We start from the raw sequence: 57671 nt of genomic DNA, 5'->3' as shown, positions 1-57671 counted from the left end.
CGTCTGGTCCGAGGTGGAGCTGGAGGCGGTGCCGGTGCCCCACACGTCGTCCGAGTCGGTGAACAGGGTGCCCTGGGTGGAGCTGGTCTTGTGAGCCTTGTTGTACGTCTTGTGGCCGCCGCGGGTGGTGTCGTACAGCTGGTACGTCGACCCCGACAGGTAGGTGTTGAGGCTGACCGTGCCCGAGTAGAGCGTCTTGCCGGTGCCGGTCTCCACGCCCTGGTACTCGTAGAGCTTCTTGCCGGTGGCCGCGTCGGTGATGACGTGCAGCTGGTTCGGGGTGCCGTCGTCCTGGAGGCCGCCGACGACCGTCTCGTAGGCGAGGACCGGGGTGCCGTTGCCCGCCCAGATGACCTTGCGCGGGGCCTGGTCGGCGGCGGTCTTCTGCGAACCGGCGGCCTTGGCGGCGGTCAGCGCCTGCTTCTCCGCCTTGGCGGTGGCGATCTGCGGCTTGAGCGAGGCCACCTTGATCGTCGCCCTGGTGGCTCTGGTGACGCCCTCCGTCCTGCCGGCCTTGGAGGTGTGGACGATCAGGTCGCCGCCGAGCACGGGCAGGCCCGCGTAGGTGCGCTCGTAGCGGGTGTGCAGGGTGCCGTCGGCGTCCTTCACGACGTCCTTGACGACCAGCTTCTCCCTGGCGCCGAGGCCTATGTGCCGGGCCGTCTGCGCGGCGCCGGCCTGCGCCTGCTGGATCAGGGAGGTGCGGGCGGCGTCGGACAGCGCGGTGGGGGCGGCGGCGAGGGCGGCCCTGCCGGTGGAGTCGGCCGTGGGCTGCGCCGAGGCACTGGTGGTCAGACCGGTGCTGAGGAGGAGGGCTCCGGCGGCGACAGCGGTGGCGACGGCCAGAGTGGTGCGCTTGTGACGCGCGTAGCGGGGAGTCACACAAGCTCCTTATGTGGGGGATGCCGGTCGGCGTGGGGATGCCGGACCGGATCGGATGTCAGGTTGCTGTGCTCGTGCGGCGGGTGCAGGAAGAGTGACATCGAGGGCGCGTACATGTCAGGAGGGCAAAGTGATGTTGGCCGAAAATCGACTGTCCGGTTAATGTTTCGAAAATGTGAACGGGCGCCGCCCCGGGGTTCTGGACCACCGGGACGGCGCCCTGCCTTCGGTCCCGAGGGGCCTACGGGAAGGTCACCTTCCAGCCGTCGATGTAGCCGGTGTCGTACGTCGCCACGTCCTGGACGCGCAACTTCCAGGTGCCGTTGGCCGTTTCGGAGGAGGCGTTGACGGTGTAGGTCGCGTGCACGTCGTCCGCCGAGTCCGAGCCGCTGGAGTTCTTCAGGCGGTAGGCGGTACCCGACGGGCCGATCAGGTCGATCACCAGGTCACCGCGCCACGTGTGCACGATGTCGACCGAAACCTGAAGGTTCGACGGGGCGTTGCCGGTCCGCCCGGAGACGGTGACGGACGAGGTCACCGCGGGGCCGTTGTCCGGGATCGAGACGTTGGCGGTGTTCTCGAACGAGGTGCCGCCACCGCCGCCACCGCCGGAGCGCGAACCGACCGCGATGGCCGCCCAGGCGTCCTGCACCGCCTTGTACTCGGTGCTGGAGGTGCCGTACAGCTCGCCCGCGGCCGCCAGCGTGCCGGTGCGGGCGCTCGCGTAGTCGGTGGTGGAGGTGAACTTCGTGGTCAGCGCCCGGTACCAGATCTGCAGCGCCTTGTCCCGGCCGATGCCGGTGACCGGAAGCCCGTCCGCGGTGGGCGAGTTGTAGCTGACGCCGTTGATGACCTTGGCGCCGCTGCCCTCGCTCAGCAGGTAGAAGAAGTGGTTCGCCGGGCCGGAGGAGTAGTGCACGTCCAGGTTGCCCAGGCCGGAGTACCAGCTGTCCTTGGACGAGCCGTCCTTGCTGGGCTTGTCCATGTAGCGCAGCGGGGTGCCGTCGCCGTTGATGTCGATCTTCTCGCCGATGAGGTAGTCGCCGACGTCGGTGGAGTTGTTGGCGTAGAACTCCACGCCTGTGCCCATGATGTCGGAGGTGGCCTCGTTCAGGCCGCCGGACTCGTCGCTGTACTCCAGGCCCGCGGTGTTGGAGGTGACGCCGTGGCTCATCTCGTGGCCGGCCACGTCCAGCGAGGTCAGCGGGTCGGCGTTGCCCGAGCCGTCGCCGTAGGTCATGCAGAAGCAGCCGTCGTCCCAGAACGCGTTCACGTACGAGTTGCCGTAGTGGACGCGCGAGTAGGCCGCCTGGCCGTCGTTGCGGATGCCGCTGCGGCCGAAGGTGTTCTTGTAGAAGTCCCACGTGGCCGCGGCCCCGTAGTGCGCGTCGGCGCCCGCGGTGGCGGCGTTCGACGTGGTGCCGTTGCCCCAGGTGTCGCTGGACTGCGAGAACAGCGTGCCGGTCCCGGAGGTGCCGTGGTTGAGGTTGTACGTCTTGTGGCCGCCGCGCGCGCCGTCGTTCAGCGTGTACGTCGAACCCGACTGGGTCGTCGTCAGTGAGACCTGGCCGCTGTACTGGGTGTTGCCGACACCGGTCTCGATGCCCTGGTGGCGGAACAGCTCCTTGCCGGTGTTCGCGTCGGTGATGACGTGCAGCTGGTTCGGGGTGCCGTCGTCCTGGAAGCCGCCGACGACCGTCTCGTAGGCCAGTACCGGCTTGCCGCTCGCCGCCCAGATCACCTTGCGGGAGGACTGGTCGATGGTGGCCTTGGTGCTGCCCAGCGCCTTGGCGCGCTGCACGGCCTGCTTCTGCGCGGTCGCCTTCGACACGGCGGCGGTCAGGCTGCTGACCTTCACGGTCGCGTTCGTGGCCTTGAGCACCCGCTCGGTCTTCCCCGAACCGGCGGTGTCGACGATCAGGTCGCCGCCGAGCACGGGCAGGCCGGCGTAGGTGCGCTCGTAGCGGGTGTGCAGGGTGCCGTCGGCGTCCTTCACGACGTCCTTGACGACCAGCTTCTCCTGGCTGCCCAGGCCGATGTCCTTCGCCGTGCGCGCCTTGGCGCCGTCGGCGTCGCGGATCAGCTCGGCGCGCTGCGAGGGCGTGAGCTTCACGGCGGCATGGGCCGGGTTGGCCTTCCCGGTCGGTGCCTGGGTGGGGGCGGCGCTGGCGGTGCCCGTCTGCACCGCCGCGGCGATCAGCGCGGCGACCCCGGCGAGGGCGACGCCCGCGGTCCGGCGGGGGGTGATGTGGGAGGTGCGTCTGCGAGAGCTGCTGCTACTCAACACTGACTCCTTCTGCGTGGCCGCGGATCGCACGGCCAGGGGGAGATCCGGACGGGGGGTGAGCCGCCCGGGCAGAACAGGTCGTAACGCGGAACCAGGTGCGGAAGTACCGGCCGGCGCACTGCCGTTGAACTGTGGGGGTGCTGTGGGGTGGCTGTGGCACGACCGAGGGGAAGAGTGACAGGAGATCGCGACGTCTGTCAGGAGCGCGTCAGAAACTTGGCCGGAATTCGTTCGTTGTCCGGATGTTCATGTTCGGTATACGAACCAGTCGCAGGTTTGCGGTCGGGATGGAATAGAGAGAGGTGAAACTTACCGGCTGGTCAGTCTGGGCTGGGACTTGGATGGGGCAGGCGAGATGCGGCCCCGCTGCCGCTCGGCCGGCAGGCCACGACGGTGTACTCGCGTGCGCTGATAGGCGCTGGGGCGGAGCCGGTCGGCCCGTTGCATGGCTTCGACGGCTCCGGCCTTGTCACCCGGTTTCGTAACGGACCTGGATGACGTGGTAGTTGAGCGAAGAGGGGTCGTACGCGCCGAACGCCTTTCCGCGTGACTCCGCACGATCCATGGCCGTCTCAGCCTCCCGGACGTAGCGCAGCCCGCCCGAACGGTCGCCCGTCTGAGCGGTGGCGTGCGCCTGCTGGCCGACGAGGAAGGCCCGCATCCGGGGCCCGGCTTTCGGGGAAGCCACGGCGGCGGCGTCGGCCAGTTCCATGGCCTTCGCTCCGTGACGGAGGTCGACCGCCTGGACGCTCATGCCCCGCAGGGTGGTGCAGCACGTCAGGTGGTCCCCGGCCGCGCAGCCGAACCGCCCACGCCGGAACCCGTGCCGTGGCTCGGCGACAAGGCAGTCCGAGCGCTCGCCGAAGTCAACGAGCACCTGGCCCCCATCCCGGTACCGCCCGTACCGACCCGCCCGACGGCACGGGGACAGGGCTCACCGGCCCAACCGCGTGCACAGTGCTTGCGTTCAATGCCCCACACGACGCTCTCCTCTTGAACCACGGGCGTCCCGTGGGAGTTCGAGGGCTCCGCCCGTGACATCTGCCGTCATCGCGGCAGTGAGCAAGGCAAGGGCGCCGGCCCGGGCAGCACGGCGCACAGTGGTCCTGTTCGATTCGTGTTCCCCTCGCAGAGCCCGGCCGCCCGCCCAGCGACGCTGGTCAGGCGTCGACGGAACCGGCCGATCGGCTCCAACCTTATGGGATCGGCTTTTCGTTCGTCCACGGAGATTCGACCGGGTGTGCGGGCTCCGCCCCGTCCCCGTCCCCGTGCCACGTGTGCCAGAGCCCCGCGTACGCCCCCTCCGCCGCGACCAGTTCCTCGTGGGTGCCGAGTTCGGTCAGCCGGCCGTTCTCCATGACGGCCACGCGGTCGGCGTCGTGGGCGGTGTGGAGGCGGTGGGCGATGGCGATGACCGTGCGGTTCCGGAGTACGGCGGCCAGGGCGTGTTCGGTGTGGCGGGCGGTGGTGGGGTCGAGGAGGGCGGTGGCCTCGTCGAGGATCAGGGTGTGGGGGTCGGCCAGGACCACGCGGGCGAGGGCGAGTTGCTGGGCCTGGGGGCCGTCCGCGGGGTGGCCGCCCGTGCCGAGCGCGGTGTCCAGGCCGCGCGGGAGGTCTCGTACCCAGGTGTCCGCGCCGACCGCTGCCAGGGCCCGCCACAACTCCTCGTCGCCCGCAGCCGGTTCGGCGATCCGCAGGTTGTCGCGGACCGTGCCCAGGAAGACGTGGTGCTCCTGGGTCACCAGGACGACCTGGCGGCGCAGCCGTTCCGGTTCCAGGTCGGCGACCGGTACCCCGCCCACCGTGACCGTCCCCGAAGTCGGTGCGTCGATCCCGGCCAGCAGTCTGCTCAGCGTGGTCTTTCCCGCGCCGGACGGGCCGACCACGGCCAGCCGTTCGCCGGGCCGCACCGTCAGGTCGACCCCGCGCAGCACGTCGCCGCCGCGCTCGTAGGAGTAGCGGACACCGGTGACGTCCATGCGGTCGTCCGCCGGAGCGACAGCGGCCGTCGGGGCGGACTGCGGGGCCCGTGCCAGGCCCTCCACCCGGGCGAACGAGGCACCGCTGCTCTGCAACTGCTCGACGCGCATCAGGATCTGGTCCAGCGGCTCGGTGAACTGCCGCAGATACAGCGCGGCGGCCACCACCGCTCCCAGGCTCACCGTGCCCCGTGCGTGCAGCGTGCCGCCGGCCAGCAGCACCCCGGCCACCGGAAGGACGTACGACACCTCGACCACCGGGAAAAACACGCTGCGCAGGAACAACGTGTACAGCCGGGCGCGCCGGGACGTCTCCAGCGCGTCCCGGCTCGCCGCGATCCGCCGCTCGGCCAGCCCGAAGGCCTCGACCGTACGGGCCCCGGCGGCGGTCGCCGCGACGATCTCGGCGACCTCGGAGGTGGCCGCGCCCTCGGCGAGGTAACCGTCCCGGGCCCGGCGCAGATACCAGCGCAGGGCCAGCCAGATCGGCGTCAGCGTCAGTACCCCGATGGCACCGAGCAGCGGGTCGATCACGAACACCGCGAACAGCACGAACAGCGCCTGCACCCCGCACACGAGCAACTCGGGTCCCACGTCCCGCAACGTGGTGCCGACGGCAGCCACGTCCGCGGTGCCGCGCGTTGTCAGGTCACCGGTCCCGGCCTGCTCCACGACCGACGCGGGCAGCGCCAGCGCCCGGCCCACGAACTCCTCGCGCACCCGCGCCAGCGTGCGTTCGCCGAAGCGGTGTCCCACATACCGGGCCCAGCGGGCCAGCAGCAACTGCACCAGCGAACAGAGCAGGATGGCGAGCGCCATCCGGTCCACGGCGCCCACCCCGCCGCCGGACCGGACGTGGTCGACGATCCTTCCGAGCAGCCACGGTCCGGCGAGTCCGGCGACGGAGGCCAGCGAGTTGAGCGCCAGGACGGCCGAGAAAGCCCGTCCGTCGGCCCGGATCAGGCGTACCGCGGCCCGCCGCACGTCCGTGGGCACGGCCACGGGCAGCCGCCCGGTCCCTTCCGCCTTCATCGCCCTGTCCCCTCCGCCGTCATTGCACGGCCTCCTCTGCGGTGAGAGTGCCGGTGTCGTCGGTGTCGTCGGTGTCCTCGGCGTCCCGGGCCACCAGCGCCCGGTATCCCGGTTCCCGCGCGAGGAGTTCGCGGTGGCTACCGGTGGCCGCGACCGTGCCGGCGACCAGGTAGTGCACGGTGTCGGCGTGGTCCAGGACCAGCGGGGAGGTGCTCGTGACGACCGTCGTACGGCCGGCCCGCGCCCCGCGCAGCCGGTCCGCCACCACCGCCTCGGTGTGCGCGTCCAGCGCCGAGGTGGGCTCGACGGCCAGCAGTACCTCCGGGTCGGCCAGCAGTGCCCGCACCAGCCGTACCCGCTGCCGTTGGCCGCCCGAGAGGCTCCGGCCCTGTGCGGCCACCGCCGAGTCGAGGCCGTCCGCCAGTCCCCGCACGATGTCCTCGGCGGAGGCCGTGTGCAGCGCCCGTGTCACGGCCGTCCGCTCGTGCTCCCGCCGGCCGGAAACCAGTTCCCGCAGGGGGCCGGCGAACAGGTCGGCCTCGTTGTCGGCGACCAGGATCCGCTCCCGTACGTCGGACAGCCGGATCTCGTCCAGCCGTACCCCGCCCCAGGTGGCCGCCGACGGCTCGTACCGGCCCAGGCGGTCGACCACCGTCGCCGCGTCGGTCGGGCAGGCGCACACCAGCGCCGTCAGCCGTCCCGGCGGCACCCGGACCCCCGACTCCGGGTCGTGCAGCACGGAGGGTTCGCAGGGCGCGTCCCGGGTGCCGGCGTCCGGCTCCGGCTCCACCCGGAGCAGCCGTACGACCCGGCGGGCCGCCACCACCGCGCGGCTGAGCTCGTAGCCCATCTCCACCAGGAAGGCCACCGGGCCGACCAGGACCGCGACATACCCGTACACTGCGACCAGCTCGCCCACAGTCAGCTCACCACGCGCGGCCGACCGGGCCGCCAGCCACGTCACCATCGCCAGGAAGAGCGTCGGCAGTCCCACCCCCAGCGCCTGCATCCAGCTGGTCACCGAGCCGACCCGGTACCCCTGCGCCCGCAGCCGCTGCGAGTCGTCACGGAAGGCGTCCGCGAACAGGCCCTTGCCGCCGAGGCCGTTGAGGACGCGCAGCCCGCCCGCGAGGTCCCCGATCCGCGCGGTCAGCACGCCCTGCAGCTCCCGGTACTCGCCCTCCACGCCCTGCAGTCGCCGCATCAGCGGCCCGACGAGCACGGCGATCAGCGGCATCCCGAGCAGTACCACCACGGCCAGCGCAGGCGAGATCGACAGCAGCAGCCCGGCCACCACCAGGTACACCACGACCGAGCCGACGCCGGGCCCGATGACCGTCAGCGACTGGCTGATGGTCTCCACGTCGCTCACGCCGATCGTGACCACCTCCCCGGTCCCCACCCGGCGCGGCAGTGCGGCGCCCAGCCGCACCACGTGGTCGACGACGACCTTGACAGTGCGAAAGTGGGCGTCCATCCGCACCCGCGTCATCGTGCGGTGCCGCATGATGCTCAGCCAGGCGTTGAACGCCCCGACCGCGAACAGCGCCCCCGTCCAGCCCGCCAGCGAGGCCGTGTCGCCCGGTTGGAGCCCGTCGTCGACCGCCCGGGACATCAGATACGGCGCCGCCGCCAGCAGCACCATCCACACGCTGGCCAGCACCGCCCCGGCCAGTGACCGCCCGGGCTGACGCATCACCAGCCACCACAGGTAACGCCACCCGCCCCGGCAGTCGGGCGTCCCCGGGTCCTCGTACGCGTCGATCATCGCTCCCCCGTTACTGTAGGTTCCCTTTGATCGTTAGCATTGGGCCCTGCGGAAAGGCCGGAATCCGGGTGTCGCGAGCACTGGCCGCGTCGGTGCATGGTGAGCAATCCGGTCCCTGGTGGTCGGCGAGGCGGTTACTTTCCGTTGTGCCATGTGGTTTCGTCTGGGGGACTTTCACGGCTGGGATTATGACGACGGGGCGGTGGTGTGTCCCAGGAAATCTGGGGTGGTTACCACGAACCGGTCGGCGTCCTCGAGCCACGGATACTGTCCGGCGCCGGGCTGGACGGCGAGTTCAGCGTTCGGGAAGAAGTCCGCGAACTCGGCCATGGTGTGGGGAGGGGCTCCCAGGTCGGCTTCCCCGGCCAGGAGCCCCCGCGCTCGTGGATCCCAAGAGCCCAGGTCACAGGACCGGGTTAGCGCACCCCGATGCGCGCCCTTTGCGCTCCAGTTCCTCGAGGCTACCCCGCAATCTGACCAACCATCAGTAGTTCAACACAAAAGACCAGGTCAGCGGGCATCTGACCTGGTCCTGAGTGGAGCCGCCTTCGGGATTCGAACCCGAGACCTGCACATTACGAGGGCTACCGCGATCGGGGTGGGTGGTGCCGACTGTGCCGCGCGGTGCTGTTTCCGCAGATCAGCGCCGCGCGGCACGTTGCCGCGTCCCGCCTGGGATGCCTTGTGCCGCGCCATCCGCTCACGCAGACTGCCCCGCGCACCGCAGCCGTTCGATTGAAGCATTGTGGAAACCGCTGCTTCATCCGCTTTCCTTGGCCGATGCGCGAAGTTCGTCGATTCCCGCTGCATCCGTGTCCTTGATGGATCCGGAGAGGCGATGAACGACCACCCAGCGGCCGTCGGGCAACGCTCCAGCGAAGACCCTCGATTTTCGGGTGGCACCGTTGTGGTAGGTCAGCGGCAGATCTCCGACCCGGCGCCAGGTGAGCGCCGGCTCACCGAGGGTCTTTTCGACGAGCAGTCCGGTGAGCAGGCCAGCGGTTGTACGCGTGCTGGCCCACATGCCACCCGCGGGCAGGACGGCTCCGGTCAAGTCCCATGGCTTCACGGGGCGGCCGAACCAGCTCGACGCCAGCAGACGCTGGTCCGCGGGTGGTCTGGCGGTCACCGCCCCTGAGGGCAAGCCGAGAGGCGCGAGCACGTGATCGCCGACCAGTTCCTCGTAGTCCTGGCCAGCAGCCGACATGAGTGCAGCGCCAAGCACGGCGTACCCGAAGTTGGAATACTCCTCGCGCTCACCCGGGCTTGCGGTGACCAAACTGTCGAGACGACCCACGAACTGTTCGAGCTGAGTCTGCGTGAAGTCCCTGTACGGGTTGAACAGGCCCGTGTCAGGAGGCAGCCGCGGAAGGCCGGAGGTGTGGTCGGCGAGGTGTCGAAGGGTGACGCCGGTACCTGCCGGCGCGCTCAGCCACCGTTCGACCGGGTCGTCGAGGGAAACAACGCGCTTCTCGGCAAGCACGGCAAGCACGGTTCCGGTCAGGACCTTGGTGAACGAGCCCAGCTCCACGTACGCGTCGGGATCATGCCCGCCGGTCACACGAGGAGCATCGAGGTGACTGCCGATGACGCAGGTGGGAGGGCGTCGCACGGGGAGCCTTTCAGTCGGCGGAAGCGGCCGCTACCGGTTCGCGGTTATGTGCCGCACTGCTTCCAGTCCCGTCCGCCGCTGCTTTCTCCTTGCGACGTGCGCTCAGCCTTCGCGCTGCCTGCAGTGCGCGGGACAGTTCCGGCGACAGGAAGACGAGGTCACACGCGATCATCGTCAATGCGAATCCGGTGAGCCCCATGAACAAGCCGATGGAGACGTGGAAACCGATGGATGCGGCAGCCGCCCATGGGCGCAGGGGCCGTACCAGAACACCCATGGGGAAATAGACGAGAAAGATGACAGTTGCATAGGTGCCGAGGTACACCAACAGGTCGTTGTTGTACGCGAACTGTGAAATTCCGGGGAGTTCGAATTCTGGTACCCGCATGATGTAGAAGAGCGCGGTTCCGTCCTGCCACGCCTGCCCCTGCACCTTGTAAAGCCCGCTGACCATGTAGACCAGGCACATCTGCACCGCGATCGCGGTGACACCCAGGTTGTGCAGTGGGGCACCGGCAGCTCGAAGGGCCTTGGGTATGCGCTGTATCACCCGGTGCCCCAAAGGAGAGCGCAAGGAGAAATGATCATAGCAGCGTGTGAGAAGCAGCATCGGGACGACGAGCTGCATGAGGTTGTCGCCGCCGTCCATCAGCGCCGACTGCCGCTGGTAGAGCGACCACAGAAATATGGCGTGCACCGCCAGGACGGGACGGCCCCCGATACCCAGCGTGACAGCCAAAGCAGCGATCAGTCCGAGGTGGAACAGCACTTCGAATACGACCGGCGAGTTGCTCCACGCGTAGACACTAAAACTCCCCGAGTCCTTCAACTCGTCAAGGAAGAGGTGGTAGGGCAGCAGTGTGTCGTTTCCGGGGCCGAAGAGGTAGCGCCGGTCCCCGTACTGGCTGACATAGAACATGAGGCCGACGAACCCCAGTAACGCACGGGTTCCCGACACACCCAGGACCGCGACAGGACGGCTGGCCCAGGTGTCGATTTTGTCTAATAGTTTCACTGCAGATCAGCAGCTTTCTTCCATGGAAAGTCGTAGGCGTCGACCTTGTCGTGTGCGTGGGGGTTGTCCCTCTGTGACCAAGGCGGGAGAGACCGGACGTACATCCGGACCTGCACTGCTTGGAGGCTACGACCGTCCGTGCACGCCTGAGTCATCTGGGTCAGTGCATACCTTGAGAGGTAGTTCACCGCTTGATTGCGCGTACGCTTCTCGTATGGCAGCAGCGGAATGGGATTCTTTCCCGGCTTCTTCGCCTTCCCCTTTTCTTTCTGCTCGCGGAGGCGCCTCAGGAGGTCATCGGTCGAGTTGTACTGTTGGATGCCGTTGCTGACCACCCGGGACATTCGCGAGGGAAAGAATCTGTCGTTCTGGACCCTCCGGATAGTCGGGCCTGTCACGTCGTAGTACTTCGTGACCTCACCGTCGCTGCAGCGGCCCCGCGCGATGATCCCCTGGTCGACCATCACCGGATCCGGGGCGAAGAGCATCCAGTTCTGCGAGAAGTACGGTTGGAGATAGGCGTTCAGGAGTGGCGCCAATTGCACCTTGGCAGGACTCAGCGGCGTCTGGGAGAAGGCCGCAATGGAGAAGTGGGCGCCCAGGAGGGCGGCACCGGCAAGCAGTACCGCCCTCTGGACGCGACGAGTCGCCGTCACCTATCGAACGCGGTCGCGCTGGAGACGCTGCCGGAGATCTTGGCCGGCGCGCGGAACACCCCGCCGAGACTCAGGTTGTCCGTCAGCGCTCCTACGGCGTGGCCCACGGAAGGGCAGGCGGCCCTGGCGTGCACGGCTGCCCGGGCGGCCGCCCGGCCGACCGCGCTTGCGACAGCCTTGGGCGCAGCGGCCTCACCCTTGCTGACGGCCACCTTCTCGTTCACCGGCGCCACAGGCGTGGCCTGGGCCGAGCCCTGCATGGTCAGTGCAAGGCATGTACCCGCGACAGCGGCACCGATGACGGCACCGACAGTTCGCTTCTGCATCGTTCCCCATTTCGTCTTGTCGGTCATTGCCCACAGCCCCCACGGTTCCCGGATCCCGTCGGCGCCTCCGGATGAGAGCGCCACTGATCACCGGGGATGTCCCCCGCGTTCAGGGCTGGAGTCAGCTGCATAGCAACCATTCGGAGTAAGCAAATCCCAACATCTAGAAAGTCAGGACCTTTGGTCGCGTTCGCTCCTGACAGTTAACTTAGCGTGCCCATGGTGACGGGACAAGTGATTTTTATGAGACCCCTGTGACTGAAAAGTGACACACGAAACGGTCGTTTCCGGGATGACTGAGGTGAAACGAACGAACACGTCCGACATCGCACCTTGCTGAGCGGTGGCGTTTCGTGTTTGCTTTGTTTCGTATTGGGTGAGCCGTCTGGTAGGCCTGCGTCGGTCGACCCTGGAGGCGGCGCTTGCCAACGAAAGGGAAACAGCCGGTAATGAAGGCGGACGTCGCGATCGTGGGGACGGGTCCGAACGGGCTGGCGGCTGCAGTCGTCATGGCGCGCGCTGGATTGCATGTGCAACTTTTCGAAGGTCACCGCGAGATCGGTGGCGGCCTGCGGACTACGTCACTGTTCGACGCTGACATCACGCACGACGTATGCGCGGCCGTTCACCCCATGGCAGCTGCGTCGCGGTTCTTCCGAGAGTTCGATCTGGCCTCGCGTGGGGTGCGATTACGTCTACCTAAGATCAGCTACGCCCACCCACTGCCCGACGGCACAGCTGCCCTGGCTCACCACGACCTGGAGGCAACCTGTGCTCGGCTGGGGACGGACGGCGAACCCTGGCGACGCATGATGACTCCACTGCTGGAGCGCAGCTCCGACGTAATCGATCTCGTCCTTTCCCACCAGCGCGCCATTCCGCAGGACCTGCTCGTCGCAGTCAGGTTCGCTGCGCGGACTCTCACGCTCGGCACCCGGCTGGGAAGGCGCACTCTGACAACCGAAGCCGGCAAGGCCCTGCTGACGGGTGTCGCGGCACACGCTGTGGGACGACTTCCAAGTCTTGCGTCCGGCGCGATCGCACTGCTGCTGGGGCACCTTGCCCACGGTAGCGGCTGGCCCCTTCCAGAAGGCGGCAGCAGCCGCATCGCCGAGGCCCTGGCCGCGGATATCACCGCGCACGGTGGCACATTCCACACCGGATGCAAGATCGATGATCTGAGGCAACTACAGGGATCGAAGGTGGTGTTGTTCGACACCTCCCCGAAAGGTCTTCTCCAGGCCGCCGGCGACTTGCTCCCCGCCCGTTACGCCCGCCACCTCTCCCGCTTCCGCCACGGCCCCGGGGCCGCCAAGGTGGACTTCCTCGTCAACGCTCCCATCCCTTGGAAGGATCCTGACGTAGGCTTGGCGGGCACCGTACACCTCGGTGGGACGCAGGCGCAGATACGTCACCAAGAAGGCCTCGCCGCCGCAGGTGCCGCCGCACCAGAGCCGTTCGTCCTGGTCGTCGACCCTGCCGTGACGGACCCCACTCGGGCCCGGGACGGAAAGCGGCCTGTGTGGGCCTACGCCCACGTACCGAACGGAAGCTCCCAGGACCCCGTGCCCATGGTGCAGGCACGTATTGAACAGTACGCGCCCGGCTTCACAGAAACCGTCGTCGCCAGCCGCGGTATCAGCGCCCGCGACTACGAGGCCTACAACCCCAACTACGTCGGCGGTGACATCAACGGCGGTGCTGTGACCCTGAAGCAGAGCGTGCTCCGCCCAGCCCCCCGGGTGAATCCCTACCGCACGCCGCTCCGCGGCGTGTACCTGTGCTCCGCATCCACACCGCCAGGACCTGGCGTACACGGGATGTCCGGTTACCTGGCCGCCCGTTCCGCACTGAAGTACGAATTCGGCATTCACGCAACACCAATCCTTGCCCCCTGACCAGATCGCCCGCACCAGTCCATGAGGTGGCGGGCACGACGGGCCGCCGAGGTCCCTCGTGCACAGGCTGCGCGGCCTGGGTGCGTCGCTTACTTGGCCTGGCCCGGAGCCACACGACCGCGGACCGGACTTACGTTAATGTGCGAGCCATGACAGCTGATGAACGTGAAAAACCTGGCACGGAGCACGAGTTAGCGGCGTCTCCCTGGAGCTGGGGGGGCCTGGGCCCGATCGGCGGCTTCCTCTTGATGCTCTCTGGACTGGGTCTGCTCCTGTGGGCGTTCCTGGGCCGGGCAAGTTCCAGCCCTTCACTGATCTACCAGGCTGCGAAGGTCGTGGCGATCGGCCTGGTGGTCACGGGTACCACTCTGGTGGCGCGCCGACGCGACTCGTCACGACGCCCCGACGCAGAGACAGAGCCTCCTCCACGATCGTGAGAAGTTGTTGTCTTTTCCGATCTTGAGTCGCCGAGGAGGGAGAGGAGACGAGTGGCTTCGTCAAGGAAGCGATGTCCGTCTTCCGTGATGGTGAGGGGCCGGGACCGTCCGGTGCCGATGATGGTGAAGCCCACGGTCTCCTCGATCCTCTTCAGTTGGTAATTGAGAGTGCCCCAGGTCACTCCGAGTTCGGCAGCGGCGTCCTGAAGAGTGCGGTGTCTGGCGATCACCGTGAGGTGCTGTAGGCGCTGGAGGGAGTTCTTCGTACGGCTGACGGCGTGCATCGCGGGGCACAGATCGGTATCGAGTGACGCAAACGGGTTGGTGAACTGACTCGTGGGGTGTCGAGGGATGCCCCACTTGCTCACGAGTCGCATCACGTCGTCTTTGCGAACGCCCAGTTCGCGGGCGATGTCGGGTGAAGAGCGCCCCTTGTCGTGGTACTCCCTCTGCAGCCAGGCGCGAGAGACGATCTTCTCAAGATGGCCGGCTGGGCGGCGTTGGCGGAGCGGGATGCCTGCTTCGTCGAGTGCGTGCCGGACGGTGCTGATGCTGCAACCTGCCAGCTCGGCGATTTGATGTTGCCGTAACTGCTGTTCCTGGTAGAGCTGTTGAAGGCTCAGTGGGGCCAGGACTCCCTGTCGTGGGGTGCGTCGGCCTGGGGCGGGTGGCTGCTGCTGGACGGGGTGCGGTGCGGTGGTGCCGAAGGTCTCGACCGAGAGGAGGAGACGGGCGTCGTCCAGGCCGAGCAGGCGGGCGAGCTCGGCGGGCTCTGGTCCGTTCGCCGCATGCTGTGCGAGCTGGCCGCGGTTGATCGTCTCGGGGCCCGGCGGAAGGCTGGGATCCGTGATCCAAGTTAGTGGGGGTTCCCAAGTGACGGGCTCGTCGATGCCGTGGGCTTCTAGATTCGTGGCCGCCTGCGCATGCAGGAGTTCGTGCAGATCGGGATGGAGCCGGTAGTGGAAGGACAAACGCCCAGCGGTGCGATTGTCCGGGTCGATGACCACGGTGACACCGTCGAACCGGTCGAGTGTCATCGCGGCCAATGCTTCGGGCGGGAGCCCGGTGCGTCGGGCGAGGGCGTCGCGTTCGGCGTGTGTCAGCCTGCGGATCATGAACCTCGGGTCCGTTCCGGACAGCCCGAGGAACCGGGTGAACTCTCCACCGCTGACGGCCAGTCGGCGGGCGTATGCCTCGATCCAGCTGTCGAGGGCTTCGCCCTCGACGGGCGGAACCCAGAGCGGGATCCGCTCGTCGGTCCACCGTGTCATGCCGACTTCCGGCGGCGATCAGCCGGGCACGTCGGGCGGGTGGTGAGCAGGCCGGCCTCGATCGCGGCTTCGAGTTCCTTGCGGGCTGCCTCCGCGGCGGCGTCGTTCTTCACCTGGTTCATCAGCTCCTCATCAAGGCGCTCGCGGCCGGAGCGGATCGCGCGCAGGCAGCCGCGGTTGACCAGCGCCATGAGGGAGGCGAAGTGTCCGGTGGAGCGTGCGTAGAGGTAGTCCGACAGGTCCCGGGCGAGCATCCCGGGGTACTTCTCGGCCAGGACGAGTTTCTGCTCGATCGTCTTGAGCAGGGTGTGACCGAGTTGGAGTTCGCCCCGGCGAGGAAGTGGATGTCGTCGATGATGATCGCGGCTGTCTTCATGGACAACACGGCGTCCACGGCCCGCTCGGCCAGGGTGTCGGCGTTTCCCGGACGTCGGCAGACCGTAGAAGCGGCAGATCGCCGCGTTCAGACCGCGGATCTGCGTGTTCCCGCTCAGCGCAATGTGGATGACCGGGACCCGGCGGTCTCCGCTCGGTGTCGTCTCTCCGCGCAGGGCGACCTGCTTGCGGAACAGCTTGCGGCCGTAGTCCCGCACCGCCGTGCTCTTGCCGAGCCCCGGATAGGCGTCCACCAGGGCCGCAGGTTTGGTCTTGTCCCCGTCCTGCCGGTTCGACTCGACGATCTCCTCCAGGGCGTCGTGCAGCGCGAGAAGTTGCGGTGTGTCGATCGGGCCGATGTTGGCGTGCCAGACCTCCCGGTTGTCGTTGTGCACAAGCAGATCCCGCGGCGAGAGTTCTGCGAGCTGGGACCGGGTGAACTGCGGGGGCTGGATTCGGTCCGGGCCGTTGACCTCCCGCAGCCAGCCCGGCAGCCGGGTGGGGGTGTACTGGCGGTCATCGCCCTCGAACGGTTCGGTGCCGTCCGCCGTACTCAACGGCTGCCCCAGACGTCGGCGTAGTAGTCGTCTTCGTCGACCGGGGCGGCGCTGTCCTCGCCGGGGAAGGCGGCGTCGCACTCCTCGTCCTCGTCGTCGTCCCCGCCCAGGTCATCGTCCTGGATCCCGACGACACGCAGACCAGGCCCGCCGGACTCTTCTGCCGGGCCGGACCCCGTTGAGCTGAGGTCGGCGATGCGACGGACCGACGGCAGGGCGGCGACCTCTGCTTTCGCGTCCTGCGGTTCGTCGTCCTCGCCCACCAGCCGCAGCCGTTCCTGGGACAGCCGCACCGCCATCCGCCGCTCGGTGCGGTCCGCGGCAAGTCCGGCACCCCACCGCTCCAGGAGCTCGATCAGCGCCCGCTTGGTGTCGGGGAACCGGTGGGCCTTCTTGGCGAGCCGGCGGGCGTAAATCAGCGCTTCCCTGCTGAAGGGACCGTTCAGCAGGGCCGCATGCTCCCAGTCGAGCGGGTGCCACCTCCGCGTCCCGGGGTCCTGGAAGTACACCTTCCGCATATCGCCGCGGTCCACCGCGATCGGCCACTTGCCCGCATCCACCCCGCGATAAGGACTGGGCTGGTTGCGGTAGTCGTTCAGCGCGTCCCCGTTGTAGCGCAGTCCCTCGATCTCGACCCCGTAGTGGTGGATCGGGACACGTTCTTCCTGCAGGAACTCCAGGGCCAGATTCGGGCGGGCCGGGATCCGTAGCGGTCCGGCGCGGGTGACGCCGTGCTCGAACATGTCCAGCGGGCTCAGTTTCAGCCCCGGCACCTCCGGCACGGACAGACCACGGTGGCGGCGCCGGTGATAGATCCGGGTAATCCACTCGCGGATGATCGCTTCGAGTTCGTCCTCGTACCGGATAGAGGCCGTTGGAACCTTGCGCGTACGACGACCGCAGCCCTTAGTCCGTTCCGCCATGACAAGGACGGTACGAAGCAAGGGCAGCCAGCACCCAGTGAAGATCGAAAAAGGCCCGACGGAGATCGCTACTGACCGTAGCCATTGTCAACCGGATCGCGGATTTGCTAATCCACTGCTAACGAACCACTTTCATTGCTAACGAAGTCGCGGATCCTAGAGTTACCCGGTTCAGACCAGGCTGTCGCGCCAGGCCCGGTGCAGGTCCGCGAACCGGCCGGTGCCGGCGATCAGTTCCGCCGGGCCGCCGTCCTCCACGATGCGGCCGTGTTCCATGACGAGGACCCGGTCGGCGATCTCCACGGTCGACAGCCGGTGCGCGATCACGACCGCCGTACGGCCGCGCAGCACCGTCGCCATCGCCCGCTGCACCGCCCGCTCGCCCGGGATGTCGAGCGAGCTGGTCGCCTCGTCCAGGATCAGCACCGCCGGGTCGGCCAGCAACGCGCGTGCGAAGGCCACGAGTTGACGCTGACCCGCCGAAATGCGGCCGCCCCGCTTGCGTACGTCCGTGTCGTAGCCGTCGGGCAGGGCGCGGATGAAGTCGTGTGCGCCGATCGCCTTCGCCGCCCGCTCGATCTCCTCGCGGGTCGCGTCCGGGCGGCCGATGGCGATGTTCTCGGCGACCGTGCCGGAGAACAGGAACGCCTCCTGGGTCACCATGACCACCCCGCGCCGCAGTTCGGGCACGGAGAGATCGCGCAGGTCCACCCCGTCGAGCAGCACCCGCCCGCCGGAGGGGTCGTAGAAGCGGGCCAGCAGCTTGGCCAGGGTCGACTTGCCCGCGCCGGTGGAGCCGACCACCGCGACCGTCTGCCCGGCCGGGATGGTCAGCCCGAAGCGGGGCAGCACTTCGCCGCCGGTGCGGTAGCCGAAGCGGACCCCGTCGAAGACCACCTCGCGGCCGGGGAGTTCGGAGGCGGGCGGCGGGAGCCGCCGGGGTGCCGCCGGCTCCGGGACGGAGGGCGTCTGGGCGAGCAGGCCCGCGATCTTCTCCAGCGAGGCCGCCGCCGACTGGTAGGAGTTGAGGAACATGCCGAGCCGGTCGATGGGGTCGTAGAGGCGGCGCAGGTACAGCACCGCCGCGGCCAGCACGCCCAGCGCCAGCGAGCCGTCCGCCACCCGGTAGGCGCCCCACAGCACGATCACCGCGACCGCCGTGTTGGCCACGAGCCGGGAGCCGACCACGTAGCGGGCCATCTCCAGGAGCGCGTCACCGTTCGTGCGCTCGTGGCGCCGGTTGAGGACCCGGAAGCCGGCGTCGTTGGCGGCCTCGCGGCGGAAGGCGCGCACCGGGCGGATGCCGTTCATCGTCTCCACGAACTTCACGATCACCGCCGCGATCGCCGTGGACCGCTCCTGGAACACCCGCCCCGCGCGCCGCCGGTACATCCGCACCAGCAGGTACAGCGGCCAGAAGGACGCCACCGCGACCGCGCCCAGCCCCGGGTCCAGCCACAGCAGCGTCGCCGAGATGCAGGCGAAGGACAGGACGACCGTGACGAGTTCCTGCAGGCCCTCGCTGAGCAGCTCGCGCAGCGACTCCACGTCCGTGGTGGAGCGGGAGATGAGCCGGCCCGAGGTGTAGCGCTCGTGGAAGTCGACGCTGAGCGCCTGGGCGTGGCGGAAGATCCGGCCGCGCAGATCCAGCAGCACCTCCTGGTTGACCCGGGCCGAGGCGACGATGAACGCCCACTGCAGGGCGCCGGAGGCGAGCGCGCACAGCAGATAGCCGACGGCCACCGCGATCAGCGGGCCCCGGTCGTGGTCGCGGAACGCCGGTACGGCGGTGTCGATCGCGTACGCCACCAGCAGCGGGCCCGCCTGCACGGCCGCCTGCTGGAGCAGCAGCAGGAGCGTGGTGCCGGCGACGCGGGCCCTCAGGGGCGCGAGCAGGGAGCGCAGCAGGGCGCCGGTGGCGCCGGGGGGAGTGGGCAGGACGTCCCGGTCGAAGGGGTCGACGGTGTCCTGGGGGCGTGGCAGGTCCTCCTCTTCCCCGGCGGTGGCGACGGACGTCGTGGGGGCCGTCATCGGTCGTCCTCCTCCTCTTCCGGCGCGCGTCCACCGGACATCAGATGGGCGTACTCGGCATTGGTGCGCAGCAGTTCGTGATGGGTTCCCACGGCGCTGATCCGGCCGCCGGAGAGCAGGGCGACGCGGTCGGCGAGCAGCACCGTGGAGGGCCGGTGGGCCACGATCAGGGCGGTGGTGTCGGCGAGGACCCGGCGCAGCGCCGCCTCCACGGCGGCCTCGGTGTGCACGTCCAGCGCGGACAGCGGATCGTCCAGGACCAGGAAACGCGGCCGGCCGACGACCGCCCGGGCCAGCGCGAGCCGCTGCCGCTGCCCGCCGGAGAGGCTGAGACCCTGCTCGCCGACCCGGGTACGGGTGCCGTGCGGGAGGGCGTGCGCGAAGCCGGCCTGCGCCACGGACAGCGCGCGGTCCAGTTCGGCCGGGCCCGCACCGTCGCCGGCGCCCATCAGGACGTTGTCGCCGACGCTCGCCGAGAAGAGGGTGGGTTCCTCGAAGGCGACGGCGACCAGCGAGCGCAGTTCCTCGCGGGTCATGGCGGTGATGTCCCGCCCGTCCAGGGTGATGCGGCCCGAGGTGAGCTCGTGCAGGCGGGGGATGAGCGCGGTCAGGGTCGTCTTCCCGCTTCCGGTCGCGCCGACCAGGGCCATGGACTCGCCGGGGCGGATGTGCAGGTCGACGTGGTCCAGCAGGGGCGGGGAGTCCGGCGGGGCGTCGGGGTAGCGGAAGCGGACGTTCTCGAAGCGGAGTCCGTGCCCGTTCCCGTTCCCGCCTCCGTTCCCGTTCCCGCCCCCGTTCCCGGCGGAGGCGGCGGCCCGGGCGTCCGTGGCCGGGCCGGTCTCCGGCTCGGCGTCCATGACCTCGAAGTACCGCTCGGTCGCCGTCGCCGCCTCCTGACTCAGTGCCAGCAGGAAGCCGATCGACTCCACCGGCCACCGCAGGGCGAGTGCCGTGGACAGGAAGGCGACCAGCGTCCCCGCCGACAGCGACCCGTCCGCGACCTGCACCGCGCCCACCACCAGCGCCGCCCCGATGGCCGTCTCCGGCAGGGTCATGATGACCGCCCAGATGGTGGCCAGGAGCCGCGCCTTGTGCAGCTCCGTCCCGCGCAGGGTCCGGGAGAGCTCGCGGAACGCGTGCGCCTGGCTGCGGTGCCGGCCGAACCCCTTGATGATGCGGATGCCGAGCACGCTCTCCTCGACCACCGTCGTCAGGTCCCCGACCTGGTCCTGCGCCAGCCGCGCCACCTTGGCGTACCGCTTCTCGAAGAGCGCGCACATGACGACCACCGGCACGGCGGGCCCCAGGATCACCAGCCCCAGCGTCCAGTCCTGGAGCAGCATGATGACCACGCCCACGAGGATTGTGACCCCGTTGACCAGCAGGAACGTCAGCGGGAAGGCGAGGAACTGACGCAGCAGCATCAGATCCGTGGTGCCCCGGGACAGCAACTGGCCCGAGGCCCACCGGTCGTGGAAGGCGACCGGCAGCCGCTGCAGATGCCGGTAGAGGCCCGCCCGCATCTCCGCCTCGACATGCGACAGCGGACGCGCCACCAGCCACCGCCGCAGCCCGAACAGCACCGCCTCGGCCACCCCGAGCAGCAGCAGGTACACCGCGCCCAGCCACACACCCCGCGGATCGCGGTCGGCGACGGGGCCGTCCACCAGCCACTTCAGGACGAGCGGGATCACCAGCCCCGTGCAGGAGGCGGCGATCGCGACGAACGCGGCGGTGAACAGCCGTGCGCGCACCGGCCGTACGAACGGCCACAGGCGCAGCAGCGTACGGACGGCCGAACGGCCGGTCGGGCCGGTGTGGTGGGCAGGGTCATCGGTGGTGTCAGGTGTCGTGGGCATCACCAGCGAGACTACGGACCGGTACTGACATCGCCCACCGAGTTTTGGCCGGACCGGGTTCCGCCGCTGGTCCTACGACCTGGGTGTTCGGCCCTGCCGACTCCCGGACGCCCGGCGGGGTCGTACCGCCGCATCATCCGATCGGCCGATGTCCCTTCCAGCGGGTCCCGGCGAGGCGGCGGGCGGTGCCGAGGCGGTCGAGAGGGCCGCCGTGCTCGACCCGGACGTGATCCTGATGGACCTGCGGATGCCCGGTGGTTCATCAGAGAGGCCACCGTGAAGACCCACCTCACCCATCTGTACGCCAAGCTCGGCGTCAACGACCGCGCGGCGGCGGTGGCGGTGGCCTTCGACCGGGGGATCCTCGGCTGAAGCCGGGTCACCGGTCAGTCGGCGACCTTCAGCAGCAGCACCGACCGGGCCGGCACCGTGATGGGCGCCCCCGCCCGGTGCACCACGCCCGGCGCGGTGGCCTGTTCCTCCCGTGAGGTGTCGACGACCACCTCGTAGTGCTCCGCCCACGGCGGCCCGGGCAGGGCGAAGCTCACCGGCCGGTCGCCGGCGTGCAGCACGGCCAGGAAGCTGTCGTCGATGATCGGGGCGCCGCGCTCGTCGCGGCCGGGGATGTCCCGGCCGGAGAGGTACATCCCGAGGGTGGCCGCGGGAGCGTACCAGTCCCCTTCCGTCATCTCCGTGCCGCGCGGGGTGAACCAGGCCAGGTCCCGCAGTCCGTCCGCCGAGTGCGCGCGCCCGGAGAAGAAGGCCCGGCGGCGCAGCACGGGGTGCCGGTGGCGCAGCTCGATGAGCCGGGCGGTCAGCTCGGACAGCTGCTTCCAGCCCGGGTCCTGAAGCAGGCTCCAGTCCAGCCAGCCGATCTCGTTGTCCTGGCAGTAGGCGTTGTTGTTGCCGCGCTGGGTGCGGCCCAGCTCGTCGCCCGCGACCAGCATCGGCACACCGGTCGACAGCAGCAGGGTGGTCAGCAGGTTGCGCAGCTGCCGGCGCCGCAGGGCCCGTACCCGCTCGTCGTCGCTCTCGCCCTCCGCTCCGCAGTTCCAGGAGCGGTTGTCGTCGGTGCCGTCGCGGTTGCCCTCACCGTTGGCCTCGTTGTGCTTGTGTTCGTAGCTCACCAGGTCGCGCAGGGTGAAGCCGTCGTGTGCGGTGACGAAGTTGACGGAGGCGTAGGGACGGCGGCCGCCCCATGCGTACAGGTCGCTGGAGCCCGACAGGCGGTAGCCCATCTCCCGTACGTCGGGAAGGGCGTGCCGCCAGAAGTCCCGTACCGCGTTGCGGTAGCGGTCGTTCCACTCCGTCCACAGGGGCGGGAAGGCGCCCACCTGGTACCCACCGGAGCCGACGTCCCACGGCTCGGCGATCAGCTTGACCCGGCGCAGCACCGGGTCCTGGGCGATGACGGCGAGGAACGGGGAGAGCATGTCCACGTCGTGCATCGAACGGGCCAGCGCGGCCGCCAGGTCGAAGCGGAAGCCGTCCACGCCCATCTCCGTCACCCAGTAGCGCAGCGAGTCGGTGATCAGGCGCAGCACATGGGGCTGGACCACGTGCAGGGTGTTGCCGCAGCCGGTGTAGTCGGCGTAGTGCCGCTCGTCGGACTGCAGGCGGTAGTAGCGGCGGTTGTCGATGCCCTTCAGGGAGAGGGTCGGGCCGTACCCGTCCGCCTCCGCGGTGTGGTTGTAGACCACGTCGAGGATGACCTCGATGCCGGCCGCGTGCAGCGCGCGCACCATCCGCCGGAACTCGCCGACCTGTTCACCGGTGGTGCCGGAGGCCGCGTAGCCGGCGTGCGGGGCGAAGTAGCCGATCGAGTTGTAGCCCCAGTAGTTCCGCAGGCCCCGGCGCAGCAGATGGTCCTCGTGCGCGAACTGGTGCACCGGCAGCAGCTCCACCGCCGTCACGCCCAGCCTCACCAGGTGCTCGACGGCCGCCGGGTGGGCGAGGCCCGCGTAGGTCCCGCGCAACTCCTCGGGGACGTCCGGGTGCAGCCGCGTGAAGCCGCGCACATGCAGTTCGTAGATCACCGAGTCCGCCCAAGGGGTCTTGGGACGGCGGTCGTAGGTCCATTCGTCGTCGGGTCCGCCGTCGTGGACGACGACGCCCTTGGGCACGTACGGCGCGGAGTCCCGCTCGTCCCGGACGGTGTCCGCGACCGACTGGTCAGGCCAGTCCCGTACGTGTCCGTAGACCTCCGGGGGCAGTCCGAACTCGCCGTCCACCGCACGCGCGTACGGGTCGAGCAGCAGCTTCGCCGGGTTCCAGCGGGCGCCGGTCCACGGGTCCCAGCGACCGTGCACCCGGTAGCCGTAGCGCTGCCCGGGCATCACGCCCGGGACGAAGCCGTGCCAGATCTCGTGCGTCAGTTCGGTCAGCCGGGCGCGGGTCTCCTTGCCCGAGGCGTCGAACAGGCACAGTTCGACCGCCTCCGCCCCGCCCGCCCACAGCGCGAAGTTGGTGCCCGCCACCCCTTCCGGGCCGGCCCGGAAGCGGGCGCCCAGCGGCGTCGGCGTACCGGGCCACACGGGCATGCCGGGCGGCGGCGCGGCGCGGCGCGCACCGTTCACAACGGCGGACGGGAGCCCGTCCCCGGCGGCGCGCCCGCCCGCCACCGCCTCCTGCTCGGCTGCGCTGGACACCTGGTCGGCCCCTTTTTTCGGCTGCTTACGGCTCTTGCGGCTCGCTCGCCCGGCGGGTCGACCGTGCTGCCCGCCCACGGTCGCGGCTCCCCGCCGCGTTCTCCTCCCCACTGTTCTGCCCAGAGCTTGCCTCGCACTCACGTTTCCCGGGGGCGGGCCGGTCGTTGGGCAGCCCGTGAGGCACGTACAAGGGCGCGCACGGCGCGCAGGGGCCGCGCTGGCCGCCGTACTGACATGGGCAGGACTACTGGCCGGGGCCACCGGCTGCACCTCGGACGGCACGGGAGGGCTGGACGGTGTCTTCGGCAAACCCCCGGCACCCGCGGACGTGGTCCGCGTCTCCCCGGACGACGGCAGCAAGGACGTCCGCCGCGACCAGAAGCTGCGGGTCCGGGTCGCCGACGGGCATCTGGAGTCCGTCACGGTCGTCAAGTCGCAGGACGCGCAGGACACCCCGGTGTCCGGCCGTCTCTCCCACGACCGCCGGACCTGGCAGCCCGACGACGACCGGCTGGCGCTGGCCGCCAAGTACACGGTCGACGCGGTCGCCGTCGACGGGCACGGACGCCGCTCGGCCCGGCACACCACCTTCACCACCTACGTCCCCGACGAGCGCTTCATCGGTTACGTGACGCCCGAGAACCGCTCCGTCGTCGGCACCGGAATGATCGTCTCCCTCGGGTTCAGCCGGGAGATCGCCGACCGTGCCGCCGTCGAGCGCGCCGTCCACGTCACCGCCAGGCCCCCCGTGGAGATCAGCCCCCACTGGTTCGGCAGGGACCGCCTCGACTTCCGCCCCGAGCAGTACTGGAAGCCCGGCACCCAGGTCACCGTCGAACTGCGCCTCAGGGATGTCGAGGGGGCGCCCGGCGTCTACGGGCTGCAGTACAAGACCTTCTCCTTCACCATCGGCCGCAGCCAGGTCTCCCTGGTCGACGCGGCCGCGCACACCATGCAGATCCGGCGCGACGGCGCGCTGCTGGCCACCGTGCCCATCACGGCCGGGGCGCCCAAGACCACCACGTACAACGGCAAGATGGTGGTGATGGAGATGCTCGAGGTCACCCGCATGAACAGCCGCACGGTCGGCTTCGGCGGCGAGTACGACATCCCCGACGTCCCGCACGCCATGCGGCTCACCGACTCCGGCACCTTCCTGCACGGCAACTACTGGTCCACCCCGGACCCGTTCGGGCACGTCAACGTCAGCCACGGCTGCGTGGGCCTGAAGGACGTCAAGGGCGGCGGCTCCGAAACCCCGGCGGGCTGGTTCTTCGACCGCAGCCTGATCGGTGACGTGGTCGAAGTCGTCCACAGCAACGACAAGGTGGTCTCCGCCAGCAACGGCCTGGGCGGCTGGAACATGGGCTGGGAGCAGTGGAAGGCGGGCAGCGCGGTGAATTGACCGGGTGGGGGCGGTTGTCGAGGCCGCTTTCGGGAAGCGGTTTCCGAAAGCTGTTGAAGTTGGGACGCAACAGTGACATTGGCCTGACAACTTGCCCCTGACCTTGTGGTTACTATGCGCCAGTGCGCGGACGGGAATCGCGCTGGGGTGCGGGTCCGACCGGCCCGGGGAGGGGAGACGAACTTGAACGTGCGGCCGATATCGGGGGCGTCGGTTGACGCGCGGGGGCGCGGCGGACGGCGGGGGAACAAGGGGGTGTTGGCGCTGGTCTCCGGTGTGCTGGTCCTCGCCGTCACCGCGTGCGGCGGGGGCGGCTCGGGCTCGGCGTCCGGGGGCGGAAAGGGCAAGGACTCCGACACGGCCCAGAGCAAGCAGTCGCAGGCGGTCCTCGCCATCGCGCCCAGGGACGGCGCGAAGTCGGTCGACACCAGCGGGGCGCTCAAGGTCGGCGTGCGCAAGGGCACGCTCACCCAGGTCGTCGTCAAGGACGCCAAGGGCACCGCGATATCCGGGCGGCTGACCGACGGCGGCACCTCCTGGACGCCGACCGGCCATCTGGCCGGCGCCACCAAGTACACGGTGCACGCGGTCGCCAAGGACTCCGCGGGCCGCCAGGCGGCCGAGGACTCCAGCTTCACCACCCTGACGCCGAAGAACACCTTCGTCGGGTACTTCACCCCCGAGGACGGCTCCACCGTCGGCGTCGGAATGCCGTTCTCCGTCCACTTCACCCGGGGCATCACGCACCCCGACGAGGTGAAGAAGGCCATCCAGATCAAGACCGAGCCGGCCGTCGACGTCGAGGGTCACTGGTTCGGCAACGACCGCCTCGACTTCCGTCCCGAGCAGTACTGGAAGGCCGGCACCAAGGTCACCGTCAAGCTCAACCTCGACGGCGTCGAGGGCCGGCCGGGCGTCTACGGCAAGCAGACCAAGACCGTCTCCTTCACCATCGGCCGCAACCAGGTGTCCGTGGTGGACGCCTCGAAGCACACGATGAAGGTCATGCACGACGGCAATGTCGTCAGGACCATCCCGGTCACCACCGGCAAGCCGGGCTACGACACCTGGAACGGCCAGATGGTCATCAGCGAGAAGCTCACGGTGACCCGGATGAACGGCGAGACGGTCGGCTACGGCGGCGAGTACGACATCAAGGACGTCCCGCACGCCATGCGCCTGACCGCCTCCGGCACCTTCATCCACGGCAACTACTGGGGCGGCGACGCCTTCGGCAACTACAACGCCAGCCACGGCTGCGTCGGTCTGCGCGACGTGCGCGGCGGCTACGACAGCGGGGTGCCGGCCGCCTGGTTCTTCGACCACTCGATGATCGGCGACGTGGTGGTCGTCAAGAACTCCCACGACCGCACCGTGGACCCGGACAACGGGTTCAACGGCTGGAACATGTCCTGGGACAAGTGGAAGGCGTGACCGCCCCCGCCCCCTGACGGCCCGGCCCGGTGTGATCGACCGCACCGGGCCGGTTGCCGTTAGTCCCCGTGCTGTGCCTGCCCGGGGGACGACCCCCGGACCCCCGGCCCGGTGTGATCCACCGCACCGGGCCGGTTGCCGTTAGTCCCCGTTAACCTGCTGGGCATGACCGTAACTCTGGAAGTCGCCGAGGGCGTCGGTACGCTGCGCCTGAACCGCCCGCCCATGAACGCGCTCGACGTCGCCACGCAGGACCGGCTCAAGGAGCTCGCCGAGGAGGCCACCCGCCGCGAGGACGTGCGCGCCGTGGTCATCTACGGCGGCGAGAAGGTGTTCGCGGCCGGCGCGGACATCAAGGAGATGCAGGCGATGGGCCACGCGGCGATGGTGCTGCGTGCCCGCGCCCTGCAGGACTCCTTCACCGCCGTGGCCCGCATCCCCAAGCCGGTGGTCGCCGCGGTCACCGGCTACGCGCTGGGCGGCGGCTGCGAGCTCGCGCTCTGCGCGGACTACCGGATCGCCGGGGACAACGCCAGGCTGGGCCAGCCAGAGATCCTGCTCGGCCTCATCCCCGGCGCGGGCGGCACCCAGCGGCTGTCCCGGCTGATCGGCCCCTCCAAGGCCAAGGACCTCATCTTCACGGGCCGTCAGGTCAAGGCCGACGAGGCCCTCGCGCTGGGCCTGGTGGACCGCGTGGTCCCGGCCGCCGAGGTGTACGAGGCGGCGCACGCCTGGGCCGCGAGGCTCGCCCAGGGACCGGCGATCGCGCTGCGCGCGGCCAAGGAGTCCGTCGACACCGGGCTGGAGACGGACATCGAGACCGGACTCGCCGTCGAGCGGAACTGGTTCGCGGGGCTGTTCGCCACGGAGGACCGCGAGCGCGGAATGCGCAGCTTCGTGGAGGAGGGTCCCGGAAAGGCCAAGTTCCTCTGAGGCCGCCTCGGGGCCGCGGGGAATTCCCCGTCCTCCGCTTGCAATTGACATGACGTCCGACCCGGGTCCCCCGATGGGGCGGTTTATGGCAGCCTTAAGGCAACCTTAAGCTCGTCTTGTCGAGGGAGCCGGCCCGCGGCCTCCGCCGGAGCCGTCCGCGCAGGTCGGCCGGGCTGTTCCGGGCTCCGAAGTGCCGCTGGCACATGCCGGGTGGACACCGAAAGGCGGGGGCGTCCGGGGCGCGTAATCCGCCGGAACGGCCACGCAGCGCACTCCGGACGGCCATGATGGGGGCATGGCGGGGCTGGAGGGCATGGAACAGCCGCGGGGGCAGGAACATGCGACCGTGGCGCGCTGGTCGCCCGCGGTCGAGGACGACCGGGCGTTGAAGGCGCTGGAGCTGTACGGCAATCCGACGGAGGCAGAGGTTCCGTTGCCGTCCCGTCCCGAGTCCGCCGCCACCGCCCGCCGGCTCGCCCAGGTCGTCGTCCTGCGCCACTGGGGCCTGTCGCCGAAGCTGGCGGAGGATGCCGTCCTGCTCGTGTCCGAACTCGTCGGCAACGCCGTACGGCACACCGGCGCCCGGGTCTTCGGCCTCCGTATGCGCCGCCGCCGCGGCTGGATCCGCATCGAGGTCCGCGACCCCTCCCGCGGACTGCCCTGCCTGATGCCGGTGCAGGAGCTGGACGTCAGCGGCCGCGGGCTGTTCCTCGTCGACAAGCTGGCCGACCGCTGGGGCGTGGACCTGCTGCCGCGCGGGAAGACCACGTGGTTCGAGATGCGGGTGGCGGACCGCTGACCTGCCGGTCCCCCTGACGCATCGGCCTGACCGACTCTCACCGGGCAGCCATACGTGTGAATCGCCCGTTTTCTTACTTTGCGGCTCTTAAATGGTGCGGGTGACCACCACCGATCGCCGTGGCGTGCTGCGGGCCGGTGCCGGGCTCGTCGCCGGGGGCGCGCTCGCCGCCGGGTGTTCCTCCACCGGCGCCGCCCCGCACTCCGCCGCGTCCAACGATTCCTCCTCCGGCTCCGACGCCTCCGGCCACTCCCCGCGGCCCGCCGCGCCCACCTCCGCCCCGCCCCTCGCCGCGCCCGACCCGCGTCCCTTCCCGCAGCAGCCGGCGCAGATCACCCACGGCCCCCGCGACAAGCCCCGCGTCGCCCTCACCTTCCACGGCCAGGGCGACCCCGAGATCGCCCGCGGCCTGCTCACCGAGGCCGAGAAGCACGGCGCGCGCCTGACCGTGCTCGCCGTCGGCAGCTGGCTCGACCAGTATCCGCAGATGGCCCGCCGGATCCTCGACGGCGGCCACGACCTCGGCAACCACACCCAGCGGCATCTGGCCGTCAACGCCATGTCCGAGAGCGACGCCCGCGCCGAGATCACCGGCTGCGCGGACCGGCTGAGGAGGCTCACCGGCTCGATCGGCACCTGGTTCCGCCCCTCGCGCGCCCCCACCGCCTCCCCGCTGGTGCAGCGGCTGGCCCACGGCGCCGGATACCCGCACGTGCTCTCGTACGACGTCGACTCCCTCGACTACACCAGGCCCGGCGCCGCCGCGATCACCCGCAAGGTGCTGGCCGAGGCCCGGAGCGGTTCCGTGGTGAGCATGCACTTCGGGTACCCGGACACGGTCGCCGCCCTCCCCGACGTACTCAAAGAACTCGACCGCCGCGGCCTCCACGCGGTCACCACCACGGAGCTGCTGAGCTGATGCCATCCACCTCGATCTCCCGCATCACCCGGGTCCTGATCGCCGGCGCCGCCTGTGCCGCGCTGGCCGCGCTGTCCGCCTGCAGCGGCTCCGAGCACCACGCCGACGAAGCCCTCGGCAGCAAGGCGCCCGTCCAGCCCCAGCAGCCCAAACAGCCCGCCGTCGACGGGCTGCCCGGCATGCCGCCCGTCCTGGACCCGGCCGACGTCTACGCCGCCGACCGCCCGAACAGGCTCTCCCCGGTGGTCAAGGGCTTTCCCTCCCGTGTCTATGTGCCCAACACCAACTCCAACACCGTCACGGTCATCGACCCCGGCACGTACAAGATCATCGAGACCATCCCGGTGGGCCGCCAGCCGCAGCACGTGGTGCCGTCCTGGGATCTGAAGACCCTGTGGGTCAACAACGACCTCGGCAACTCCCTCACCCCCATCGACCCCAGGACCGGCAAGGCGGGCAAGCCGGTGGACGTGCACGACCCGTACAACCTCTACTTCACGCCCGACGGCAAGTACGCCGTCGTCATGGCCTCCAAGGACCGCCAGCTCGTCTTCCGCGACGCGCACACCATGAACCGGGTCATGACCGTCCCGGTCAGCTGCGCCGGCGTCAACCACGCCGACTTCTCCACGGACGGCCGCTACTTCATCGTCTCCTGCGAGTTCAGCGGCGAACTGCTCAAGGTCGACACCGCCGGGATGAAGGTGGTCGGCCAGCAGAAACTGGACTTCCACGGCGCCATGCCGCAGGACGTGAAGGTCTCGCCGGACGGCAAGAAGTTCTACGTCGCCGACATGATGGCCAACGGCCTGTGGATCCTGAACGGCGACACCTTCGACAAGCCGGAGTTCCTCTACACCGGCAAGGGCGCCCACGGCCTCTACATCAGCCGCGACTCCCGCGAGATGTACATCTCCAACCGCGGTGAGGGCACCATCTCCGTCTTCGACTTCACCCAGAACAGGCTCACCAGGAAGTGGCGGCTGCCCAACGGCGGCAGCCCCGACATGGGCGGCGTCTCCGCCGACGGCAAGGTGCTGTGGCTGTCGGGCCGCTACAACTCCGAGGTGTACGCCATCGACACCCGCACCGGCACCCAGCTCGCCCGCATCAAGGTCGGCAGCGGCCCGCACGGCCTCGCGGTCTACCCGCAGCCGGGCCGGTACTCGCTGGGCCACACCGGCATCTTCCGCTGATTCCGCCGACGCGGTGCTCAGCGCCTGAGCAGCAGGGCCTCCGACCCCACCGGACGGTAACCGGCCGCCTGGAACGCCCGCAGACTGCGGGCGTTCCCCGGCGACACCTGCGCCCACACCGGCTCGTCGGCCAGGTGCCGCGCGGCGGTCAACAGCGCCCGCCCCAGCCCCCGGTGCCGTACGCCCTCGTCCACCTCCACCGACACCTCCAGCCGCCCGGCGACCCCGCGCCCCAGCAGCACCACGCCGCCCTCCGCCGCCCATGCGCGGACGCCGTCGCGCCGCCGGCGGGCGTAGCCGGCCCGGGGATGAGCGGGGTCCGCGATCTTTGCCAGTGCCGGCCGCGGGCGGCCCGGCAGCGGGTCGGCGACCAGGAGCGCGTCGATCGTGTCGTGCGCGCGGCCCGTGCGGTCCAGGAGGGCGCTCAGGAACCGTGCGTTCATGGTCGCCGCGAGCGGATCGCAGTCAACGGCCCGCAGAGTGTCGTACACCCACCGGGGTTCCTCGTCGGTGAACACCACCGAGTGCGCGGTGAAGGCGATGACGCCCGCGTCGCGCGGTGAGTGCTGCGGCACGACGGTCGTCCTGCCGTCCGCGGGCGGGAGGACACCGTGTGCCGCCGCGTCGAGAACGTCCCGCAAGGTCTCCATACCGTCGCCCCGTTCCCCGCTCGACTCTCCGCTTGAGTCTCCACCCACTGGAAGGCCCACACTCGCAGACGTGATCGACGACAGCACCGGACTTCTCACCATCGGCGAGCTGGCCCGGGCCACCGGACTGACCGTGCGCACCATCCGCCACTGGTCCGACGAGGGCGCCCTGCCCCCGGTGGCCCGGTCCGCGGGCGGCTACCGGCTGTACGACGCCGCGTCCGTGGCCCGCCTGGAGCTGATCCGCACCCTGCGCGAACTGGGCCTCGGCCTGGACGACGTGCGCCGGGTGCTGACGGGGGAGCGGACGGTCGCGCAGGTCGCGGCGGCGCACGTGGCGGCGCCGGACGCGCAGATCCGTTCGCTGAAGGTGACGCGGGCGGTGCTGTCGTCCGTGGCACGACGCGGCTCGAGTGCGGAGGAGACGACGCTGATGACCCGCCGACCGCGGCCCGGACACCCCGGCCGGCGCCTCGATCTGGTTCTTCCAGCGGCTGATCGAGCCGGCCGGCAGCGCGCGGGCGCGGGGCGTGGCGCCCGACGACCCCGAGGCGGACGCCGTGCTGACCGAGCTGCTGGGCGCGGACACCGACCGCGCGGCCGTGCTGCGCCGCCTCGACCTGGGCCAGGAGGTCGCCCGTTACCGGGAGTTGGCGTCCGTCATCAAGGGCGAGCAGGAGCCCCTGAAGTACCAGGAGGAGTTCGGGTGGGTGGTCGCGGCACTGAAGGCCTTGCCGGGCCGTTAATCTGACCTGCGTCAGTACGACAGCAAGACAGAAGAAACGCGACACAAAGGGGCGGATCGGTGGCGGACATCGAGGAAGCACGCAAGGAGTTCCAGCGGATCGATGCGGACGGTGACGGATTCATCACCGCCGCCGAGTTCAAGTCCGCCCTGGCCCAGGGGGGCGACTGGAACGTCACCGACACGGTGGCCGAGGCCATCATCAGGACCCGCGACCTCAACGGCGACAAGGTCCTGTCCTTCGACGAGTTCTGGGCGTACCTGAACAAGTGACCCTGGACGAGTAACGCGGACGCGAGGGGCGCTCGGCACTTCAGGGCCGGGCGCCTCTGCCGTGCCCGCACCGCCCCACATCCGTTCGGCGGGGACCCGGAATAGTCCGCCCGCCACCGGGGTTGCACGTCGCCGTCAAGGCTGCGCACTTACATCGACCCCCGGAAGGGCGAGGCGAGCAGACATGAAGATCGGCATCATCGGCGCGGGCAACATCGGCGGAAACCTGACCCGGCGGTTCACGGCGGCCGGCCATGAGGTCCGCGTCGCCAACTCCCGAGGCCCCGAGACCCTCACCGCGCTGGCCGAGGAGACCGGCGCGATCCCGGTGCACGTCGAGGAGGCGGCCCGCGACGCCGAGGTCGTCGTGGTCACCGTGCCCCTCAAGGCGGTCCCGGACCTGCCGTCCGGGCTGCTCGGCGGGGCCGCCGAGGGCGTGGCGGTGATCGACACCGGCAACTACTACCCCCGGCAGCGGGACGGCAGGATCGCGGCGATCGAGGACGAGGGCCTCACCGAGAGCCGCTGGACCGAACGCCGGATCGGCCACCCGGTGATCAAGGCGTTCAACGGCACCTACGCACTGGACCTCCTCGATCGCCCCCGACCGGCGGGCGGCCCCGACCGGATGGCGCTGCCGGTGGCGGGCGACGACGAGGCGGCCAAGGCGAAGGTCCGGGCCCTGATCGACGAGATCGGCTTCGACACGGTGGACGCCGGCGGCATCGACGACTCCTGGCGCCAGCAGCCCGGCACACCGGTCTACGGCCTCCGGGCGGGCGCCGACGCCGTCACCAAGGCGCTGGCGGAGGCGTCCCCGGAGCGCCAGGCGGACTTCCGGGGGTAGGCCCGTCGGTCGCGCAGGCCCCGGTCGGCCCGTCGGTCGCGCAGGCCCCGTCGGTCGCGCAGGCCCCCGACGGCCGCGACGGTCCGGTCTGTCTCTCGTTGGTCCGCCGGTCCATCGGTCCCGTCGGCTCAGACGACCTCCAGCGGATGGTGCGGCCCGTCCGGCAGCTCGACCCCGACCGGGTCCCCGGGCCGCACCACCCCGCCGGCGACGACCACACTCATGATCCCCGACCGGAACCGGGCCCGTCCGTCCTCGTCCCGGCCGATGACCTGCTTCATCAGCCCCTGCTGGAACCCGTCGATCTGTGCACAGGGATTCCGCAGCCCGGTGACCTCGACGACGGCCTCGTCCCCCAGCCGCAGCAGCGTCCCTCTGGGCAGCCCCAGCAGATCGAGGCCCCGGGTGGTCACGTTCTCCCCGAGCTGACCGGCCGCGACCTCGAACCCGGCCCGGCGCACCTCCTCGAACAGCTCCTCGTGGATGAGGTGCACCTGCCGCAGATTCGGCTGCGTGGGGTCCTTCCGCATCCGGAACCGGTGTTTGACCGTCACCCCGGCGTGCACGTCCCCCTCCACCCCGAGCCCGGCGAGCAGCCTGATGCTCTCCCGGTTCGGCTTGCTGAAGGAGTACGCCCCGTTGCTGCTGACCGCGCTGACGTTCCCACCCATGCTGCCCCCGACGTCCTCTGTTCCGTACGACGCCCGGTGCGCCGCCGCAGGTCAGAGCCTAGACGGTGGCCGGAACCGGGCGTCAGCCGCGCAATACCTCCGCCACGGACGCGGCAAGCGCGACTGCCTGGGCGTGTCCCGCGCGGGCGGCGGCGGGGCGGCGCGCGTCATCCGTCATGTCGCGGCCCATCGCACTGCGCGCGGTGCTGTCGGGGGAGACCAGGACGACGCGTGCGCCGTCCTCGGACAGCTCGGCGGCCTGGCGGGCGGCGCTCGGATGCGGGCCGACCGCCCGGGGAACCGGCGCGATGGCCACCACCCGGCGCTGGCGGCCCTGGGCCGGGCCGTCCCCGCGCTCACCACGGTCGCCCCGGACGCCTGGCGCCGCCCGCTGGCCCTGCTCCTCGACGGCCTGCGCGCCCACCCCGCCGCACCCGGCCTGCCCACGCCGCCGCTCACCGCGCCCCAGCTCGGCCGGGTGCTGCACAATCTCGGCCCCGACCGGCGGGGCTGACGGGCCAGGGGGTGTCGTTCGGATCGCCTCGGATCCGGGGTGATCCGAACGACACCCCCAGGTGTTGTGTCTCGGGAGGTTGTGGACGGGTGGTGCAGACTCCGGCTGGGGGCAGGTGAGCCGGCCTGGCCACGGCGGCGTCCGTGATGGCACACAGGCCGCGGCGGAATGCCGACGGTCGTCGTACTGGGCCAGGAGCCTGAAATCCGCGACTCCGCGTGATCGTAGAGTCTCGGGTGGCCGAGCACCGCGAAACAGGATGAATACGGTGAACGCGACAGTCGGAGTGCCGTTCACCCGTCGGGGCGCCAGTCTGGAGGCCGGGGCCCTGAAGGCCCGTACGGTGCGGCCACCGCGGCCCACTTCGACCCCGGTGACATGCAAGGAGCAGGTATGACGAAGGCGACCCAGTCGGATCCGACCCCCGCCCAGGTCACCATGACCCTCGCCGCAATCGCCGCCACCGCGGCGACCCCGCGCCCGTCGGGTGAAACCCTGCCAGAACAGGCCGAGCGCGCCAGGCGCGGCATCGAAGCCCAACTGAAGGACTCGACGCTCGCCACGGGCGGCAAGTGGGCGCTGAGGTGGCTGGCGCTCAGCCCGGACAATGCGAACCTCGCGTACATCGCCTCGAACTCCGGCTTGAACCAGTTCGCCGTGGTCGTCCGCGGCACGATCGACAATCCGATCGACATGATGGAGGACCTCGACGTCGGCACGGTGGTGCCGTTCACCGCCGGCGGATCGATGGACGTCGCCGTCTCGGCTGGCGCCATGGCCGCGTTCACTCAGATCGCCACTGCGCGCGGCAACCCTGGTAGCACGACCCTCACGCAAGCACTCAAGAGCCTCCTGGCGTCCGCAAAGTCCCAGCCGACGGTCTACGTGACCGGCCACAGCCTCGGCGGCTGCATCGCCACCATGCTGGCCACGTACCTCCAAGCCCAGCCCCCGTTTCCGAACAATCCGAAGTTCGCGCTCATCACCTTCGCCGCCCCCACCGCCGGCCTGAAGAGCTTCGCCGATTACGTCGACTCCCGGCCGTGGAGTGTGAACGAGCGCTACTTCAATAAGTACGACGTGGTCCCGCAGGCCTGGGTCGAGTCCGATCTGGTATACGCCAGGGACCACTGGTACTGGGACCCGAAACTACCGGGACCGAAGGCCAACGGAGAGGTGAAGGGCCTGCTGGATTTGATCATCGGGCTCCGGAAGGGCAACGACTACGTCCAGCCCGGCACCGAAAGGCCGCTGAACCCGAACTACTCGATGCTCGACAAGAAGCTCATCAACGAGACCACCGCAGACTTCCTGGGCCAGGTCGCGTTCCAGCACGCCAACTCCACGTATCTGACCCTGCTGGACGCGCCCGTCGTCGCAGCCGGGCCGGTGGTGACCGGATTGAACGTAACCGCCGGAAAGGGAGGTACGCAGGTCATCATCACCGGCAGCGGATTCGACAAGGACAGTGGAGTCGACTTCGGCCCGATCCCGTGCGCCAATCCCATCGTCGACCCGTCCGGTAAGAAGATCACCGTGACCGCTCCCGACGGGACCGGCATCGTCGACGTCCGTGTCACCACCAACCTCGGCACATCACCCGCCGTTCTGCTGGGGCAGTTCGCCTACGACGGCGGGCCCGCGCCCGTAGTGGTCAGCGCGGTCAGCCCGCCCAGCGGGAGGGTCTTCAACGAGGTCACCATCACCGGCTCGGGCTTCGCCAAGGGGGCGACCGTGCGGTTCAAGGACAAAATCGCCGACCGGATGACCGTCCAGGGGCCGACCCTGATCGTCGCGACGGTGCCGGGGCAAGACAAGCTCGACTCGAATACGGTGGACGTCACCGTGACGGTCGGCGTGGCCACGTCGCCTACCAGCCCGCACGACGAATTCACGTACGAGGGTTTGTAGATGGGCTTGAGTGCCTTGGAGAGCTTGTCGGGGCTTGATACATCCGTGCCAGATTGTGCGCTGAGTGTTCTGTCCACGGAGGTTCGTGACAGCGATCACTGCTGAGTGACCTTGCAATGGGTGAGGGCCTTCTGGCTCGGTGTGGATTGCGACTTCTACACCTGGCGACAGCAAGGCCCTCGTGACCCACCGTAATGCACCCCTGACCGAGACCGGCCGTCTGCGCCTGGCCCGCTGCGTCGTCGACGACGGCTGGACCCTGCGACGGACTGCCGAACGCTTCCAGGTCTCACCTACAACGGCCCAGCGGTGGGCCGACCGCTACCGGGCGTCGGTGCCGCCGGTGTGGCCGACCGCTCCAGCCGCCCGCACAGCAGTCCTGGGCGGACACCGAGCCGTACCGAGCGACGGATCATCAAGGTGCGTCTCCTGCGCCGCTGGGGTCCGGCCCGCATCGCGCACCTGCTGCACCTGGTCCCCTCGACCGTGCACCGTGTGCTGACCCGCTTCGGCCTGGCCCGCCTGGCGCACCCGGACCGGGCCACCGGCCGCGTCTCACGCCGCTACGAGCGTGACAAGCCAGGCGAGTTGGTGCACGTGGACATCAAGAAGCTCGGCAACATCCCCGACGGCGGCGGCCACAAGGCCCTGGGACGGCAGGCGGGACGCAAGAAGCGCTCCGGCGTCGGCTACAGCTACATCCACACCGCCGTCGACGACCACTCCCGCTTGGTCTACAGCGAGATCCACGCGGACGAGAAGAAGGAGGCCGCCACCGGCTTCCGGCAGCGGGCCCAGGCGTTCTTCACCGAGGCGGGCATCACCGTCGAGCGGGTGCTCACCGACAACGGCTCCTGCTGCCGCCCACGGGACTGGCGCGACCTGCTGGCCACGGCCGGGATCGCTCACAAGCGAACCCGGCCCTACCGGCCACAGGCCAACGGCAAGGTCGAGCGCCTGAACCGCACCCTGCTCGACGAGTGGGCCTACGCCCGCCCCTACCGGTCGGAGGCCGAACGCCGAGCGGCCTTCCCCGAGTGGCTGCACACCTACAATCACCACCGCGGACACACCGCGCTGAAAGGCCAACCACCCGCCAGCCGCGTCCCCAACCTCACGGGGCAATACACCTAGGCGCCGGCCCACTCCCGCAGTGCCGCCCTGCTGCCGAAATTGGCCACGTTCTTGTCGTTGGGCTCGTCGGTGTACTGGTGGAAGCGCCAGTCGGCCTTGATGCGGGGGTGGCCGGCGGTGACGTAGTCGGCGATCCACAGTCCGTCGCCCGCGTAGGAGGTGGTGTCGATGCCGAGCCAGAAGTTGCGGTTGGTGTAGAGGATCACCCGGTTGTGCGGCCGTAGTTCCTTCACCTTGCGGATGAACTGGTCCTTCTCGGAGTTGGAGGCATGGCTGCCCTCGCCGGTGGTCTCCCAGTCGACGGCGAGGATGTCGCCCGTCCTCTCGGGGGCGTGGGAGACGAAGTACTCGGCCTGGGCCGTGACGTCGCCCGGCCACAGGAAGTGGTAGAAGCCGACGACCAGACCGGCGTCCCGGCCGTGCTTCGTCTGGGCGCTGAGTCTGGAGTTGACGTAGGAACGGCCCTCCGTCGCCTTGATGAAGACGAAGGAGAGGCCGTCCGTGCCGTAGGTGGTGGACTGGTAGGCGCTCACGTCGATGCCGTGCAGCATGCAAACTCCCTGAAGGTGCCGTGGGGGGGGAAAGGAGTTGGTTGGTTGAGTTCTGCCCCGTCTCCCGTACGGACGATCCCCTCAGGGCGTTCGAACATCAGCTCCGGTCGACCACCGAGCCCAGTACCGACGCCGGCTTCGACGACCAGTCCGAGGTGATCACGCTCGCGTGGTCGGCGGCCAGGAGGGCGAGGCGGGCGGCCACCTCCGCGTCCGTGGGGCTGGTCGAGGAGATCGCGGGGGAGACACCGGCGGCGTCCGTGGTGATCAGGATGTAGTGGTTCTTCGAGTAGAACGACGTGTCGTAGCCGTTGGTCACGTAGGTCGCCGCGTCGCCGTCGAAGAACACGAACCACGGGCGGATCGAGGCGTCGTAGCGGCTGGTGCGCGGGTCGCCGGCCGTGGCGTGGAGGACGGCAGGGAAGGCCTGCGCCTCCCCGATGCCTCCGGCCGCGTACAGGTCACGCAGGTGGTCGCCGTACTCCTGGTCGGTCCAGTAGTGGTCGAAGGGGTTGGCCTGCTCCACCGTGCCGGGGATCAGCTCGAAGAGGACCTTGCCGGTCAGGGCGTCCCGGGACGGCCAGGCATCGGCCCGCGCGGCCGAGTCCAGCGAGCTGTACGTGCCGCCCAGCAGGTCGGACGGCTTGTAGACCATGCTGCCGAGCCTCTGCCGCACCAGTGTGTCGAACTCGTCGGGTCCGAGACCGATGTTGTTGTTGAAGCCGTTCTTCATCTCCACCTTGAAGACGATCGGCCGGTGGTCCGGGTGCAGCTGGTGCCAGGCGGCGATGTTGTCCAGACAGCTGCCGAGGTCCTGGTTGCGGCTCTTGCTGTACAGCTCGGCCGGGGACTTCGCGGCCTCGCAGTTGTTGTCGTCGCCCAGCGGGTTGCTGTGGCTGACCCGCCAGCGCCGGCTCAACGGATCCGTGTAGACGTCGAGTTCCAGCAGCGAGGCGCCGGAGTCCAGCGCCTGCGCGAAGTACGTGTACTTGGCCTTGTCGTAGGCGTTGTGCGTACCGATCGCCGTCGTCTGCGAGAACTTGGGCGCCGACGCACGGGCGTTTCCGGGCACCACCAACAGCAGCGCGGCGGCTCCCAGCAGCGCCGCCAGTCGTCTTGCCACACGCATGGGTCAACTCCCCTTCGCTGTCGCCGAGTCGGCGGCAGCGTAGGGGTAAGTGGTTACTGTGCGGTAGCCCCTGGGGGAACAGGAACCACTTCGGCGTTCGACGATGTTCAGTGCCGCCGGGCGGGCGGGCCCACGCCGCACTCGATGACATACCGCGTCGGCGGCCCAGGGGCCGAGGCAGACGCCCGGCTGAGCCATGCCGGGTGTTCAGCCCCTCGGCGTCCTTCACCCCGCCTCGACATGAGGCTGACGGATTCGATGTCGCAGACCTCGTGCGGGGAGGTGTTGCGGGGTCAGATCCCGAGCACGCGGATGGCGGGGTCGCACAGGACGAGGAGAGAATTGAACGCGCTGGTCAGGGCCCAAGTCCTCAGCACTCGATGATGTTCACGGCCAGCCCGCCCCGGGCCGTCTCCTTGTACTTCACCGACATGTCGGCGCCGGTGTCCTTCATGGTCTTGATGACCTTGTCCAGGGACACCTTGTGCGAGCCGTCGCCGCGCATCGCCATGCGGGCGGCCGTGACGGCCTTGACCGCGGCCATGCCGTTGCGCTCGATGCAGGGGATCTGGACCAGGCCGCCGACCGGGTCGCAGGTGAGGCCGAGGTTGTGCTCCATGCCGATCTCGGCGGCGTTCTCCACCTGTTCGGGCGTGCCGCCGAGGACCTCGGCGAGGGCACCCGCCGCCATCGAGCAGGCGGAGCCGACCTCGCCCTGGCAGCCGACCTCGGCGCCGGAGATGGAGGCGTTCTCCTTGAACAGCATGCCGATCGCGCCCGCGGCGAGCAGGAAGCGGACCACGCCGTCCTCGTCGGCGCCGGGGATGAAGTTGATGTAGTAGTGCAGGACCGCCGGGATGATGCCGGCCGCGCCGTTCGTCGGGGCGGTCACGACCCGGCCGCCGGCCGCGTTCTCCTCGTTCACCGCCATCGCGTAGAGCGTGATCCACTCCATCGCGCGGGCCGTGGCGTCGCCCTCGGCGCGCAGCTGGCGCGCGGTGACCGCGGCGCGGCGGCGCACCCTGAGGCCGCCCGGCAGGATGCCCTCACGGGTCATGCCGCGCCCCACGCACGCCTGCATCACCCGCCATATCTCCAGCAGCCCCTCGCGGATCTCCTCCTCGGTGCGCCAGGCCCGCTCGTTCTCCAGCATGAGGGAGGAGATCGACAGGCCCGTCTCCTTCGTCAGGCGCAGCAGCTCGTCGCCCGTGCGGAAGGGGTACTTCAGGACCGTGTCGTCGAGCTTGATGCGGTCGGCACCCACCGCGTCCTCGTCCACGACGAAGCCGCCGCCCACCGAGTAGTACGTCTTCGTGAGCAGCTCGGCCCCCGAGGCGTCGTATGCCCACAGGGTCATGCCGTTGGCGTGGTAGGGGAGCACCTCGCGGCGGTGCAGGACCATGTCGTCGTCGAAGGAGAACGCGATCTCGCGTTCGCCGAGGAGGCGGAGCCGGCCCGAGGCCTTGATCCCCTCCACCCGCTCGTCCGCCGTCTCCACGTCGACCGTGCGGGGCGAGTCGCCCTCCAGGCCGAGCAGCACCGCCTTCGGGGTGCCGTGGCCGTGGCCGGTCGCGCCGAGCGAGCCGTACAACTCCGCGCGCACCGACGCGGTCCGCTCCAGCAGGCCCTCGTTGCGCAGCCGGCGGGCGAACAGGCCGGCCGCCCGCATCGGGCCGACCGTGTGGGAGCTGGACGGGCCGATGCCGATCGAGAACAGGTCGAAGACCGAGATGGCCACGGTGACTCCTCAATGCAGCGGTGCTGCGGGGTGGTACGGCGGTGGTGCGGGGGCGCCGGGGTGGCGGCGGGGCGGGCACCGCGCACGGAGTGTGGTCCTCGGGCCGTGCGCGGTGCCTTGAGCGGTGACTTACTTGTTCAGACCCGGGTACAGCGGGTGCCTGTCGGCCAGGGCCGTCACCCGGGCCTTCAGCGCGTCGGCGTCGTGGGACGGCTTCAGCGCCTCGGCGATGACGTCCGCGACCTCGGCGAAGTCCTCGGCGGTGAAGCCGCGGGTCGCCAGGGCCGGGGTGCCGATCCTGAGGCCCGAGGTGACCATCGGCGGGCGAGGGTCGTTCGGGATGGCGTTGCGGTTGACCGTGATACCGACCTCGTGGAGGCGGTCCTCGGCCTGCCGGCCGTCCAGCTCCGAGTCGCGCAGGTCGACCAGGACCAGGTGCACGTCCGTGCCGCCGGACAGCACGTCCACACCGACCGCCCGGACGTCGTCCCGCACCAGGCGCTCGGCCAGGATGCGGGCGCCCTCCAGGGTACGCCGCTGGCGCTCCTTGAAGTCCTCGCTCGCCGCGACCTTGAAGGCCACTGCCTTGGCGGCGATCACATGCTCCAGCGGACCGCCCTGCTGACCGGGGAAGACCGCGGAGTTGATCTTCTTCGCCAGCTCGGCCGTGGACAGGATCACACCGCCGCGCGGGCCGCCCAGCGTCTTGTGCGTCGTGGTGGTGACCACGTGGGCGTGCGGCACCGGGTTCGGGTGCAGACCCGCCGCGACCAGGCCCGCGAAGTGCGCCATGTCGACCATCAGGTACGCGCCGACCTCGTCGGCGATCCGGCGGAACGCGGCGAAGTCCAGCTGCCGCGGATACGCCGACCAGCCGGCCACGATCAGCTTCGGCCTGGACTCCTTCGCCAGCTTCTCCACCTCGGCCATGTCGACCAGGCCGTCCTCGCCCACGTGGTAGGCGACGACGTCGTAGAGCTTGCCGGAGAAGTTGATCTTCATGCCATGGGTCAGGTGGCCGCCGTGCGCGAGGTTCAGACCCATGATCGTGTCGCCGGGCTTGAGCAGCGCGAACATCGCGGCGGCGTTCGCCTGGGCGCCGGAGTGCGGCTGTACGTTGGCGTGCTCGGCGCCGAACAGCTCCTTGATGCGGTCGATGGCGATCTGCTCGACCACGTCGACGTGCTCACAGCCGCCGTAGTAGCGGCGGCCCGGGTAGCCCTCGGCGTACTTGTTGGTGAGGACCGAGCCCTGCGCCTCCATGACCGCGACGGGGGCGAAGTTCTCCGAGGCGATCATCTCGAGCGTGGACTGCTGGCGGTGCAGCTCGGCGTCGACCGCGGCGGCCACGTCCGGATCGAGCTCGTGCAGGGGCGTGTTGAGAACGGTCATCTGCTCAGTCATGTGCTTCCGTCCGCCCTCAGCCGGTGGTCTCGGCGGCGTACTCCTCGGCGGAGAGCAGGTCGGCCGGCTCCTCCGAGACGCGCACCTTGAACAGCCAGCCACCCTCGAAGGGCGCGGAGTTCACCAGCGACGGGTCGTTCACCACGTCCTCGTTGATCTCGGTGACCTCACCGCTGACCGGGGAGTACAGGTCGGACACCGACTTGGTCGACTCCAGCTCACCGCAGGTCTCGCCCGCGCTCACCGTGTCGCCGACCTCCGGGAGCTGGGCGTAGACGACATCGCCGAGCGCGTTGGCCGCGAACTCCGTGATGCCGACCGTCGCGACGCCGTCCTCGGCGGGCGACAGCCACTCGTGCTCCTTGCTGTAGCGCAGCTGCTGGGGGTTGTTCATGTCCTGAATTCTCCTGTACGCGGGGAGTGCTGGTGGATGAGGGACTGCGAAAGGGACGTGCGTGACCAAGGGGGAAGGTACGGGTGTACGCGGTTTACGGGAGGTACGGGCTGTACTGCTCCACGTCACGCCCGGCCGGCTACGACGGTGTCACTTCTGCCGCTTGTAGAAGGGCAGCGCCACGACCTCGTACGGCTCGTGGCTGCCCCGGATGTCCACGCCGACACCTGGCGCGCCCGGCGCGGCGTGCGCGGCGTCGACGTACGCCATGGCGATCGGCTTGCCCAGGGTGGGGGAGGGGGCGCCGGAGGTGACCTCGCCGATCACCTGGCCGGCGGCGACGACCGGGTATCCCGCGCGGGGCACCCGGCGCCCCTCGGCGACCAGGCCGACGAGCACGCGCGGCGGCTGCGAGGCGGCGCGCTCGGCGGCGGCCTGCAGGGCCTCGCGGCCGACGAAGTCGCCCTCCTTCTCGAACTTGACCACCCGGCCGAGACCCGCGTCGAAGGGGGTCAGCCCGGTCGTCAGCTCGTGCCCGTACAGCGGCATGCCCGCCTCCAGGCGCAGCGTGTCGCGGCAGGACAGCCCGCACGGGACGAGTCCGGCGCCCGCGCCGGCGTCGGTCAGAGCCTGCCACAGCTTCTCGGCGTCGGCCGGGGCGACGAACAGCTCGAAGCCGTCCTCGCCGGTGTATCCGGTGCGCGCGATCAGGGCGGGGACGCCGGCGACCGTGCCGGGCAGACCCGCGTAGTACTTCAGTCCGTCCAGGTCGGCGTCGGTGAGCGACTTCAGGATCCCGGGGGACTCGGGGCCCTGCACGGCGATCAGGGCGTAGTCGTCCCGGTCGTCGCGGACCTCGGCGTCGAAGCCGGCCGCCCGCCCGGTGAGCGCGTCGAGCACGACCTGGGCGTTGGAGGCGTTGGCGACGACCATGTACTCGGTCTCGGCCAGCCGGTAGACGATCAGGTCGTCCAGGATGCCGCCGTCCTCCCGGCAGATCATGGTGTAGCGGGCGCGGCCGACACCCACGGAGGCGATGTTGCCGACCAGGGCGTAGTCGAGCAGCGCGGCGGCCTGCGGGCCGGTGACGGTGATCTCGCCCATGTGGGACAGGTCGAAGAGACCGGCCCTCGTGCGCACGGCGAGGTGCTCGTCGCGTTCGGAGCCGTAGCGCAGCGGCATGTCCCAGCCGGCGAAGTCGGTCATCGTCGCCCCGAGCGAGCGGTGCAGCGCGTCGAGCGCGGTATGACGGAGCTGATGGGACGGCTGATGGGATTCGGTACTGCTCATCGGTCGGTCTCCAAGGCATGACGGCGAGGACGGATCTCGTGTCCTCCCCATCTGTCATCGGAACCTGAGAGGTTCGCCATGACCGCCGTAGGACGGACGATCACGGTTTGCACCTTGGGTGGAGCCACTGCGGCAGCGGCCCGCTTTTCAGATGTGCCTCGCCCGCGCGGTAACGGGGCCTGAGAGATTCAAGGGAGGGACTTGCTCCTTCGGCGTCCCAGCGAGACGGCTGGCTGGGAACTCTCCCGCGCGGATTCAAGCGGCCGGTATGCAGTTGGCGCGGACATCATTGCACGCCCGGCGCGCTTGTGGCAGAGCGGCACTTGTAACCGGCCTGTGGCCGTACGCGCACGAAACGGCTGTACACCTCGCATTACCTTCTCTTTACACTCGACGGGGAGGTGAACTGTCACCACCCCAGGGGAGGACGATGACGGTGAACAGGACCCCGGCGTACGCGACGAGTCAGGCCCTCGCACTGCCCGAGCGGGTCCTCGCCCTGCCCCGGCGGCCCGGCGTCCCGGCGGGGACGCCGCGGAGCGGCGAGCGGGCGGGGACGCCCGGGCCGGTGGTCCGCGATCTGCGCGGGCGGCCGGCCGGCCGCGGCCCGCGCGCGCTGCTCTTCGGCCCGCGCGACGTCGTCGTGGTCACGGGCCTGCCCGGCAGCGGCAAGTCGACGCTGATGCGGCGGGCGGTGCCCGGCACCCGGATCGACTCCCAGGACACCCGCGATCGATGGGACGCCCGACTGGCGCCGTACCTCCCCTACACGGCCTACCGCCCCCTGGTCCGCCTCGCCCACTACGCGGGTCTGCGGCGCGCCCTGCGTACCGGCGAGGGCGTCGTGGTCCACGACTGCGGCACCCAGGCCTGGGTCCGGGCCTGGCTGGCCCGCGCCGCCCACCGCCGCGGCGGCACGCTGCATCTGCTTCTGCTGGACGTCACCCCCGACACCGCCCTGTCCGGCCAGCGCGAGCGCGGCCGCGGCGTCTCCCGCTACGCCTTCCTCCGCCACCGCCGAGCCGCCACCCGCCTGCTGAACGCAGCGGAGCGAGGCGGCTTCCCGCCGGGCTGCGCCTCGGCGACCCTGCTGGACCGGACCGCGGCGACCGGCCTCCGGCGCATCGGCTTCACGAGGTGAGGGACAGGGACAGGGACAGGGATAGGGATAGGGACGGTGATAGGGATAGGGACAGGTATAGGGATGAGGACGGATTGCGCGGGTGCGGCTTTGCGCGCGGGCGGGCGTGCGTGGTCCTGGGGGAGGGGCCGTGGGCACGCGGCCCGGACCCGTCGGAAGGCACACGCCGGCGGTCAAGCGGTCAAGCGGTCAAGTCGGCGGTCAGGCGGTCAGGCGGTCAGGCGGTCATGCGCTCATGCGCGAGGGGGCACGGGCGAGGTCCCGCAGCGGGTGCGGAGGGGTGGTCCCGCACGGCACGCGTGCGTACGGTCCCGTCAGGTGTGCCGGTGTCGCGTGGCCCCGGAGGGTCTGCGTGTACGGCTCCGCACAGGGCGCGGCGCGCGGGCGTGGCGGGCGGGCCTGGCGTGGCTCCGCGCGGGGTGTGCGGGGACCGTCCCGCTCCGGATGCGGTCACGGCTCCGTACCAGGGAGCGCGCGCCACGGGCGTCCGCGTCCGCACCCGATAGCCTTTCGGTCACAGCAGTGGTTCTCAGCAGGCGGTAGGCAGATGGACTTCCCGGCGGACTTCTCCGCGGACTTCCCGGCACAGGCGCACCCCCACCCGCACGGCGGATGGCCCGGCAACGAGCTGGAGGAGGTCCTGTCGGCATCCCTCGGCATCCCGTCGGCCGGCGCCCGGATCGTCGAGGTGCTCGCCCGCAGCTTCCTCTGGGTGCCGCTGCCCAATGGACGTGGCCCGCAGGGCGGTCCGCTGGACCTGCCCACGCTGGAGATCGACGGCCAGGCGTATGTGCCGGTGTTCAGCTCCGAGGAGCAGTTCCGCCAGGTCGCCGGCTCCCACATGCCGTACACCATCGCCCCCGCCGTGGAGTTCGCCCGCGGGCTCCCGCCGCAGGCCGGTATCGCGATCAACCCGGACGGCGTCGTCGGCCTCCCGCTGCCGCCGCCGGCCGTGGCCGAACTGTGCCGGGCGGGCCGCACCCCGCTGGACGGCCCCGCGGGCGGCGGCCGCGTCCGTCTCTTCGAACCCGACTGGCAGGACGACCCGGTGGACTTCCTCGCCGCCGCCTCCGCGGAGTTCGCGGGGACGGGTGTGGTCCTGGCGGCCCGCCGCTGTCTGGCCGCCATCGAGACGGCCGACCCGGTGATGTTCATAGGTGTCGAGCTGTCCCAGTGGGAGGGCGACCTGAGGGCCCGCCCCCTGGACGCCCTGGGCCGCGCCCTGACGCGGGTCCCGGTCAAGTGGCCGGTCAACCTGGTCCTGCTGGACGTGGCCCAGGACCCGGTGGCCGACTGGATGCGGGACCAGGTCCGGCCGTTCTACCGGCACGGCCACTGACGGCACCGCGAGGGGGCGGGGCCGTGCCGGTATGCGGCTGCGCCGAAGTGTGGCGGTATCGGCCAGGACGATCCGGGGTCGCCGGCGGACGGCGCGTCCCGGGCTCCCGGGCGGCGGCTTAAGCTAGTCGCACGGCTCGGTCGGAACGTTGGTTGTATGGAGGGGCGGTACAAGTGAGCGCCAGCGGCACCGCGGCCGGGCAGGTCGAGCAGATGCTGCGCCAGGTGACGCCCGGGCGTTACGACGCCTACGAGGCGCTGTTGCGCGCCCTCGCGGCCCCGTCCGCCGGTCAGGTCTGGATGCTGCTGTGGCACGGCCAGGCCGGCTCGCCGGACGCCCAGTACGGCCACATGGAGGTCGACGGCCACGGCTACGCCCCCTGCGTCACCTCGGCCCAGGAGCTCTCGGCGAGTGGCTGGAACCGGTCGTACGAGGTGGTGGACGGCCTCGACGTGGCCCGCACCCTCTACCCCGATCACTACGGCCTGTGGCTGAACCCGCACGCGCCGGGTGGCGGCGTCGGCATCCCCTGGCTGGATCTGCGCCGCATGGCCACCGGCCTGGACCGCCAGCCGGCCGGCCCGCTCCGGCTGTCCGAACCGGCCATCGAGATCCCGCACTTCTACGCCCTGCTCACGCAGAACGCCCACCGCACGCCGGCGGTCCGCGCCCTGCGCCGCGCCTGGGTGCAGCCCGCGCTCGGAGCGCCGTATCTCGCGATCGGCCTGGATGTGTACGAGACCTCGCCGCCGGCCGTCGACTCGGTGCGGGCGATGATGCAGCAGTCCATCGGCGCGGTCCCGGACGGTTTGCCGGTGTCCACCGTGGCGATGTCCGACGAGTACGACCCGGTCGCGATGTGGCTGCGCGCCAACTCCCGCCCGTTCTACGACCGTGAGGCCCACGTCGCCCCGGCCCAGTCACCGGCGACGGGGTACGGCTACCCGCCGGCCCGGGGCGGTTACTGACGGGGGCGTGGCCGGGGCCGCTCGCCACGCTCTTCACGCCCCGCCACATGTTTTACGTGCCCGACGCATTTCTGCGCGCGTAGACATCGCCGATTGGTACCGAACCGCCCAGAATTGCCGTTCTGTCCCAACTGCCCCGTGTCCGAGGGCCGCTACCCGCTGTTCGGATAACGGAATCCCCCGTAATGCATCACGGTTGCGCATACATTCTCCATCAGCTCTGGCGAGTGATCGTGAGCGCGTTGAAGACTCGCCTCTCAGACGCGAGGCCACCGATCCTGTGATCGAACCAATCGAAGGATCCGCTGGACAGTCGAGCCGCAACCATCCGCGGCCGCCGCCGCGCAGCAGGTAAGCGAACCAAAGCCGCCCACAGCGGCGGGCAAAGGCCGGTCACCACCGGCGAGAGGGGTCAGGTCACTGTGACCGCACCGATCGAGACCACCGGGGCGGAAGCCGGAGCGCAGCCTGAGGCCGTGCTCGCCGGGGCCAAGAAGAGCCAGATCGAAGGGCGTTCACTCACACAAATCGCCTGGACCCGGTTCCAGCGGGACAAGGTGGCGGTGGCGGGTGGCGTCGTGGTCATCCTGCTGGTTCTCATGGCGGTCCTCGCCAAGCCGCTCGAGTGGATCTTCGGGCTCGACCCCGACAAGTTCCACCAGGACCTCATCGACCCCGCCCTGCTGGCCCCCAAGGGCGGCTGGGGCGGCATGAGCTGGTCCCACCCGCTGGGTGTCGAGCCGCAGTACGGGCGTGACATGCTCGCCCGCATCATCGACGGCTCCTGGGTCTCGCTCCTGGTCGCCGGCGGCGCCACCCTGCTGTCGGTGGTGATCGGCACGGTCCTGGGCGTCGTCGCCGGTTACTACGGCGGCTGGGTGGACAGCATCATCAGCAAGCTGATGGACACCTTCCTGGCCTTCCCGCTGCTGCTGTTCGCCATCGCCATCTCGGCTTCGGTTCAGGACGGCTTCTTCGGACTCGAGGGGCTGCCGCTGCGCATCTGCGTGCTGATCTTCGTGATCGGCTTCTTCAGCTGGCCCTACATCGGCCGCATCGTGCGGGCCCAGACGATGAGCCTGCGCAAGCGGGAGTTCATCGAGGCCGCGCAGAGCCTCGGGGCCCGGGGTCCGTACGTCCTGTTCCGTGAACTGCTCCCCAACCTCGTCGCGCCGATCCTCGTCTACTCGACGCTGATCATCCCGACGAACATTCTCTTCGAGGCCGCGCTGAGCTTCCTCGGAGTCGGCATTGCTCCGCCGCAGGCCTCCTGGGGCGGAATGCTCAGCAACGCCGTGGATCTCTACACCGCAGATCCGCAGTACATGTTCGTGCCCGGACTGGCGATCTTCATCACCGTCCTGGCATTCAACCTGCTGGGTGACGGGCTGCGTGACGCGCTCGACCCTCGCAGCAAGTGATCCATCAATAGAGGGGGCTTTCCTCACGTGAAGACGAGAAGGGTTACCGCGGCCGTGGCATCGGTCATGGTGCTCTCGCTGGGCGCCGCCGCGTGCGGCGGCGGGGGCGGCAGCGACAAGGGCAGCGGTGGTAGCGGTAAGAAGGACGCGGCGCTGGACTCCATCGTCAACGCGTCGAGCAAGAAGGGGGGTAACGTCACGCTGGAGGACTCCGACGTGCCGGACTCCCTGGACCCGGGCAACACGTACTACGGCTTCGTGCAGAACTTCTCGCGGCTGTACGCACGTACGCTCGTCACGTTCAAGCCGGCGGCGGGCAAGGACGGCCTCACGGTCGTTCCCGACCTCGCCGAGTCCCTGGGCAAGCCCAGCGACGGCGCCAAGACGTGGACGTACCACCTGCGCTCGGGCCTGAAGTTCCAGGACGGCACGCCGATCACGTCCAAGGACGTGAAGTACGCGATCGAGCGCTCCAACTTCGCGCCCGAGGCCCTGTCCAACGGCCCCACCTACTTCAAGAGCTACCTGGTGGGCGGCGACAAGTACAAGGGCCCCTACAAGGACAAGTCGGCCGAGGGTCTGAAGTCCATCGAGACCCCGGACGCCCAGACGATCGTCTTCAAGCTGAACCAGCCGTTCGCCGACTTCGACTACCTGGCGACCTTCTCGCAGACGGCCCCCGTGCCGCAGGCGAAGGACGACGGTGCCAAGTACGTCCAGCACATCGTCTCCTCCGGCCCGTACCAGTTCCAGTCGTACGAGGAGGGCCGCAGCGCCACCCTCGTCCGCAACAAGAACTGGGACGCCAAGACGGACCCGGTGCGCAAGGCGCTGCCGGACCGCATCGAGGTCAAGTTCAAGGTCAACCCGGTCACGATCGACAACGACCTGCTGGCCGACAAGATCACGGGTGACATCGCGGGCACCGGTGTGCAGCCGCAGACCCAGCCGAAGGTGCTGAGCGGCAAGTACGCCAAGCAGACGGACAACTCCTACGCCGGCGCCACGCAGTACATCGCGCTCAACGTGAACGTGAAGCCGTTCGACAACATCCACTGCCGCAAGGCCGTGCAGTGGGCGATCGACAAGCAGTCGGTGCTCGACGCCATCGGCGGCACCCCGAAGGGCGACGTGGCCAGCACGCTGCTGCCGCCGTCGGTCAACGGCTACACCAAGTTCGACACCTACCCGACCGCGGGCAACAAGGGTGACGTGGCGAAGGCCAAGGACGAGCTGAAGCAGTGCGGCAAGCCGAACGGCTTCGCCACCACGCTGACGGCCCGCTCCGACCGTCCCGCCGAGGTGGCCGCCGCCACCGCCATCCAGAACTCGCTGAAGTCCGTCGGTATCACCGTCGACATCAAGCAGTTCCCCTCCGGCAAGTACTTCGCCAACTTCGCCGGTGTCCCGAGCTACGTGCACGAGCACAAGCTGGGCATGCTGTCCATGGCGTGGGGCGCCGACTGGCCGACCGGCTACGGCTTCCTCGACCAGATCGTCGACGGTGCGGCCATCAAGCCCTCGGGTGGCAACAACCTGATGGAGCTGAACGACCCGAAGATCAACGGCGCTCTGAAGTCCGCGATCGCCAACACCGACTCCGCGGCCCGCACCAAGGCGTGGGGCGACATCGACAAGATGGTGCTCGACAACGCCTCGGTCGTCCCGCTGATCTACCGCAAGAACCTGCTGCTCCGGCCGACGTCCGCGACCAACGTCACGGTCACGCAGGCGTACCTCGGCATGTACGACTACGCACTGCTGGGCTCCTCGAAGTAACAGCAGGCCGGATACCCCTGAAAGGCAGGTGAAGGCACCGGGTGGCCGGGGCGGACACACACCGCCCCGGTCACCCGGAGCCGCACAGCTGTGGCTGCGTACATCATCCGACGCGTCTTCGGCGCATTGGTACTGCTGCTGGTGGTCAGCGCAGTCACCTTCGCCATCTTCTTCCTGGTCCCCCGCCTGGGCGGCCAGACAGCCACCCAGCTGGCCACCCAGTACGTCGGCAAGGACGCCAACCCCGAGTCCGTCGCCGCGATCAAGAAGAACCTGGGTTTCGACCAGCCCATCTACATCCAGTACTGGGACTACCTCAAGGGCCTGTTCGCGGGCGCCGACTACAAGTTCGGCCCCGACGCGAGTCACTGCAGCGCCCCGTGCTTCGGATACTCCTTCAAGAGCCACGTCGAGGTGTGGCCGCAGCTCACCCAGCGCATCCCGATCTCCTTCTCGCTGGCCGTCGGCGCGGCCGTGATCTGGCTGATCTTCGGTGTCACCACCGGTGTCATCTCGGCGCTGCGCAAGGGCAAGCCGGTGGACCGGATCTCGATGTTCATCGCGCTCGCCGGCGTCTCCCTCCCGATCTTCTTCACCGGGCAGGTAATCAACGCGCTGTTCGTCTACCAGTGGCCCATCTGGGACAGCACCGACTACGTGCCGTTCACCCAGAACCCGGCCGACTGGGCCTGGCACCTGCTGCTGCCCTGGATCAGCCTCGCGTTCCTCTTCTCCGCCACCTACGCCCGGCTCACCCGGGCGGGCATGCTGGAGGTGATGAGTGAGGACTACATCAGGACGGCCCGGGCCAAGGGTCTGCGTGAGAGCGCGGTCGTCACCAAGCACGGTCTGCGCGCCACTCTGACCCCGATCGTCACCATCTTCGGCATGGACTTCGGCACCCTCGTCGGCACCGCGGTGCTCACCGAGACCGTCTTCTCCCTGCAGGGCATCGGCGCGTACTCCATCCAGGCCATCAAGGACAACGACCTGCCCATCGTGATGGGCGTGACCCTGGTCGCCGCGTTCTTCATCGTCTTCTGCAACCTCGTCGTCGACCTGGTGTACGCAGCCATCGACCCCCGCGTGAGGTACTCGTGAGCAAGCTCGACAAGGCGGCGCTCGGCGAACCGGCCACCGTCGCCCCATCCGACGCCGACGACGCGTTCCTCTCCGTACGCGATCTGCGCATCCACTTCAACACCGACGACGGTCTGGTCAAGTCGGTGGACGGCGTCAGCTTCGACGTGCGCCGGGGCCAGACGCTGGGCATCGTCGGTGAGTCCGGTTCCGGCAAGTCCGTGACCTCGCTCGGCCTGATGGGCCTGCACCGCTCGGCCAACGCCCGGGTCTCCGGCGAGGTCTGGCTGGACGGCCAGGAACTGATCGGCGCCGACCCCGACGAGGTGCGCCGGCTGCGCGGCCGGCAGATGGCGATGATCTTCCAGGACCCGCTGTCCGCCATGCACCCCTACTACACGGTCGGGGCCCAGATCGTGGAGGCGTACCGCGTCCACCACGGCGTCAGCAAGAAGGTCGCCCGGCAGCGCGCGATCGAGATGCTGGACCGGGTGGGCATCCCGGAGCCGGCCAAGCGTGTGGACAGCTACCCGCACGAGTTCTCCGGCGGTATGCGCCAGCGCGCGATGATCGCGATGGCGCTGGTGAACAACCCCGAGCTGCTGATCGCCGACGAGCCGACCACCGCCCTGGACGTCACCGTGCAGGCGCAGATCCTCGACCTGATCCGGGATCTGCAGAAGGAGTTCGGCTCCGCGGTCATCATGATCACGCACGACCTCGGCGTCGTCGCGGAGATCGCCGACGACCTGCTGGTGATGTACGCCGGCCGCTGTGTGGAGCGCGGACCGGCCGACGAGGTGTTCTCCGCGCCCCGCCACCCCTACACCTGGGGCCTGCTGGGCTCGATGCCGCGGCTCGACCGTGAGCAGACCGACCGGCTCATCCCGATCAAGGGCTCCCCGCCCTCCCTGATCAACGTCCCGTCCGGCTGCGCCTTCAACCCGCGCTGCCCGTACGCCGACATTCCGAAGGACAACGTCACCCGCACGGTCCGCCCGGAGCTGACCGAGGTCGGCAACGGACACTGGGCGGCCTGCCACATGACGCAGGAGCAGCGGGAGCGTATCTGGACCGAAGAGATTGCGCCGAAGCTGTGAGCGAGGAAAAAGCAGTGAGCATCCCTGCGCAGAGTGACGGTGCCACCCTCACCGACAAGGCCTCGTCGGGCGAGATCCTGCTGAAGGTGACCGGACTCCAGAAGCACTTCCCCATCCGCAAGGGCCTGCTCCAGCGCCAGGTCGGCGCGGTGCGCGCCGTCGACGGCATCGACTTCGAGGTGCGCAAGGGCGAGACCCTGGGCGTCGTGGGCGAGTCCGGCTGCGGCAAGTCGACCATGGGCCGTCTCATCACCCGGCTGCTCGAACCGACCGCGGGCACGGTCGAGTTCGAGGGCAGGGACATCACGCACCTCGGCGTCGGCGGGATGCGCCCGATGCGCCGAGACGTGCAGATGATCTTCCAGGACCCGTACTCGTCGCTGAACCCGCGCCACACCATCGGCACGATCGTCGGCGCCCCCTTCAAGCTCCAGGGCGTCAAGCCCGAGGGCGGCATCAAGAAGGAGGTGCAGCGGCTGCTGTCGGTGGTCGGGCTCAACCCCGAGCACTACAACCGCTACCCGCACGAGTTCTCCGGTGGCCAGCGCCAGCGCATCGGCATCGCCCGTGCGCTCGCGCTCAACCCGAAGCTCGTCGTCGCCGACGAGCCGGTCTCCGCGCTGGACGTGTCGATCCAGGCGCAGGTCGTCAACCTGCTGGACGACCTCCAGGAGGAGCTGGGTCTGACCTACGTGATCATCGCGCACGACCTGTCGGTCGTCCGGCACGTCTCGGACCGGATCGCGGTGATGTACCTCGGCAAGATCGTCGAGCTGGCCGACCGGGACTCGCTGTACAAGGCGCCGATGCACCCGTACACCAAGGCGCTCATGTCGGCCGTCCCGATCCCCGACCCCAAGCGCAGGAACGCCAAGAGCGAGCGCATCCTGCTCAAGGGCGACGTGCCCTCGCCGATCGCCCCGCCGAGCGGCTGCCGCTTCCACACCCGGTGCTGGAAGGCGACGGAGATCTGCCGCACGACCGAGCCGCCGCTCAAGGAGCTGAAGCCCGGTCAGCGGGTGGCGTGCCACCACCCGGAGAACTTCGAGGACCAGGCCCCGCAGGACACGGTGCTGCTGACGGTCGCCAAGGAGGCCGCCGAGCTGGTGGCCGACGAGGTGCTGGCGGAGTCCGCCGCGACCTCGGCGGCGGTGGCCGCGGAGGTCGCCCAGGAGGCGGCGGCGACGGAGGCGGAAGCGGCAAAGGCCGCCGCCGGGCCGGCCGCCGGGTCCTCCCCGGCCGCCGAGGAGCACGCGGAGACCGGGGAGGCCACCGAGTCGTCCGCGGCCGAGTCGACGGCCGCGAAGCCCGCGGCCGGGGCGTCCGCCGAGCCCGCCTCCCACACGGAAGCGGCTTCCTCGGAGAAGTCCGGTGGCGACAGCGGCAGTCAGGAGTCAAATGACGACTGAGGCATGACAACTTGGCAAAGTCATGCACATGACCGAACGGGAGAGCGCAGAGTCGGCCCTGTCCGTGCGATCCACTGATCGACGCACGCGCGAAGGGATGACTCCATGGCACTCTCCCGTTCGGCACGTTTAGGAGCCCTCGCCACCGCGGCGGCCTCCTTCCTCGCCGTCGCCGCCTCATCGGCCCCCACTCCCGGCGCCCCCGGGATCGGCGACTCCTACTTCCCGCAGGCGGGCAACGGCGGCTTCGACGCCCGCCACTACGCCCTCGACATCGCGTACAACCCGGACACCGACCGACTCGACGGACGTACGACGCTCACCGCCCGTGCCACCCAGGACCTGTCCTCCTTCGACCTGGACCTGCAGAAGCTTCAGGTCACCGGCGTCGAAGTCGACGGCAGACGCGCCCGCTTCACCCGGGACGGCGACGAACTGCGCATCACCCCGCGCGGGGTCCTGCGCAAGAACCGGACCTTCCGCGTCACCGTCACCTACGGCGGCGTACCCGAGCCCCTCGGCGGGCCCATCGTCTTCGGTTCCGGCTACGGCTGGATGAAGACCGACGACGGCGTCTTCGTCGCCTGCGAGCCCAACGCCGCCTCCACCTGGTTCCCGTCCAGCGACCACCCCGCCGACAAGGCCACCTACGACATCCGGATCAAGGCGCCCAAGGGCCTGACCGCCGTCTCCAACGGCCGGCTGGTCTCGACGTACGACCGGGGCGGCTCGACGTACACGCACTGGCGCGAGAGCCGGCCGATGGCCACCTATCTCGCGACAGCCACCATCGGGAAGTTCGACGTGCGGACCGGGCACACCCCGTCCGGCATCCCGGTCTACGTCGCCATCGACCCCAAGCTGAAGAACGTCAACACCGTCGACGTCTACGCCGTCACCGCCGCCGCCACCGACTACTGGTCGCAGGTCTTCGGGCCGTACCCGTTCGAGGAGACCGGGGCGATCGTCGACGACATGCCCGAGGCCGGGTTCTCGCTGGAGGTGCAGAGCAAGCCCGCCTACTCGGCCGTGCGCAACGAGACGACGATCGTGCACGAACTGGCCCACCAGTGGTTCGGCGACTCGGTGTCGGTGGAGCGCTGGAAGGACATCTGGCTCAACGAGGGCTTCGCCACCTACGCCCAGTGGCTGTGGGCCGAGCACCAGGGCACCCGCTCGGCGCACGACTCCTTCCTCGCCGCCTACGACGCCCGCCCGGCCGACAGCTCCTTCTGGCAGATCGAGGTGGCCGACCCGCAGCGCGACACCATGTTCGCCTCCGCCGTCTACCAGCGCGGCGCGATGACGCTCCAGGCGCTGCGCGAACGCATCGGTGACCAGGCCTTCTTCCGGCTGCTGCCCGCCTGGACGAAGCTGCACCGCTACGGCAACGCGAACACGGCCGACTTCGTCCGTCTCGCCGAGAAGGTCTCCGGGCAGCGGCTCGACGACCTGTTCCAGAAGTGGCTCTTCACGACCGGGAAACCCGCTCTGTAGGGGCGGAAGTGTCCGGTGGGCCTTGCATCGCAAGGCCCACGCCGCACCCTGGGTAAGAATGTGGGGTGCTTCCGCAACTGTTCAGCCCCTCCGTCCAGCACACGCTCGACCTGGTCGGCATCTTCGTGTTCGCCATCTCCGGCGCGCTGCTGGCCGTCCGCAAGAACTTCGACGTCTTCGGCATCGCCGTCCTCGCCGAGGTCACCGCGCTGGGCGGAGGGCTCTTCCGTGACCTGGTCATCGGGGCCGTGCCCCCGGCCGCGTTCACGGACCTCGGGTACTTTCTCACCCCGCTGTTCGCCACGCTCGTGGTGTTCTTCCTGCATCCGCACATGGAGCGCATCCAGACCGCGGTCTACGTCTTCGACGCGGCCGGCCTCGGCCTGTTCTGCGTGGCCGGTACGACCAAGGCGTACACCTACGGGCTGAACCTCACCGCGTCGGCGACCCTCGGCCTGGCCACCGCCGTGGGCGGCGGTGTGCTGCGGGACGTGCTCGCCAACGAGGTGCCCTCACTGCTGCGCTGGGACCGCGACCTGTACGCGGTCCCGGCGATCGTCGGCGCCACCATGGTGGCGCTGTGCATCGGCTACGACGCGCTGAGCCCGCTCACCAGCGGGCTGGCGGCCATCACCGCTTTCGTCCTGCGCCTGCTCGCGATGCGGTACCACTGGCGAGCTCCGCGGGCTTGGAACCGGCGCTCGACGGTGCGGGAGGAGTAGGGGAGGGCGGCCGGGTGTGCCGGGCGTCCTTCTGGCCCAGCTCCGCGGTCAGCCAGCGGAACACCTCGGGCACCTGCGGCCGCCACAGCGCCATGCTGTGCCCGCCGGCGCTGCGCGGCAGGAAGACCACGCGCACGGTGGTCGGCGCCTTCGCGATCTGCTCCATGGACACTCCGGCCTGGTAGCCGTCGTTGGCCTCGCCGGAGTAGTAGAGCGCGATGTGCGGCGGCTTGCGGTACTTCTTCAGCAGGGCGTAGGGGTTGTTCGCGCGCCGGGTCTCGATGCTCTGCGAGGCCAGCGAGTTGCGCTCGCCGATCGGGTCGTTGTAGCCGGACAGGCTGACCCCGGCCCGGTAGCGGTCGGGGTGGGCGACGGTGAGCTTGGCCGCGCAGTGCGCACCCGCCGAGTAGCCGGCCACGGCCCAGCCGTTCGGCGCCGGCTCGGCACGGAAGTTGTCCATGACCATCTTCGGCACGTCGATGCTCAGCCAGCTGTCCGCGTTCACGGTGCCCGGGGTGTTGGCGCAGCCCGTGTCGATCTTGGCGACCAGGTTGGTGCGCGGGGAGACGAGTATGAACGGCGCCACTTGGCCGCTCCTCATCAGCGGCTCCAGCTGCTCGTGCACCTTCGCCGACCCGAACCAGGCCTTCGCCGAGCCGGGGTAGCCGGAGAGCAGCTCGACCACGGGGAACTTCTTGTTCTTGTATGCGGGCTCGTTGTACTGCGGCGGCAGCCAGACGTAGACCTCGCCGCTCACCCCCGAGACCCGGCCCTTCAGCTGGGTGACCTTGACCCCGCCTGCGGCGTGCATGCCGGGACCGTCGGCCTGGCCGAACGTCTGCCGGACCTTGGGCAGCTTCCGGTAGGCGATTCCTCCGGTGCCGTCGGCGCCCAGGTCGGCGGCCTGCTGCACATGGTTGCCCGTGCCGAGCAGGTCGGCCCAGTTGTCGTACAGGTTGTTGGCGTTGTTCACCAGCACGAAGACCAGGGTCACGGCCGTGGCCTGGGCGAACAGCAGCATCAGCGCCCGGACCGCGGCGCGCAGCGCCTTCGGGCCCTTCAGCCGTGTCCACAGGACGAACGGAAGGGCCAGGGCGATCACGGCCAGCGCGATGGTCGTGTACAGGAACGGAGTCCCGGTGAGGCTCATGTCCTCATAGAGGGAAAACGGCGGCCTCGGGTTACGGACGCGTACGGGCACTTACCGGGAAATTGCCGAAGTCTCACCGGTCAGCTGCGTGGAAGCGCCGGGAGAGTGGCGTTCGTCATAGGGCTGGGGTGCAAAAAGCTACCGCTTAGTAGTTACTTGTTGTACCGTTCACCCATGCCAGAAGCAGCTTCCGCCCCGGCCGTGCGGGCCACGATCGGCGACAGCGAGTTCGACCGGGACACCGCGGTCGCCCCGCGCGCCCCCGGCGTCTACGACATCGACCTCTCCGCCGGCTGGACCATCATCAACGCCGTCAACGGCGGCTATCTGCTCGCCGTCCTCGGCCGCGCGCTCGCGGACGCCCTGCCGCACCCGGACCCGTTCACCATCTCGGCGCACTACCTGACCGCCTCCCAGCCCGGACCGGCCGTCGTGCGCACGGACGTGGTCCGCACCGGACGCACCCTCTCCACCGGCCAGGCCTCCCTCTTCCAGTACGACGAGGACGGCCGCGAGGTCGAGCGCATCCGCGTCCTGGCCTCCTACGGCGCCCTGGACACCCTCCCCGACGA

Annotated in this window: 44 protein-coding genes, 6 pseudogenes and 1 riboswitch (2 of these 51 running past the window's edge); of the genes and pseudogenes, 26 read left to right on the top strand and 24 right to left on the bottom strand. The window is 69.8% G+C overall.

Annotated elements, in window-relative coordinates; all coding sequences use genetic code 11:
- The 9 genes and pseudogenes from ACH4UM_RS25470 to ACH4UM_RS25430 all read right to left on the bottom strand — a co-directional run.
- Nucleotides 1-882, bottom strand: partial view of a M4 family metallopeptidase gene (locus ACH4UM_RS25470; RefSeq protein WP_398183550.1) — the 5' portion only. Its footprint begins 783 nt before the window's first position; 882 of the gene's 1665 nt are visible here — the first part of the coding sequence; its start codon is at nt 880-882; its stop codon lies beyond the left edge, outside the window.
- Nucleotides 883-1123: 241 nt separating this feature from the next.
- A complete protein-coding gene (locus ACH4UM_RS25465; protein ID WP_398183548.1) occupies nt 1124-3166 on the bottom strand; it encodes a M4 family metallopeptidase in 2043 nt (680 codons plus the stop codon).
- 369 nt (nt 3167-3535) lie between these two features.
- Nucleotides 3536-3965 (bottom strand): annotated as a pseudogene (locus ACH4UM_RS25460) (transcriptional regulator); the annotation flags it as partial.
- A 400-nt stretch (nt 3966-4365) separates the two neighbouring features.
- Nucleotides 4366-6180 carry an ABC transporter ATP-binding protein gene (locus ACH4UM_RS25455; RefSeq protein ID WP_398183545.1) on the bottom strand — a complete coding sequence of 605 codons (1815 nt, stop codon included), beginning with the start codon at nt 6178-6180 and terminating at the stop codon, nt 4366-4368.
- Nucleotides 6181-6199: 19 nt separating this feature from the next.
- Nucleotides 6200-7948, bottom strand: a complete 1749-nt coding sequence (locus tag ACH4UM_RS25450; RefSeq protein ID WP_398183542.1) for an ABC transporter transmembrane domain-containing protein — start codon at nt 7946-7948, stop codon at nt 6200-6202.
- A 760-nt stretch (nt 7949-8708) separates the two neighbouring features.
- Complete coding sequence (locus ACH4UM_RS25445) at nt 8709-9509, bottom strand: serine hydrolase domain-containing protein (protein WP_398183539.1); 801 nt, start codon at nt 9507-9509, stop codon at nt 8709-8711.
- A 61-nt stretch (nt 9510-9570) separates the two neighbouring features.
- Nucleotides 9571-10479 (bottom strand): HTTM domain-containing protein, encoded by a 909-nt coding sequence (locus tag ACH4UM_RS25440; protein WP_398183537.1) that lies wholly within the window; start codon nt 10477-10479, stop codon nt 9571-9573.
- A gap of 92 nt (nt 10480-10571) precedes the next feature.
- Nucleotides 10572-11231, bottom strand: a complete 660-nt coding sequence (locus ACH4UM_RS25435) for a DUF5819 family protein (RefSeq protein WP_389773547.1) — start codon at nt 11229-11231, stop codon at nt 10572-10574.
- Nucleotides 11228-11584 carry a hypothetical protein gene (locus ACH4UM_RS25430; protein WP_398183534.1) on the bottom strand — a complete coding sequence of 119 codons (357 nt, stop codon included), beginning with the start codon at nt 11582-11584 and terminating at the stop codon, nt 11228-11230. The genes ACH4UM_RS25435 and ACH4UM_RS25430 overlap by 4 nt, the downstream gene beginning before the upstream one ends.
- A gap of 422 nt (nt 11585-12006) precedes the next feature.
- Here ACH4UM_RS25430 and ACH4UM_RS25425 point away from each other — a divergent pair, with 422 nt between their 5' ends.
- Nucleotides 12007-13455, top strand: coding sequence for a phytoene desaturase family protein (locus ACH4UM_RS25425; RefSeq protein WP_398183531.1), 1449 nt, complete (start codon nt 12007-12009; stop codon nt 13453-13455).
- Nucleotides 13456-13771: 316 nt separating this feature from the next.
- Here ACH4UM_RS25425 and ACH4UM_RS25420 read toward each other — a convergent pair whose 3' ends face one another.
- The 5 genes from ACH4UM_RS25420 to ACH4UM_RS25400 form a co-directional block, all read right to left on the bottom strand.
- Nucleotides 13772-15163: a TniQ family protein gene (locus tag ACH4UM_RS25420; RefSeq protein WP_398183528.1), complete on the bottom strand. Its 1392-nt coding sequence runs from the start codon at nt 15161-15163 to the stop codon at nt 13772-13774.
- Nucleotides 15160-16095, bottom strand: coding sequence for an ATP-binding protein (locus ACH4UM_RS25415; RefSeq protein WP_398183526.1), 936 nt, complete (start codon nt 16093-16095; stop codon nt 15160-15162). The genes ACH4UM_RS25420 and ACH4UM_RS25415 overlap by 4 nt, the downstream gene beginning before the upstream one ends.
- On the bottom strand, nt 16092-17018 hold the full coding sequence (locus tag ACH4UM_RS25410) for a hypothetical protein (RefSeq protein ID WP_398183523.1): 927 nt from the start codon (nt 17016-17018) through the stop codon (nt 16092-16094). Before ACH4UM_RS25410 ends, ACH4UM_RS25415 begins: the two co-directional genes overlap by 4 nt.
- Nucleotides 17019-17189: 171 nt before the next feature.
- The gene (locus tag ACH4UM_RS25405; RefSeq protein WP_398183520.1) at nt 17190-19049 is read right to left on the bottom strand and encodes an ABC transporter ATP-binding protein; all 1860 of its coding nucleotides are present in this window, start codon (nt 19047-19049) and stop codon (nt 17190-17192) included.
- Nucleotides 19046-20908: an ABC transporter ATP-binding protein gene (locus tag ACH4UM_RS25400; protein WP_398183517.1), complete on the bottom strand. Its 1863-nt coding sequence runs from the start codon at nt 20906-20908 to the stop codon at nt 19046-19048. Before ACH4UM_RS25400 ends, ACH4UM_RS25405 begins: the two co-directional genes overlap by 4 nt.
- A gap of 148 nt (nt 20909-21056) precedes the next feature.
- On the opposite strand from ACH4UM_RS25400, the gene ACH4UM_RS25395 reads away from it, so the two are divergent.
- Entirely contained in the window at nt 21057-21188 is a 132-nt protein-coding gene (locus tag ACH4UM_RS25395) for a hypothetical protein (RefSeq protein ID WP_398183590.1), read from the top strand.
- A pseudogene (locus ACH4UM_RS25390) lies at nt 21167-21280 on the top strand (LuxR C-terminal-related transcriptional regulator); the annotation flags it as partial. The gene ACH4UM_RS25395 and the pseudogene ACH4UM_RS25390, both read left to right, overlap by 22 nt.
- Before the next feature lie 14 nt (nt 21281-21294).
- Here the strand turns inward: ACH4UM_RS25390 and glgX are convergent.
- The gene (glgX, locus tag ACH4UM_RS25385) at nt 21295-23556 is read right to left on the bottom strand and encodes a glycogen debranching protein GlgX (RefSeq protein ID WP_398183514.1); all 2262 of its coding nucleotides are present in this window, start codon (nt 23554-23556) and stop codon (nt 21295-21297) included.
- A gap of 175 nt (nt 23557-23731) precedes the next feature.
- Between glgX and ACH4UM_RS25380 the strand changes: the two genes are divergently transcribed.
- The 6 genes and pseudogenes from ACH4UM_RS25380 to ACH4UM_RS25355 all read left to right on the top strand — a co-directional run bounded on the left by ACH4UM_RS25380 (nt 23732) and on the right by ACH4UM_RS25355 (nt 30242).
- Nucleotides 23732-24961 (top strand): Ig-like domain-containing protein, encoded by a 1230-nt coding sequence (locus ACH4UM_RS25380; protein WP_398183511.1) that lies wholly within the window; start codon nt 23732-23734, stop codon nt 24959-24961.
- Between the two features lie 183 nt (nt 24962-25144).
- Nucleotides 25145-26395, top strand: a complete 1251-nt coding sequence (locus tag ACH4UM_RS25375) for an Ig-like domain-containing protein (RefSeq protein ID WP_398183508.1) — start codon at nt 25145-25147, stop codon at nt 26393-26395.
- A gap of 165 nt (nt 26396-26560) precedes the next feature.
- Nucleotides 26561-27328, top strand: coding sequence for an enoyl-CoA hydratase/isomerase family protein (locus ACH4UM_RS25370; protein ID WP_398183506.1), 768 nt, complete (start codon nt 26561-26563; stop codon nt 27326-27328).
- Between the two features lie 190 nt (nt 27329-27518).
- Nucleotides 27519-28127 (top strand): annotated as a pseudogene (locus tag ACH4UM_RS25365) (ATP-binding protein).
- Between the two features lie 91 nt (nt 28128-28218).
- Nucleotides 28219-29046: a polysaccharide deacetylase family protein gene (locus ACH4UM_RS25360; protein WP_398183503.1), complete on the top strand. Its 828-nt coding sequence runs from the start codon at nt 28219-28221 to the stop codon at nt 29044-29046.
- Nucleotides 29046-30242: a hypothetical protein gene (locus ACH4UM_RS25355; RefSeq protein ID WP_398183500.1), complete on the top strand. Its 1197-nt coding sequence runs from the start codon at nt 29046-29048 to the stop codon at nt 30240-30242. The genes ACH4UM_RS25360 and ACH4UM_RS25355 overlap by 1 nt, the downstream gene beginning before the upstream one ends.
- Before the next feature lie 17 nt (nt 30243-30259).
- Here ACH4UM_RS25355 and ACH4UM_RS25350 read toward each other — a convergent pair whose 3' ends face one another.
- A complete protein-coding gene (locus ACH4UM_RS25350; RefSeq protein WP_398183498.1) occupies nt 30260-30892 on the bottom strand; it encodes a GNAT family N-acetyltransferase in 633 nt (210 codons plus the stop codon).
- 70 nt (nt 30893-30962) lie between these two features.
- Here ACH4UM_RS25350 and ACH4UM_RS25345 point away from each other — a divergent pair.
- From ACH4UM_RS25345 to ACH4UM_RS25335, 3 genes and pseudogenes are all read left to right on the top strand, one after another.
- A pseudogene (locus tag ACH4UM_RS25345) lies at nt 30963-31638 on the top strand (MerR family transcriptional regulator).
- Nucleotides 31639-31697: 59 nt separating this feature from the next.
- Nucleotides 31698-31910 carry an EF-hand domain-containing protein gene (locus tag ACH4UM_RS25340; protein WP_398183495.1) on the top strand — a complete coding sequence of 71 codons (213 nt, stop codon included), beginning with the start codon at nt 31698-31700 and terminating at the stop codon, nt 31908-31910.
- A gap of 61 nt (nt 31911-31971) precedes the next feature.
- Nucleotides 31972-32757 (top strand): NADPH-dependent F420 reductase, encoded by a 786-nt coding sequence (locus tag ACH4UM_RS25335; RefSeq protein ID WP_398183493.1) that lies wholly within the window; start codon nt 31972-31974, stop codon nt 32755-32757.
- A 128-nt stretch (nt 32758-32885) separates the two neighbouring features.
- On the opposite strand, the gene ACH4UM_RS25330 is transcribed toward ACH4UM_RS25335, so the two are convergent.
- Nucleotides 32886-33428: an MOSC domain-containing protein gene (locus ACH4UM_RS25330; RefSeq protein WP_398183490.1), complete on the bottom strand. Its 543-nt coding sequence runs from the start codon at nt 33426-33428 to the stop codon at nt 32886-32888.
- A 325-nt stretch (nt 33429-33753) separates the two neighbouring features.
- Between ACH4UM_RS25330 and ACH4UM_RS25325 the strand changes: the two are divergent.
- From ACH4UM_RS25325 to ACH4UM_RS25315, 3 genes and pseudogenes are all read left to right on the top strand, one after another.
- Nucleotides 33754-33942: pseudogene (locus tag ACH4UM_RS25325) on the top strand (TetR/AcrR family transcriptional regulator); the annotation flags it as partial.
- Between the two features lie 393 nt (nt 33943-34335).
- On the top strand, nt 34336-35853 hold the full coding sequence (locus ACH4UM_RS25320; protein WP_398183487.1) for an IPT/TIG domain-containing protein: 1518 nt from the start codon (nt 34336-34338) through the stop codon (nt 35851-35853).
- Nucleotides 35854-36034: 181 nt separating this feature from the next.
- Nucleotides 36035-36987: pseudogene (locus ACH4UM_RS25315) on the top strand (IS481 family transposase).
- Here the strand turns inward: ACH4UM_RS25315 and ACH4UM_RS25310 are convergent.
- The 6 genes from ACH4UM_RS25310 to gcvT all read right to left on the bottom strand — a co-directional run bounded on the left by ACH4UM_RS25310 (nt 36984) and on the right by gcvT (nt 43493).
- A complete protein-coding gene (locus ACH4UM_RS25310; protein WP_398183484.1) occupies nt 36984-37538 on the bottom strand; it encodes a GH25 family lysozyme in 555 nt (184 codons plus the stop codon). The pseudogene ACH4UM_RS25315 and the gene ACH4UM_RS25310 sit on opposite strands and share 4 nt — an antisense overlap.
- 97 nt (nt 37539-37635) lie before the next feature.
- Nucleotides 37636-38667 carry a phosphatidylinositol-specific phospholipase C domain-containing protein gene (locus tag ACH4UM_RS25305; protein ID WP_398183481.1) on the bottom strand — a complete coding sequence of 344 codons (1032 nt, stop codon included), beginning with the start codon at nt 38665-38667 and terminating at the stop codon, nt 37636-37638.
- 370 nt (nt 38668-39037) lie between these two features.
- On the bottom strand, nt 39038-40405 hold the full coding sequence (locus ACH4UM_RS25300; protein ID WP_398183478.1) for an L-serine ammonia-lyase: 1368 nt from the start codon (nt 40403-40405) through the stop codon (nt 39038-39040).
- 129 nt (nt 40406-40534) lie between these two features.
- Nucleotides 40535-41797 (bottom strand): serine hydroxymethyltransferase, encoded by a 1263-nt coding sequence (glyA, locus tag ACH4UM_RS25295; RefSeq protein ID WP_398183587.1) that lies wholly within the window; start codon nt 41795-41797, stop codon nt 40535-40537.
- Between the two features lie 28 nt (nt 41798-41825).
- Nucleotides 41826-42203 carry a glycine cleavage system protein GcvH gene (gcvH, locus tag ACH4UM_RS25290; protein WP_398183475.1) on the bottom strand — a complete coding sequence of 126 codons (378 nt, stop codon included), beginning with the start codon at nt 42201-42203 and terminating at the stop codon, nt 41826-41828.
- Between the two features lie 150 nt (nt 42204-42353).
- Nucleotides 42354-43493, bottom strand: a complete 1140-nt coding sequence (gcvT, locus tag ACH4UM_RS25285) for a glycine cleavage system aminomethyltransferase GcvT (RefSeq protein ID WP_398183471.1) — start codon at nt 43491-43493, stop codon at nt 42354-42356.
- Nucleotides 43494-43650: 157 nt separating this feature from the next.
- Nucleotides 43651-43751: riboswitch (glycine riboswitch) on the bottom strand.
- A gap of 172 nt (nt 43752-43923) precedes the next feature.
- Here gcvT and ACH4UM_RS25280 point away from each other — a divergent pair.
- From ACH4UM_RS25280 to ACH4UM_RS25235, 10 genes are all read left to right on the top strand, one after another.
- Complete coding sequence (locus ACH4UM_RS25280; protein WP_398183468.1) at nt 43924-44634, top strand: AAA family ATPase; 711 nt, start codon at nt 43924-43926, stop codon at nt 44632-44634.
- 547 nt (nt 44635-45181) lie between these two features.
- Nucleotides 45182-45973 (top strand): enhanced serine sensitivity protein SseB, encoded by a 792-nt coding sequence (locus tag ACH4UM_RS25275; protein WP_398183465.1) that lies wholly within the window; start codon nt 45182-45184, stop codon nt 45971-45973.
- 173 nt (nt 45974-46146) lie between these two features.
- Entirely contained in the window at nt 46147-46941 is a 795-nt protein-coding gene (locus ACH4UM_RS25270; protein ID WP_398183463.1) for an enhanced serine sensitivity protein SseB C-terminal domain-containing protein, read from the top strand.
- A 422-nt stretch (nt 46942-47363) separates the two neighbouring features.
- Nucleotides 47364-48362 carry an ABC transporter permease gene (locus ACH4UM_RS25265; protein WP_398183461.1) on the top strand — a complete coding sequence of 333 codons (999 nt, stop codon included), beginning with the start codon at nt 47364-47366 and terminating at the stop codon, nt 48360-48362.
- Nucleotides 48363-48428: 66 nt separating this feature from the next.
- A complete protein-coding gene (locus ACH4UM_RS25260; protein WP_398183584.1) occupies nt 48429-50141 on the top strand; it encodes an ABC transporter substrate-binding protein in 1713 nt (570 codons plus the stop codon).
- Nucleotides 50142-50231: 90 nt separating this feature from the next.
- Nucleotides 50232-51242, top strand: a complete 1011-nt coding sequence (locus ACH4UM_RS25255) for an ABC transporter permease (protein ID WP_398183459.1) — start codon at nt 50232-50234, stop codon at nt 51240-51242.
- Complete coding sequence (locus tag ACH4UM_RS25250; RefSeq protein WP_398183457.1) at nt 51239-52321, top strand: ABC transporter ATP-binding protein; 1083 nt, start codon at nt 51239-51241, stop codon at nt 52319-52321. The genes ACH4UM_RS25255 and ACH4UM_RS25250 overlap by 4 nt, the downstream gene beginning before the upstream one ends.
- A gap of 14 nt (nt 52322-52335) precedes the next feature.
- Nucleotides 52336-53730 (top strand): ABC transporter ATP-binding protein, encoded by a 1395-nt coding sequence (locus ACH4UM_RS25245; RefSeq protein WP_398183454.1) that lies wholly within the window; start codon nt 52336-52338, stop codon nt 53728-53730.
- Nucleotides 53731-53835: 105 nt separating this feature from the next.
- A complete protein-coding gene (locus ACH4UM_RS25240; protein WP_398183452.1) occupies nt 53836-55227 on the top strand; it encodes a M1 family metallopeptidase in 1392 nt (463 codons plus the stop codon).
- Between the two features lie 65 nt (nt 55228-55292).
- Nucleotides 55293-55949: a trimeric intracellular cation channel family protein gene (locus tag ACH4UM_RS25235; protein ID WP_398183448.1), complete on the top strand. Its 657-nt coding sequence runs from the start codon at nt 55293-55295 to the stop codon at nt 55947-55949.
- On the opposite strand, the gene ACH4UM_RS25230 is transcribed toward ACH4UM_RS25235, so the two are convergent.
- A complete protein-coding gene (locus tag ACH4UM_RS25230) occupies nt 55858-57099 on the bottom strand; it encodes an alpha/beta hydrolase (protein WP_398183446.1) in 1242 nt (413 codons plus the stop codon). The two genes, ACH4UM_RS25235 and ACH4UM_RS25230, sit on opposite strands and share 92 nt — an antisense overlap.
- A 174-nt stretch (nt 57100-57273) precedes the next feature.
- Here ACH4UM_RS25230 and ACH4UM_RS25225 point away from each other — a divergent pair, with 174 nt between their 5' ends.
- Nucleotides 57274-57671 carry the start of a thioesterase family protein gene (locus ACH4UM_RS25225; RefSeq protein ID WP_398183443.1) on the top strand. 463 nt of this gene lie beyond the right edge of the window, so the window shows 398 of its 861 coding nt (coding positions 1-398); it begins with the start codon at nt 57274-57276; its stop codon lies beyond the right edge, outside the window.

It is taken from the genome of Streptomyces sp. NPDC020801 (genome assembly GCF_044334385.1).
Classification (GTDB): Bacteria; Actinomycetota; Actinomycetes; order Streptomycetales; family Streptomycetaceae; genus Streptomyces.
Note: the sequence above shows the minus strand (reverse complement) of the source record. Positions and strands in the feature narration are given on the sequence as shown.

What these genes read in the sequence shown, in the direction of transcription:
- ACH4UM_RS25430 (WP_398183534.1), bottom strand. Translation starts at nt 11,584, where the DNA reads ATGACCGACAAGACGAAATGGGGAACGATGCAGAAGCGAACTGTCGGT.
- ACH4UM_RS25350 (WP_398183498.1), bottom strand. Translation starts at nt 30,892, where the DNA reads ATGGAGACCTTGCGGGACGTTCTCGACGCGGCGGCACACGGTGTCCTC.
- ACH4UM_RS25280 (WP_398183468.1), top strand. Translation starts at nt 43,924, where the DNA reads ATGACGGTGAACAGGACCCCGGCGTACGCGACGAGTCAGGCCCTCGCA.
- ACH4UM_RS25305 (WP_398183481.1), bottom strand. Translation starts at nt 38,667, where the DNA reads ATGCGTGTGGCAAGACGACTGGCGGCGCTGCTGGGAGCCGCCGCGCTG.
- ACH4UM_RS25320 (WP_398183487.1), top strand. Translation starts at nt 34,336, where the DNA reads ATGACGAAGGCGACCCAGTCGGATCCGACCCCCGCCCAGGTCACCATG.
- glyA (WP_398183587.1), bottom strand. Translation starts at nt 41,797, where the DNA reads ATGACCGTTCTCAACACGCCCCTGCACGAGCTCGATCCGGACGTGGCC.
- ACH4UM_RS25450 (WP_398183542.1), bottom strand. Translation starts at nt 7,948, where the DNA reads ATGATCGACGCGTACGAGGACCCGGGGACGCCCGACTGCCGGGGCGGG.
- ACH4UM_RS25455 (WP_398183545.1), bottom strand. Translation starts at nt 6,180, where the DNA reads ATGAAGGCGGAAGGGACCGGGCGGCTGCCCGTGGCCGTGCCCACGGAC.
- ACH4UM_RS25355 (WP_398183500.1), top strand. Translation starts at nt 29,046, where the DNA reads ATGCCATCCACCTCGATCTCCCGCATCACCCGGGTCCTGATCGCCGGC.
- ACH4UM_RS25410 (WP_398183523.1), bottom strand. Translation starts at nt 17,018, where the DNA reads ATGGCGGAACGGACTAAGGGCTGCGGTCGTCGTACGCGCAAGGTTCCA.
- ACH4UM_RS25240 (WP_398183452.1), top strand. Translation starts at nt 53,836, where the DNA reads ATGGCACTCTCCCGTTCGGCACGTTTAGGAGCCCTCGCCACCGCGGCG.
- ACH4UM_RS25260 (WP_398183584.1), top strand. Translation starts at nt 48,429, where the DNA reads ATGGTGCTCTCGCTGGGCGCCGCCGCGTGCGGCGGCGGGGGCGGCAGC.
- gcvH (WP_398183475.1), bottom strand. Translation starts at nt 42,203, where the DNA reads ATGAACAACCCCCAGCAGCTGCGCTACAGCAAGGAGCACGAGTGGCTG.
- ACH4UM_RS25425 (WP_398183531.1), top strand. Translation starts at nt 12,007, where the DNA reads ATGAAGGCGGACGTCGCGATCGTGGGGACGGGTCCGAACGGGCTGGCG.
- ACH4UM_RS25370 (WP_398183506.1), top strand. Translation starts at nt 26,561, where the DNA reads ATGACCGTAACTCTGGAAGTCGCCGAGGGCGTCGGTACGCTGCGCCTG.
- ACH4UM_RS25395 (WP_398183590.1), top strand. Translation starts at nt 21,057, where the DNA reads ATGTCCCTTCCAGCGGGTCCCGGCGAGGCGGCGGGCGGTGCCGAGGCG.
- ACH4UM_RS25405 (WP_398183520.1), bottom strand. Translation starts at nt 19,049, where the DNA reads ATGACGGCCCCCACGACGTCCGTCGCCACCGCCGGGGAAGAGGAGGAC.
- ACH4UM_RS25420 (WP_398183528.1), bottom strand. Translation starts at nt 15,163, where the DNA reads ATGACACGGTGGACCGACGAGCGGATCCCGCTCTGGGTTCCGCCCGTC.
- ACH4UM_RS25330 (WP_398183490.1), bottom strand. Translation starts at nt 33,428, where the DNA reads ATGGGTGGGAACGTCAGCGCGGTCAGCAGCAACGGGGCGTACTCCTTC.
- ACH4UM_RS25360 (WP_398183503.1), top strand. Translation starts at nt 28,219, where the DNA reads ATGGTGCGGGTGACCACCACCGATCGCCGTGGCGTGCTGCGGGCCGGT.
- ACH4UM_RS25440 (WP_398183537.1), bottom strand. Translation starts at nt 10,479, where the DNA reads ATGTTCTATGTCAGCCAGTACGGGGACCGGCGCTACCTCTTCGGCCCC.
- ACH4UM_RS25230 (WP_398183446.1), bottom strand. Translation starts at nt 57,099, where the DNA reads ATGAGCCTCACCGGGACTCCGTTCCTGTACACGACCATCGCGCTGGCC.
- ACH4UM_RS25310 (WP_398183484.1), bottom strand. Translation starts at nt 37,538, where the DNA reads ATGCTGCACGGCATCGACGTGAGCGCCTACCAGTCCACCACCTACGGC.
- ACH4UM_RS25400 (WP_398183517.1), bottom strand. Translation starts at nt 20,908, where the DNA reads ATGCCCACGACACCTGACACCACCGATGACCCTGCCCACCACACCGGC.
- gcvT (WP_398183471.1), bottom strand. Translation starts at nt 43,493, where the DNA reads ATGAGCAGTACCGAATCCCATCAGCCGTCCCATCAGCTCCGTCATACC.
- ACH4UM_RS25275 (WP_398183465.1), top strand. Translation starts at nt 45,182, where the DNA reads ATGGACTTCCCGGCGGACTTCTCCGCGGACTTCCCGGCACAGGCGCAC.